Below are 57,671 nucleotides of genomic sequence, written 5' to 3' on the forward strand. Positions count from 1 at the left end.
CCACTACTTTCGGAATCGAGGTTTCTTTCTTTTCCTCCAGGTACTGAGATGGTTCACTTCCCTGGGTTCGCTCTATCCTGCCTATGTATTCAGCAGGTAGTTCCCGAGGTTTACTCGGGAGGGTTGCCCCATTCGGAGATCTCCGGTTATAACGCCTGTGTGCGGCTTACCGAAGCTTATCGCAGCTTGCCACGTCCTTCATCGCCTGTCTCTGCCAAGGCATCCACCGTGCGCCCTTAGTAGCTTGACCATAGAATTAACTCCACACAGGGATGCATCACTGCAATCCTGCTGGCATTAACGCCTGTTATTCGCCTGGAACTTCAACCTAAGTTGAAGTTCTCTGAGATACAACTAAACGTTGAATCTCCTAAAGACACTCTTCAATTCGAACACTCGATTAAGCTTTCGCTCAACCTATGTGCTCGGCCTTGTATGTTACGCAATCGGATCTTACGCCCTCACCAGGCGCCTCACGGCGTACCTGTATAGGTATTCCAACTGCGTTACCCAATCAATTTCGTTGTCAAACATCCTAACCGCTTCTCTTTGTCGAGAGCGGCCCAGCCCTGAGGCTGTTGAAACCTGCCCGTATTCGCCTGCGAAGACCTCGCGTAGCGGACGAGCCTGCTTCCAAGATTGCTGTCCGATTTAGATGAATCAGGCAGCGACCTTGATGCAGTGCTGAACGTTATTGGTGGAGCTGATCGGGATCGAACCGATGACCCCCTGCTTGCAAAGCAGGTGCTCTCCCAGCTGAGCTACAGCCCCACAATTGGGAACCTTGCTAGTTGGTGGGCCTGGGTAGATTCGAACTACCGACCTCACCCTTATCAGGGGTGCGCTCTAACCAACTGAGCTACAGGCCCATGGTCGGCCTTGCCGGCCTGGCCGTTTCGCCCCGCCAGAGGAGCCCGGCGGCTCTTCCAATTACGTTCTTAAAAGGGTTTCGGGAACAAGGTTGAACATGCTGAGCGACTACGCCGCCCATGACGATCGTGCGGTCGTTTCAGGCCAAAGAAGGTCTTGACCAGAATTCCGTTTGCTGCCAGGTAAACAGCGCACGGTTTGATGACACTTGACTCGCACTCTCTCGAGTGTCCGCTATCGCGGAAGGAGTCAGCGTGCCACCGTTTCTCTTTTAGAAAGGAGGTGATCCAGCCGCAGGTTCTCCTACGGCTACCTTGTTACGACTTCACCCCAATCATGAATTACACCTTGGACGGCTGCTTCTCTTGCGAGTTAGCTCACCGGCTTCTAGTGCAACCCACTTTCGTGATGTGACGGGCGGTGTGTACAAGGCCCGGGAACGTATTCACCGCGGCGTTCTGATCCGCGATTACTAGCGATTCCAGCTTCATGGAGTCGAGTTGCAGACTCCAATCCGAACTGAGGTCGGCTTTTTCCGATTAGCTCCCCCTCGCGGGTTTGCGACGGTTTGTACCGACCATTGTAGCACGTGTGTAGCCCTGGACATAAAGGCCATGAGGACTTGACGTCATCCCCACCTTCCTCCCCGTTATCCGAGGCGGTTCTGCCAGAGTGCCCAACTAAATGATGGCAACTGGAAGTAAGGGTTGCGCTCGTTGCGGGACTTAACCCAACATCTCACGACACGAGCTGACGACAGCCATGCAGCACCTATATACAGGTCCCTTGCGGGACGCCGATGTTTCCACCGGATTCCTGTACATTTCGAGCCCAGGTAAGGTTCTTCGCGTTGCGTCGAATTAAACCACATGCTCCACCGCTTGTGCGGGCCCCCGTCAATTCCTTTGAGTTTCAGCCTTGCGACCGTACTCCCCAGGCGGACTGCTTAACGCGTTAGCTACGGCACGGCGGGATTGGGTACCCGTCACACCAAGCAGTCATCGTTTAGGGCTAGGACTACCAGGGTATCTAATCCTGTTTGCTCCCCTAGCTTTCGTGCATCAGCGTCAGTTATGGTCCAGTGAGCCGCTTTCGCCACAGGTGTTCCTCCTGATATCTACGCATTTCACCGCTACACCAGGAATTCCACTCACCTCTCCCATACTCAAGCCCGGCAGTTTCCGATGCAGACTATGAGTTGAGCCCATAGATTTCACATCAGACTTACCAAACCGCCTACGCACCCTTTACGCCCAATAATTCCGAACAACGCTCGCCCCCCTCGTATTACCGCGGCTGCTGGCACGAAGTTAGCCGGGGCTTCTTCTCTCGGTACCGTCATTATCGTCCCGATCGAAAGGAGTTTACGTCCCGAAGGACTTCATCCTCCACGCGGCGTTGCTGCGTCAGGGTTTCCCCCATTGCGCAAAATTCCCCACTGCTGCCTCCCGTAGGAGTCTGGACCGTGTTTCAGTTCCAGTGTGTCCGTGCGCCCTCTCAGGCCGGATACCGATCATCGTCTTGGTGGGCCATTACCCCGCCAACTAACTAATCGGCCGCGACCCCCTCCAGAAGCGAATTGCTCCTTTGACCCGTAGGTGTTATGCGGTATTAGCTAAGGTTTCCCTCAGTTATTCCCCACTCCTGGGTAGGTTAGTCACGTGTTACTCACCCGTGCGCCACTTTACTCATGGATTGCTCCACTTTCTCGTTCGACTTGCATGTGTTAGGCACGCCGCCAGCGTTGATTCTGAGCCAGGATCAAACTCTCGTTTGAAACCTGTTGTCCCGCTCACACCCGACGGAGGTCGGTGGAGTCGAGACCGTGCATCCGTCTCTCGACGGTGCACCTTACCTTGTGAGAATGATCAAGCCAAACCTGATCGATCCTCACGACTGGCACGTTCAACCTTATTGTCAAAGATCCTTGAGAACGGTCCGCCTGAGCGGTGTCCTTTTGGATCGAGGCTCAGACTGTGTCGCCTGAGTTGTCCCCGAACTTGTTGCGCACGTTGAGTTTAGCGTTTCACCGCTTGTCTCTACCGTTTAGCGCGACTTTCTTAGACTATCAAGCCGTTAACCTCTTGTCAACCTGCTTGCTTTTGCCTTGAGGCCGCTCAATCACGATGATGGCGTTCGTTCCTCATAGCGGCAGAAGCTCGCTTTTGAACCAGTCAGGCTTGCTCCTATCCAAGAGTCAGCGCAGCGCAAAATATCAATGATCGACCGGCTATTCACCCGCGCCACTGAGGCGCACGAGAGATCAACTCTCGGGTCTTGCGGTGGATTGTTCTCTGAGGGATTTCCTTCAGGGGCCAGGGGCGACTTTCGCCTCTCTCAACCCTACGAACTCTGCTTCCGAACTTGGTCGAACCGACTTTGGTGTCGTTCGCGCTTGGGGCGATCTTCACTGATCACCGGAAGCCCCACTGCCTTGTTTCAACTTTCTGAGATTAGCACAGCGTTCTCAGATTTGCAACCCGCTGCCGTCGTTCGTTGCAGCGCCTTGTTGCGACTTCCTGAGAATAGCAACGGATCAGCCATCGCGCAACCCTTTCTCTTGTGGGAAACAGGGGCTTTTTGTGGGAAAGGCCATGAGCTCCGCGTCCAGCAAGGACTTCAACCTTTTGGGGGCGACGAAATACTCCATTTCACTATTGCCTTTGAATAATACCCAGGTCCGTCAGCCCATTCACAAAGAACTGCATAGCGAGCGCCACCAGCAGCAAGCCCATGATCCTGACCAGGATACGAATGCCTGTCTCGCCCATCACCGCCCTGACCCGCCCGGCTGCAGCCAGCACCCAGTAGCTCACCAGCGCGGTTACGGCGATCGCGCCCAGGATCGCTCCCATCTCCCACTGCCAGAAGTGCGGAACCTGCCCCACCAGCACCATCACCGAGGAGATCGCGCCCGGTCCGGCCAGCATGGGGATCCCCAGCGGCACGATCCCCGCGTCTTCCTTGTGGCTGGCTTCTTCGGTGTCGCCCGAGGCCTCCTGCGTAGGGGAGCGCTTGGCCTCCAGCATGTCCAGGCCGATGAGCAACAGGATCAGCCCGCCCGCTACCTCGAACGCCGGCAGCGTAATTCCGAACATGCGGAAGATGAGTTGCCCGGCAAGAGCAAAGCTGGTGAGCACGATGAAGCAGGTGAGCGCAGCCTTCCGCGCCATGCGCTTGCGCCGCGCCTCATCCGCACTTTCCGTGATGGCGAGGAACGACCCGATCGCCGCAAACGGATCCACCAGGAAGAAGATCGAGCTCAGCGCCAGCACGGAGAAGCGCACCCACGGTGCCGTGCGAAGTTCGTTCAATGCGGTTTCAGCGGGATTGGTCCAGTGCACGATCATTTGGAGTCTCAGGAGGCGTGGAACGATGCAATCGCGCTGTGCCCGTTTGCGGCCTCAACCGGCACATTCCCGGGCCGCATCACCAGCCGCGTCCCGCACCCCGCCTCGCGCGCTGCATCCAGTTCCTTCACCACATCGGAGAAAAACAGCACATCCGCGGGCGCGACCTGCATCGCCTCCGCAATCGCCGCATAGCTGGCGCTCGCCTGCTTTGGCCCCGTCCGTGTGTCGAAGTAGCCGGAGAGCATCGGCGTCAGATCGCCGTGGTTCGAGTGGCGGAAGAACAGCACCTGTGCCTCCGCCGATCCCGACGAGTAGATCGCCACCCGCCCCTCCCGCGACCAGCGCGCAAAGGCCTCCGGCACATCATCGAAGATTTCGCTCCGCAACTCGCCGCGTTCGTAGCCCGCCTTCCAGATCTTCCCCTGCAGGCTCTTCAACGCCGTCGACTTGCGGTCCTGGTTCATCAACCACGACAAGTAGTAGAACGCATGCATCTCGTCGCTGATCTCGATCCCCAGCGTAGGACACCCCTCCGCCGTCTCGGCCCGATTCTCCTCCGCCAGAAGCCTCAAGTCGTCCTGAACCGCCCGATCCTTGGCGTTGACATGGAGAAAACGTGCGAAGTGCCTGCGCGCATACGGAAACAGCGTTTCGGTCACAAACGAAACCGGCGCAACCGTGCCCTCAACATCCAGCAGATAAAGCTTCGGTGCGCTCATACGCTTTGATCCTTCCCATCCCGCATCGGCTATGGATTCATCTGCTTCGGAACGTCCTCAATCGTTGAGGTGTGTTGCGGCGTCAGTCCCGTCTTGGCAATCAGCATTTGCAGCACATCATCAGGAACGTTGGAGCCGCCATCCCCAACCTGATTCCCCCTAAGCCGGCGTCCATCCGCAAAATCGACAATCACGTCCCTTTCCGCTCGAAAGCTGCCATCTCGCAACCTGTATCCGTCCACTATCGTCAGCCGCCTTGCCTCATTCATCGGGAACGTCTCTGAGCGCAGAGAGCCAAAGTGGCCCACTCGAATCTCCGAGTCCGTGATGGTGAAATGAATTGGGATTGCGAGCAGCGTGAAGAAGCCGATGGGAGCAACAAGCAAGAGGCTGGTCCACTTCATGAAGACGTACGAATTCAAGCCGCCCTTGCTGTCCGCATCGTCCTCAATCGCGTCGGCTTCCTCCCATCGGCCAAGCCTGCGCAAATACCACACAGCCAGCGGCCAGGGAACGGCAAGCGCCGCGAATAATGGGAAAAAGCACCAGAACACCTGAGGAGCATACACGGTCAGTGCCGATGGCCCATCCAGAGTTGCCCACCAGCGGTTTGCGCCTCTGAGAACAAAGAATGAAAGGGCAAGCAAAATTCCGACGCCCCACATCGCGGCTCCGACCACGCCAGTTGGTAAAGGCTCGGAAATCTGCGAATCGCTGTAAGGGCGCGCCGCCGCGCGAAATCTCGCCGGTATCCTTCGGGCCAAAAGGCCGAGCAAAAGCGAAGCCACAACCCCGACAAGAAACCGAATGATCCAATCGCTCATGCGCCCAACGACTTCGCGAAGGGATTTTCCACACGCGCGCCCATATACACCGGCCCGAAACACAGCGGCTGATATCCGCGATCCACGCCTGAATCCGTGTAGTGCGGCGTCCATCCCGCAGTGTCCTGGAACCACCGGATCGCGCGAATTCGCCGGTCTTCGCACAAGGTGAACCAGTGCGTGATTCCGCGCGGCACGCGCAGCATATCGCCGGGACCAACTTCAACCGAAGCCACCCGCCCGCCAATGTGCAGAAAGAAAATGCCGCGCCCCACCAGGATGAACCGCACCTCGTCCTCGTCGTGCGTGTGCTCCTTGTCAAACTTCGCCAGCATCGCGTCGAGGTTCGGCGTCTCCGGATTCACGTCGATCACATCGGCCGTCACGTAGCCGCCGCGCTGCTTCATCGCGGCAATCTCATCGGCATACGCAGTCAGCACCTCACCAGCAGAGCAGTCCGCCGGCACGCGGTCCAGGCTCCAGCGCTCGTAGTCGATGCCCATTTCGCCAAGCGCCGCGCGAATCTCCGGCTCGCCATCAATCCGTGTGTCCGTATCGGGAAAGCGCAGAACAGCCAAACCAACCTCCAGAACTCCCTGCTCCCTATTCCCTACTCCCTTGCATTCTCCGGCACTCCACCTCGAACAGAAACTCCAGCGCCTCCAGATGCCGCCGCGCCTCGGCCACCGATGTGCCCCAAGTATAGAGCCCATGCGCGCTCAACAGAACTCCGTGGGTTTCAGGATTGCGCTCGAGCGCCTCCTCCAATTCCCGCGCCAGCATGCTGTAGTCCTGCGAATTCGCGATCACTGGAACACGCTCGGCATGCGCGTGGCTATCTACGCCTGACAACGCCTTCAGCAGTTCATACCCGGCAATCTCCACGTGTCCCGCGTCCACCGACCGCGCGGAGAGAAGCGTATTCCAGATGGTGTGCACGTGTGCGATAGCACGCATCTTCGGCCGCATGCGGTAGGCAACTACGTGCAGCCCCGATTCCGCCGATGGCTTGCCCAACCCGCTGATCACGCGGCCCTGTGCATCCAGTTCCAGCAGATCGGCAGGCGTCATCCTGCCTTTGTCGAGCCCGCTGCATGAGATGTAGATGTGTCCGTTTGCCGGATCGCGCACGCTGAAGTTGCCGCTGGTGGCTGGCACCCATCCGCGCGCCGCTGCCCAGTGCGCCAGCTGGCACAGCGCATCAACCTGCTCCGCGACTCGTACGTTCATCGCCTGGGGAAGCATAGGTCTATGCAGTGTACCAATAACTTTGCCGCGCATTTCAGCCTGTTCGACATAACCCGCCGCAGCGTAAGCTGGTCTATCTCACAGCCGACTCTCGTTCCGGCCGCCCAGTATTTCAGGAGACCCATGCGCCCGTTCCTTACTCTATTCTCCGTCGCCCTTCTCTCACTCCCCAGCGCATTTGCCCAGTCTCCCCCGCAGGCCCAGCCTGAGACGCCGACCTTCCAGATGAGCGCCCGCGACGTCATCGTCGACGTAGTTGTGACCAACGACAAGGGCGAGCCCGTCAAGGGGCTCAAGGCGTCGGACTTCCAGGTGCTGGAGGATGGCAAGCCGCAGAAGGTCGACTTCTTCGAAGGGCATAACGCCAAAGCTCTTCCGCCCGGCGCCCTTGCTCCGCTGCCCCAGATGCCGCCCAACGTCTACACCAATGTTCCGCCGGCCCCGCCGTCTGACGCCGTCAATGTGCTGATGCTCGACATGCTCAATACCCCGGAGCAGAACTTCGCTTATTCCCGCGAGCAGCTCATGGAGTTCCTCAAGAACGTGAAGCCCGGCACCCGCATGGCCATCGTCACGCTTGCGGACAAGGTCAACATCGTTACCGGCTTCACCGCCGACGTTTCTACCCTCCTCGCCGCGCTCTCCGACGCCAAAAAGGGCCAGCAGGGCCAGGTCAGCCAGTCGCTCGTCACCCGGTCCGATGAAGCAGCACAGAATTCCAGTATCGCCTTCCAGCGGTCGTCGAACGTGGGTCAGTCCACCGCCAGCATTCAGGCTCTTCAATCCGCATATCAGACCCAGAGCGATTTCGCCCAGCGCAACCGCACGCTCATGACGCTTGAGGCCCTCCGCCATCTGGCCAAGTTCCTGGGCAATGTGCCGGGCCGCAAAAACCTGCTCTGGTTCTCTTCGGATTTCCCCGTCTCCCTTCTTCCCAACCTCAGCGAACGCGGCGCCAACGATTACAACCTGATACCCAACTCCATAGTCCGCAAAACCGCTGACGAACTCACCGCCGCGCGCGTCGCCGTCTATCCCATCCAGGCACAAGGCATTATGAATGACTCATGGTTCCTGGCCGACAGCGGAGGCGCAGGAAACACCCCCACCTACACCGGCTCCGCAGGCGCTCCCAATCTCGCCAACGCCAATAACGCCATCGTCGGCGACACGCTCAGGTCCGACGCCAGTGCGCGCGCCAACATCCTTGCTGAAATGAATCAGCTGGCTGCTGACACCGGCGGCAAGGCCTTCTACAACAACAACGATCTCTCCACGGCCACAGCTCGCGCCATCGCCGACGGCTCCGATTACTACGCACTCACTTATTCGCCTTCAAACCAAAAACTCGACGGCAAGTATCGCAAGATCGACATCCGCCTCCCTGACACCAAGTACCACCTCTCGTGGCGTCGCGGCTACAACGCTGACCCCATCACGGTCGGCGCGGCGGCAAAGGCTGAGGCCGATCCGCTGCACCCCCTCATGCTTCTCGGCACTCCCAACTCCACCGAGATTCTCTATGGCCTCCGCGTTTTGCCCGCGGCCCAGCAGCCCGCACCGAACGCCGCCATTGCGGGCCACAATTCGAAGCTCAAGGGCCCGGTGCGCCGGCTCAGCGTCGACTTCATGATCCGCTGGACCGACATCAACCTCACTCCCGGCCCCAATGACTCCCACGGCGGCCGGGTCCAGGTCGAGCTTCTCGCCTATTCCTCCGATGGCCAGGCGCTCAACTGGAACGGAGGCACAGAGGTGATGCAGATGGCTCCTCAGACCTACGCCGCCGTCCAGAAGTCCGGGATCCCCGCGCACATCGAAATCGACGTGCCCCAGGACCAGCCCGTCATCCTCTCCTCAGGTGTCTACGACCTGAGCACGGGCAAAGTCGGAACGCTGCAAATCCCGCTGCAACCGGGCACTGCGCACGCAGCGGCTTCTGCGCCTGCAGTTCCTGGTGCGACGAAGCCGTAACACGGCACTAAAATCGGTATTTGCTCACGCTGGAACAACGCGACCGCATGGACGTCGTCCTCGTCTCGCCGCGCAACCCGCTCAACATCGGGGCGGTGGCGCGCGCCATGGCCAACTTCGGCTTTGAGCACCTCGCTGTTGCCGCGGCTTTCGATCCGCATTGGCGCGAGGCCAAATCCGCAGTTGGCGCGCCTGATCTGCTTCAAAACGCAAAGAGCACGGAACACCTGGCTGATGCCGTCGCGCATTGCACACTCGTTGCCGGAACCGGCACGCTCACGCATCGCAAGCCCGAGCAGCCTATCGTCTCGCTGCCCGGTCTCGGCCCGCTGATCGAGCGGGAAATGGCGAGAGGCGGCCGCGCGGCACTCGTCTTCGGACCGGAGAAGCACGGCCTCACGCGCGACGATCTCTCCTTCTGCAACGTGCTGGTCGAGATCCCCACCGATCCGCGCCAGCCCTCCATGAATCTTGGCCAGGCCGCCGCAGTCTGCCTCTACGAACTCGCCTGCCGGCCAACTCAGCCGAGCCGCGACGCCGGAACAGAATCGCTTGCGGCTAATTCAGGCCAGCTCGACCGCCTCGCCTTCCTGATCGAAGAGGCCATGACCGCGGCGGACTACTCGCCCAAGATCATGCAGGAGGCAAACCGCCACGACCTGCGCGTGCTGCTGCGCCGCCTTGGCCCCTCCGCGCACGACACGCGCCGCATCATGGGCCTGTTCCGCCGGATTCTATGGCGCATGGCGCGCGACTCGAAGCACAAATCCTGATCGCCGGACCCGCTGGCAATCCATGCATCCGCATCTAATTCCTGATAGAGTTGCCCTCGCAAAAACTATGAAGACCAGACGCCCTCTTACTCCCTCAATCTGCCGTTCTGTTCTTGTCGTCGCCGCCTCGCTTGCCGCTGCCTCCATTGCAGCTCAGCAGACGAAGCCAACCGATTCGCAGCCGGCCGTTCAGCAACAAGCCGGACCTGCGCTGTTGCCCGCACCTTCGGCCGCGCCGAGAGCCTCAGCGCCAAGCCCCTTCGTCCTCACCTCAATCGAGCAAGGTAAGGACGCCCGCGCCGTCACTGAAAGCGAACTGCGCCAGCAACTGCTGGGCAAGACCTTCTACTTGCGCACCGGCTATCTCGACAACATGCTGCACTTCGATGAGAAGGGCAAGCTCGACGGCAGCTCCCCGAGAGCTCCTTATACGCTCAGCCTCGTCGAAATCACGCATGTGCGCCTAGAGAAGCACAAGCTGGAAGTCGAGGGCGTGCGCTATGGTCTGCACTTCCTGGGCTCTTCAGCTACAGAAGACCAGACCGCGGCAGTCGACAAGGTTCGGCTCACCACCAGGAAGAAGCCGCTTGTTATCACCATCGACCGCGAAGAAGTAACCAAGCCCAAAAAGGAAAAAGAGAAGAAGGAGAAGCACCACGGGCCGCAATCGGCCAATCAACCAGCTCAGGCGCAAACCGTGGCGCCTGCCCCGGCTGCCGCGCCTGAAGAGGAAGCCGAACGCCATCGCCCCATGACCGATTCAGAGGCTGCTTCAAACCGCGAACTGGCCCAGGCGCTCGATACCGTGTTCGCGACGGGCATCGACGATCGCTTGATCGCTACGCTCCCCGATTACTGGAAGCTGTTCTACCTGTCCACAGCCGAGCATCGCGCGTACAGGCCCGCCGAGGCGAACGTCCTGCGTCAGGGCAATGTTGATCAGAAAGCGAAGCTCATCTCGGCCATCGACCCGCCTTCCAACGAGTTCGCCCAGAAGAACGGCGTCGCGGGTATGGCCATGTATCACGTCGTGGTGGGCACGGACGGCAAAGCGCGCGAGATTGCCGTCGGCCGACCAATCGGCTTCGGTCTGGACGAGAATGCCGTCAAGTCCATTCAGCAGGCCAAATTCGAGCCAGCGATGAAGGGCGGCCAGCCCGTTCCCGTAATGCTCGATCTGCTCGTGCAGTTCCGCATCTATTCCAAGCTCACCGCGGAGCCGTCGACCACGGCGGCTGCTACGTCTCAACCAAGCGCGCCCATCCTGCCAGGCCCCTACACGGCAAATGCCCCGAAACCGCAACCCGCTGCTGAGGGAGCGCCCGCGGCCGCACCATCCGACACCGGCCAGCAGCAGTCTCCCGCTCCATCCGAAACAGCGCCAGCACCCGCTCCCGCGCCAGATGCAACTAAGCAACACCCGGCTCAACAGCAGCCAGAGCAACAGCCTCCAGTTCCGCAGCCGCAATAGGAGAAAAGGGGGCAGAGAAGCTAGTAGCACATTTGCGCCAAGAGCCTTTTCTGTTCCCTATTCGCTCGGAGCAGGCTCCGCCTGCTCCTACAGCGGCTGCCACAACTCCACGCGATTGCCTTCAGGATCCCAGATCCACGCAAACCGCCCATACGACTCATCCTGGCGCTTCGGATCGATCCGCACCTCGGCGGTCGCAAGCTGCTTCAGCAGCCCATCCAGATCGTCCACTCGGAAATTCAGCATGAACTGCTGCGGCCCTTCGCCAAAGTACTTGGTCGTCTCGGGAAAATGCGAAAACATCGTCATCCCGGTCGATTCCGGCCCGTCAAAACTCAGCCCGTAGCCCGAATTCGTAATCCCCAGATGCTGCGCATACCAGGCCGCCAGCGCCTTCGGATCGCGCGCCTTCAAGAAAACTCCACCAAATCCCACTGCTTTAGCCATCGAGCCCTTTCTCCTCACTCTTCCTGCCGCAGTACTTCGTCCAGTTTCGGTTTGTGTTTAGCCTGGCGGCCTGTGCGCGGCTTCTCGTCAATCGCACGCACGGGTTTCGGCTGCCCCACGCGCTCCCGCGCGTTCGCCTTCACCGCCTTCGCCGCTGAAAACTTCTCTTGCTTCTTCTTCGCCACTGGTCTTCCTATCTTGCCATTCCTAACCGCAAGGTCGAGTATGGAATAGAACTCGACGCGCGGGAAAATCCCGCCGGCGGTTCGCTGGAGAGTACGGGACCATGGAAGAGCGCGATTTCTTTACCGAAACAACGGAGCAGCGCACCCACACCCTCACCTGCCCTAAGTGCGGCCAAAGCGGGGAGTACAAGGTCACCTGGGTCGTTCGCCGCAAGCGCCCTCAACTGCCGCGCCATGCCGACGAACGGGACCGCGCCAAGTTTGCCAAAGCTCAGTCCTACATGGTGCGCCGCGACGATAAGCTCGGCTGCGCCAATATACGCTGCCGCAAGCCCTTCGAGATCACCAGCCTCCAGTCCCTCGCTTTCCTCCAGGACTGACCGCCGGCCAATTCAGATCGCACGCGGCTCATCAACCTCGTAGGCACGAAGCTCGCGGTCCCAAATACCCAGCTCTGCCCACGCGGCACGCCACTGCATCAGGTGGGCGGACACAAAGTGCCGATCCAGCGCTTCCCGATCTCTCCACAGCTCTTTCACATGAATCAGCCCGGCATCCAGCACATCCTCCGCATACGAGTATTCCTCGCACCCGTCCTCCGCCCGGCTACCTTCAACCATCCTCTTCATGGCTGGACGCGCATCCGCAAGCGTGCCCGGCGACAGCCGTATCGTTCCAACAATCAGCAACATACAACCAGAATACGCAACCGCGTCCGACATCGGCCGCCCCCTCACCGGATAGTGGATAACTCACTGGCGCACCTCCGCCCGCATATGATTGAATCGGAAATGTAAGCGGCTGCCACCCAACCCGCCGATCCCCGGCCGGTTCCCTGCAACTTCAGAGGTCCTGAGCGGCTCGCAAGGAGAACGAAATCATGCCGAATTCCCTGCTTCCCCCGGAAGAGCGCAACCTGACTCCCGATCAGGTGGAGGCCCTCGACAAGCGCCGCGAGCTCGGACACACGTTCCTCGTCATCGCCGGCCAGTTCGCCACCATCGCCACAGTGCTGCTCCTGTGGGTCGGCCAGGATCTGGCCTACTCGCCTGGCTGGAAGCACCCCATGGCCTACTACTTCGCCCTCGCCTGCGTCCTTATTGCGGGCTTTGGCATCACCGGCTTGGCCCTCCGCAGCGGCACCCCCCGCCTCGACTAAGTTCCTCTACCCCTTCCCTTTTGCCATCCAACCGAGCCGCCCCAGCACGTTACGGGCAGCCGGTTGGACTCCCTTTTCCGGCAAGGTTGTCCTTCCTAATACCGGTCTGCAAGTGACCCCAATCGCCCATTCGGTATAGCCTGATAATGTCCATGGGCACCCTTTCCACTTCCCCGGCGGAAATCACCACCTCAAGGCTCACCGACAGCCACGGGCGAGTCATCCACGATCTCCGCGTCTCCATCACTGACCGCTGCAACTACAAGTGCGTCTACTGCCGCACCGGCCAGGTGGGGGCCCAGTTCGCCGAGCTCAAGATCGAGGAGTACCTCCGTCTCATCAGCCTCTTCGTCTCGCTCGGCATCACCAAGGTCCGGCTCACCGGCGGCGAACCATTGCTGCGGCGCGGCCTGCTCGAGCTTGTCCGCGAGCTCGCCCAAATGCGCACCATCTACGGCGACCCGCTCAGCCTGGCACTTACCACCAACGGCCACCTTCTCGACTCGCTCGCCCAGCCCCTGAAAGACGCCGGCCTGCATCGCGTTACCGTCAGCATGGACGCCGTCGATGAACCGGTCTTTGAGCGCATCACGCGCGTCCCGGGCAGCTTTCAGGCCGTCCTTCGCGGACTCCGCGCCGCCAAGGACGCAGGACTCGATCCCGTCAAGGTCAACTGCGTTCTGCTCCGCGGGTTCAACGACGACCAGGTCGAAGCTTTCGCCGAGTTTGCCCGGCGCGAAGACGTCATCGTCCGCTTCATCGAGTTCATGCCGCTCGAAGAGGACCGCCTGTGGTCTCCTGAGATCATTGTTCCTCTGCGCGAGATCGTCGACCGCATTCACCGTGTCCTGCCATTGGTCGAGCTGCCTCCCAATGAGGCCAGCGAGACTGCCCGCCGCTACACCTTCTCTGACGGTCGCGGCGAAATCGGCATCATCGCGCCCGTCACGCAGGCCTTCTGCGGGGCATGCAGCCGCGTCCGCCTCACCTCCGACGGGAAGATCCGCACCTGCCTCTTCTCGCAATCCGAGCACGACCTGTATGACCTGGCGCGCTCAGGAGCAGGCGACGCGGAACTGCGCAGCTTCATCACGCGCACGGTCGATGCTAAGGAGGCCCGCCATCACATCGGCGAGCCCGGCTTTCTCAAGCCTTCGCGATCGATGGTTCACATCGGCGGCTAACTTTTCCAAACTCTCGAACGCCCTTTCACATTTCCCTGTATCCCCTTGCTCCCGATTCCTTTATCCTTCAACATAGCCCGGCACACAGCACGGGCAGATGTGGCAGAATGAATCCCATTCCTCCCCTAGATCTGACGTCCTGATGGCCCAAGATACGGAAACCCGCATCCCTCTGGATGACCTGCTGGTCTTCCATCGACTGGCGCGTTCTCTCACATCTAGCTTCGATCTGGATACGATCCTGCGCACCATACTCGACTATATGGAGCGCATGATCGACGCCGAGCTTTGGACTCTGCTCATGCTCGACGAGCAGAAGCAAGAGCTCTACTACGCTATTGCCGCGGGTGGAGAAGAGACTGCCCTGCGCGACCTGCGCGTCAAGGTGGGCGAAGGCGTCGCAGGCTGGGTGGCCCAGCACGGCGAAACGCTCATCGTGCCTGAAACGGTCAACGATCCTAGGCTCGAATCACCCAACCCGCCAAAGCTCCGCAAGGTCCGCTCGGTCATCGCTCTGCCGCTGCGCGGCCGCACAGGCACCCTCGGCGTCATCGAAATCCTTAACCCACCCGCCGGCCAGCTTAACGACTACACCATCGCCTTCCTCCACATCCTGGCCGACCATGCGGCAATCGCCATTGAGAATGCCAACGACGTCGCCCGCATCCAGCAGCTCACCATCACCGACGACACCACCGGCCTCTACAACGTCCGGCATCTCTACGACGTGCTCGCACGCGAGCTCGACCGAAGCGCTCGTACTCGCCTTCCCCTCAGCTTGGCGTTCCTTGACATCGACCGCTTCAAGAACGTGAACGATGTGCACGGCCATCTCATCGGCAGCGAACTGCTCTCCAAAGCCGGCGAACGCCTGCAACAGCTCAGCCGCCCCAAAGACGTCTGCTTCCGCTACGGCGGCGACGAGTTCGTCATCCTCATGCCCGACACGGGCGCATTCGACGCCCTCGCCCAGGCGCGCTCCCTGCTGAGCCGGCTAATGGCGACCAAATTCGAGATGAAGACCGGCCTCAAGCTGCAAGTCAGCGCCAGCATCGGCGTCTCCACCGCTCCCAGTGACGGCACCGCCATCCACACCGTCATCGGCGCCGCCGATAGCCGCATGTACGCCGTCAAAAGCAGCGGCCGCGGCCATGTCCGCGGAGCCTAAAGGCGGGCACGCCGCATGCCTGGCCAGGACAACCCCTGGCTCGATGCGTTGAGCTACGAATGATGTACGCACCGTGAACTCACTCGCGTACCAGCTTCTTCCCGAGCACGATACTCAGGCGCGTACGGAGAACACAATCTTTCCGATCTTCTCGGTTTCGTGTTCGGCCCACAGTGTGCCAGGTGACCAGAGGGTAGTCACCGCAGCGATCTGAGGCTCGATCTTACCGGTCGTGACCAGAGCCGCAAACGCATTCAATCCTTCTGTGGTGACGTTGGTCTCGACAAATCGTGCCTCGATCCCGAGGCGGGCAGCCTCTTCGGCGATCGCCGGCCGATTGGCGGTCACGGCGACTCCGCCCTTCTTCACACGCTCATAGGAAGGCACCACTGTGTCCTGGCCGATCAGGTTCAGCACGGCATCGACCTGTGGGACGTCCTCCAGTCGCTGCTTCGATAGGTCGACAACCTGCTCCGCTCCCAGTTGCTCGAGAGCATCGGCTTTGCTCCGCCGCGCCGTTGCGATCACGTGGACACCGGCGTTTCGCGCCAGTTGCACTGCCAGCGATCCAACACCGCCGGAGGCACCCATGATCAGCAGCCTCTGTCCAGTCTTGATCTTCGAAAGCTCGAGCATCTGCGTCGCCGTCTGACTCACAAGTGCAATCGCCGCGCCGGCCTCAGCGGAGATGGAAGCGGGTCTCTGCGCCAGATTCGCGGCGTTGATCACCACAAACTCGGCGTAGGCACCCGCGTCTCTTGTATAGCCGAACACTTCGTCGCCCACTTTAAAATCCGTGACGCCTTCGCCAACAGCCGCCACGCGGCCCGATACATCGCCGCCAGGCGTCCACGGAAACTGCAGTTGAAAAACGTGGCGCAGATACCCCATGCCGCGCCCGGGGTCGACGCCATTCATGCTGGTGAAGTGGTTCTCGACGAGCACCTGCCCCGGAGCGGGCGAAGGGACTGGCACTTCATCGATGTGGAGTGGCGCGCCGTAGTCGCTAATGCGTAGTGCTTTCATAGCTTTCTCCTTCTGGTTCCTAAGCTCGTTGATTAGCGCTGCTCTTTGTTTGCCCATGCAGCGGCAGCTTCCTGCACAAACGCCTCATATGTGCGTGGCGCGTGACCCAGCAGTTTGGTCACGCGGGCTACATCGGCTTCCGTGGAAGCGAATCCGCGTTCGACATAGCCCTCCAGCATGGTTCGCATGTCATAGGCCATCCAGCCCGGCAGTTGCCCGCTCATCTGCTTTTCCCACGCATCGAAGTCGTGCCCCGTATAGAAGATGTCTTTGCCCAGCGCCTTGCTCCAGAGCGCCGCATTGCCAGGTCCCGTAATCTGCGACGAACTCACGAGATCGTAGGTCTGCCCTTCATGGCCCTGTTTCGTGAGCGTGATCGCCGCGGCTTCCGCGATATCGCGCGAATCGATGGCAGATATGCCGGCGGTTCCAATCGGCATGGGGTAGATCCCCATCTGCTCGAGTAACGGCTTGAGCGTGAGATCGTTCTGGAAGAAATATCCGGGACGGAGAACCGTGTAAGGCACACCGAACTCATGCAGCGCATTCTCGACCGCGACCTTCGACGCGAAGTGCGGTACGTCGCGGAAATGGTCAGCCTTGTAGACCGACACATACGTTACATGCTTGATCCCCTCGCGCTTCGCAATCCCATAGGTGATCAGCGCCTGCGTGAGTTCATCGGCCACAACAGCGTTCAAGAGGAAGAGCTTATCGACACCATTGACGGCTGCGCGGACCGACTCCGGATCGGTCAGATCGCCCTGGACCACCTCTACCCCAGCGGGGAAGCTGACGGACTCCGGCTTGCGTGCCAACGCCCGCACCTCAACACCACGGTTGAGCAGGTTCTTCACAACCTCTCTGCCCACATTTCCGGTCGCACCTGTAACAAGAATCTTCATTTTGGTCTCTCTCCTTCGTGCCGCCATAACGCGGCCGGCACGATACAAGAGACGCGGTGCTCTGTGGGCGCGAATCAACCTTTCATGGAAAGCAATATTCCGATTTTGGAATAGAAGATCGTGAGTCGCTGGCCAACTAGGGCGTCCCGATTTCGGATAACGACCGACTACTTGCGATGCGAGGTCACCTCGAGCAGTGCCTGCTCGAAGTTCTCATTCATGAAGGAGACGAGCTTGCGCACGCGCTCGGGCTGCAGCTCTGAAGGCGTAACCGCAAACAGATGTGCGGGCGTAGCTTCCCAATCACCGAGCACTCTGACGAGGCCATCGCCGAATCCCGGATGAGAAGCAAGAAAGTCCGAGGCCAGCACTATGCCCATTCCTTCTTTAGCGAATCTCGCGAGCATGCCAACAGAGTTCGCGGATGCCGCTCCCCCCACCTTCACGGACTTGTGCTCGCGTCCGCGGTACAGATCCCACTGGCTGAGCGCTTCTCCGTGCATGAAGCACAGACACGAGTGCTCGGTCAATTGCTGTGGTTCCTGGATCTTCTTGTGTCTCGCCAGGTATTCCTTTGACGCGAAGAGGCGGCGCGCAAAGGTGCCGATGCGGCGAGACCAGAAGGAAGAGTCCGGCAGGCGCAATTGATGCCCCACCCATATCGCCAGGTCCAGACTCTCCGTCAGCAGATTCGGATGACCGCTGATAGAGAAGACCTCCACCGAAAATTGCGGGTTTGCCCGTATGTAGCGCGAGAAGAGCGGGACAAAAATCGTCTGTGCCAGATCAAATGGCACGCCTACGCGAATATGTCCTGAGGCTTGGGATGCACTCCCGGCCACGCCTTCCTGAATGCGCTTCGCTTCCGCGACCAGAGATTTGGCCTGCTCATAGCAGGACTGACCCGCGTCCGTTAACGTGAAGACCCGGGAAGAGCGGTGGATCAGCTGAACGCCCAATTCGCGCTCCAGCACGCTGATGCGCCGCGAGAGAGTTGAGGCAGGCATCCCGAGAGCTGTCGCCGCGCGGCCGAAATTGCGCGTATTAGCAACTTCGACGAACAAGGCCAGGTCTGCAAGAAAACGCATCAAATCCCTCACTCTCCTGATTGCAGCTTCAAACGCCGCGCGAGCTCACAGCATCTGGTGATTCTTGCATCTCGCACCGAACAATCATCCATTCCGTTCTTCCCCCATTAAAAATGACATCCAAACCGTGCCTCGCCCCGCATCCAATCACTTCGGAGAGCATCAGAGGTCTTCAAGGGATGTCACGCTATCCCGTGGCAGCTCGCATTTGGTTTAGTGCAACTCCTGTTTGCCCGGAAAGAAGTCTGACAGGCCGTGAAACGAAAGAGTCAAATCGCTCTCGTGACAAGATGGCTCTCGGCGCTCGCGGTCATTCACATGTGGCCTATGGGCGCTTTGGCTCAGAGCGCGCCTCCCTATCATGCCGCCTCGGACGCTCTGCACAGCTCCACGCGGGTTAAAGGCGGCGGAGCGCTCGGTGTCCGACGCACGGCAGATGCAGAGCCCATGCCGCCGGCGGTCGATGGAAAGGAAACCAACGAACCTCCACTAGCCGGATTCCCGCTCACAACGAACGCAGATCTGCCCATCCTCTCAAACTTCCCGTCATACCGCCATCCTGCGGCCTCCGTCTGCGGAAACACAAAATTGAACCCCCAGGTAAGAGAAGCGCTCCGTCTGGTCTGCGACAAGCCGATAGAGGAGCAAACACCTGCATCAGCACGTGGATTGATCGTCATTGGCTTTCTGGGAGGGTTCGTCGAGGCTCGCGAGTCCAAACACCCGGAAGTCTGGTTCAGTTACTTCCTGCGAGAACGCTACCCGTCCGCGCTCGAGGTTGCGGCCTTCTCAAATCGCAACAGCAGACAAGCGATGGCGACGGTCCTGCAGGCACTCGATCTCGATCATGACGGACTTCTTGCAGCCGATGAGAAGAGCCACGCAAGGATCATCATTTACGGCCACAGCTGGGGAGCGTCAGAAGCGGTGGCGTTTGCGCAAGACCTCAATCAAATTGGCATCCCCGTTCTGCTCACCATCCAGATTGACATCGTGCGCAAACCCGGCCAACACCCGACCGTCGTACCACCAAATGTTCATGCAGCCATCAATCTCTTTCAGTCGGAGGGCCTGCTGCACGGTCGATCGGAAATCACCGCCGAAGACCCGGATCGCACCCGGATCATTGGAAACTTCCATATGAAGTACGATGGCCAGCACATCGACTGTCGCAATTACCCCTTCTTCCCACGAACGTTCAACAAGCCTCACCACGAAATTGAAAACGATGCCCGGGTTTGGAACCAGGTAGCCACCGTCATCGAAGGACAGGTCTCCTCACTCGCAACTCCATCGGCGCAAACCGCAGCGCACTGAAGTCTGAGTACGGATTTCAGCGGACGCGGCGCAGAATGGATTCGGCCTGGCGGAGATCTTCGATGAATGCGCGCCGCTCGCGCTCGCGGTCTTCGTGAGTCCTGGCGCGCAGAATCGCAGAGGGATGAATCGTCGCGAGAAGCGGTGGCAGCCCCGCAGCGTGCTGCAGCACTCCTCTCGATTGCGTGACGCGGAATTGCGCGCCCAGCAGCGCCTGTGCCGCGCTCGAACCGAGACATACGATCAATCTCGGCTCTACGGCCTGAATCTCCGCCTGCAACCAAGGATTGCACGCACGAATCTCGCGCACGCCAGGCTTCTTATGTAGGCGGATTTTGCCTCGCGGCTCCCATTTGAAGTGCTTCACCGCGTTGGTCACGTAGACCTGCGAGCGATCGATGCCCGCTTCCTCAAGACACTCATCCAGCAGCTTGCCTGCTGGTCCCACGAACGGACGGCCTTGCTTGTCTTCCTGGTCGCCGGGCTGCTCGCCCACCATCATCAATTCGACGCCGGCCACATCGCCAGGCCCGGCATCTCGCATCCCAAACACCGCCTGCGTAGCGTTGCGATAAAGATCGCACCCGCGACACTCCTGCACCGCGTCGGTCAGCACAGACAAATCGCGCGAATCAGGAACATACTTAGCCGCACTGTTCTTAAGATCGGGCATACGTGCATCGCATCCTCTCAGGCAGGCAATTCGGCGGACGTGGGAAAGTTGTGCTGTTCACGTCCCAGTTCGCCGTCATACTTCACCGTGCTCTTATATAACTCATAACGCCCGTCATTGAAACGGCGTCCATGCTCGCGCAGAGCATTCAACTGCTCCGTCGCCAACGGCTTGAAGTCATGCAGAATGCGCAGATTCTGGTCGAGCACTTCCATCGAGTCCATACCGGAGATCGTGGTGGAGACTCCAGGAATGCTCATCGCATACGACAGAGCTTCGCTCGGCGTGAGCGCTCCATGCACGATGGCCTCGCCCGAACCTCCCATACTCTTCATCGAGAACACCGCCATCCCTTTCTGCACCGCCACAGGAACCACCTCGCGCTCGAACGATCGAAACGAAGGATCGAACGCATTGATCGGCATCTGCACCGCGTCAAAGGGAAAGCCCCGATGAATCATGTCCAGGTGAATGGAAGGATCCTTGTGTCCGGTGAATCCCACGAAGCGCACTTTGCCCTGCTGCTTCGCGGCGGCCAGCGCTTCAACCGCTCCATCGTGATCGTACGCGCGCTCCGGGTCGTTGTAGTAGACCACTTCGTGGATTTGCCACACGTCCAGATGGTCAGTCTGCAGTCGCGTGAGTGACTCCTCCAGCTGCTTCATCGCGACGTCCTTCTTGCGTCCGTGCGTGCACAGCTTCGTCATCACGATCGCCTGGTCGCGCTTTCCCTTGAGAGCAGTGCCAAGGCGCTCTTCGCTCATGCCCTTGTGATACTCCCACGCGTTGTCAAAGAAGTTGATGCCACGATCGAGAGCCTTCGCAACCATGTTGTTCACTTCGCTCTGCCCGGACGCGGTGCCGAGGTGATAGCCGCCCACCCCTAGGATCGAAACCTGCAGGCCCGTCTTACCCATCGGGCGCTTCGGCGATTGAAACTCGGGCACAGCATCTTCTCCATAACGGCCACTGAAGTTCGGAATAATGGGATTGGCAGAGCCCGCAGGATCATGAGCGTGCGCTGTGGCAGAGCCCGATTGTCCTTCCGAACCGGCTGCAGCCGAAGCGGTAATAACAGTAGAGGCGCCGGCCATCGCCGCCCCCTGCAGAAACCTGCGGCGCGATAGCTCCGATTGCGAAACCGCTTGATCTTTGCACTGCGTACGAATGTCTGAATTAGTTCTTATCGGCATCGCGCGAGCTCCACAAAATGAGATAGAAGCAGATCAAAGAGCTCAGGCCCCCGGTGAATCCGTCACCTGCGGATAGGGCCGGCCAGTGTTCTGCGTAGAGTGGATCATCTGCTGCACTTCCACCTGCTTCGGATCCAATGGGAACTCATGAGCGATGCGCGCTTCCGGGTTATCGAATTTGATCGACACCTTGTAAAGCTCGAACTGCCCATCACCTGCATAGGGTTTCGCGCGCTCACGCAGCTTCTGCATTTCTTCTTGACTGAGCGGCGTGAATCCTTGCGCCACCTTGAGATTTTGCTCCAAGATCTCCGGCTCTGAAACTCCAGAGAGCGTCACCGCAACCGGCAGCGACATCGCGTAACCCAGCAGCTCCTGCGCGGTAAACACGCCCTTCTGCACGGGCTCGCCGTGCCCTCCAATCGGCTTCATCCCGATCGGAGCAATGCCGCGCTGGTTCAGCACAGGAAGCACTTTCTGCTCGAAACTGTGGAAGTTCGCGTCGAAAGGATTCAGCGGCATCTGCACGGCATCGAAGGCAAATCCCGTCTTGAGCATCGCCAGGTGAATATCGGGATCCTTGTGGCCGGTAAATCCGGTAAAGCGAACCTTGCCATCCTTCTTCGCCTTCTCAAGAGCCTCCGCCGCTCCGCCGGGGCGAATGAATAAATCGGGGTCGTTCGGAAAACTCACGCCGTGAATCTGCCATAGATCAAGATGATCGGTTTGCAGCCGGCGAAGGCTCTGCTCCAGCATCTGCATGGCCAGGCTGGCGTCGCGCCCGTGCGTGCAGACCTTGGTCATCAGGAAAGCCTTGTCTCGCGCGCCCTTCAGCCCCTTGCCGAGCCAACCCTCCGACTTGCCGCGGTTGTATTCCCAGCAGCAATCGAAGAACGTGATTCCGCCATCCAGCGCACGATGGACAATTTCAACCGCCGTCTGTTCGTCTTTAGCGGCGCCCAGGTGATGACCGCCCAGCCCCAGCGCTGACACCTTTACGCCGGTCTTCCCAAACGGCCTCGTTGGAATCGCGCCGGAACCCGCCATCTTCACCTCGCACTAAGCTTGCCGCCCTCTAAGAGACCGGTGGCCGCACCCGAGCTTGGATTGCCGAAAGAGTTGGAGAGTTGGCTGTATTTCTCTGAATCGCATGGCCCTTCAAGAAAGCAGCCCACCACAAATCCATCGAAAGTATGACCTCTCCCCCCATCGCCGGGAGGATGACCGTCATACATTTCAGGCTTGAAACTCATTTCAAAGTAGGCTTTTCGCATACCCCTAAGTCAAAAGCACAAGCTCACAAAAATGGGCACAGCAATACACGGGCGCCGTCCACGCAGGCGGCTACAACCCTTTTTCGGAGAATCCAGATGCGCAAGCTGTTCTTCCTCATCGTGTGCCTCGCGGCCATGGCGCCCCTCGGCGCCGCGCAGAGTAACCTCGCTCTGATCCGCGGTTCCGTCCTCGATCCCCAGAGCCACGTCGTTCCCAACGCGCACATCCACATCACTGCGAAAGATACGGGCGCCCAGCGTGAGGTCACGTCAAACGCCAGTGGCCTGTATGAAATCGCCGGCCTGCTGCCTGGCTCCTATCAGGTTTCTGTGGATGCAACAGGCTTCCGTCAAACAGAGCAGACCATCGATCTTGAAGTCGGACAGCAGGCCACAATCGACGTGCGTCTTGGCCTCGGTGGCGAAAGCCAGACCGTGACCGTCCAGGCGTCGCAGGGCGAGTTGCTCAAGACACAGGATTCCAGCGTCGGCGCTACTGTCGACCAGCGCTCCGTCGATTCCCTGCCCCTGAACGGCCGCATGATGATCGACCTCGTGCTCACCGTACCCGGCGCACACATCAGCCACGGCGCTGGCACGGGCGACATGAATCCGCTCTACTGGCGCCCCGGCCAGCGCTCCGCCGTCTCCATCGGCGGCTCGCGCCCCAACGCCAACTACTTCCTGCTCGACGGCGCAACCAACACAGACCCCACCTTCAACACCCAGAACATCAGCGCGTCGCCCGACGCCGTGCAGGAGTTCCAGGTACAGACCGGCAGCTACTCGGCCGAGATGGGTGGCGCAGGCGGCGGCCAGATCAACATCGTTACTCGCTCCGGAACCGGCACTTGGCATGGCACCGCTTACGAGTTCCTGCGCAATGGCGCAATGGACGCGTCTACGTTCAACTCCATGGGCAACAATTTCCTCGTCCAGAACAACTTCGGCGGCAGCATCGGTGGACCTCTTCCTCACCTGGGTAAGACCTTCATCTTCGTCAACTACGAAGGCCTCCGCCACGTCGAAACCATGGCGATGGTCGACACAGTCCCCACGGAAGAAGAAGTGGGCGGCGACTTCAGCCAGAGCGGTGTGGACATCTACGATCCCAATACCACGCGTGACAATCCTGACTTCAATCCGGGGCTGCCGGCCAGCAAGTCAAATCCGAAGGTCATTCGCGATCAGTTCCAGTACAGGGGCGTGCTGAACGTCATTCCCCCGGACCGCCTGCAGCAGGCGCCTTCCATCATGCTGCAGAAGTACACGCCGCGTCCCAACACAATGGACATGGGCAGCATGACCATGATGGGCCAGCCCACCGTTATTGGCGCCGGCAACGACGCGAACAATTATCTCGACCTGCGCAAGCAGCGCATGAACACCGATCAGGGCACCATCCGCGTTGACCACAACTTTGGCAACAACGACTCGGCTTACTTCCGCTACTCCGCCGGGGGTGAGTACGGGTTCCACCCCGTCGGACTGCCCGGATTCGGCTTCTACCACGATGATCTGGCGCAGAACGGCATCCTCGCCTGGACCCATGTCTTCAACTCGCACATGGTCAACACCTTCTCGGGCGCCATCTCGCGCCTCGTCATGATGCACAGCACTGAAAGCGCCTACAAGAATGACATCGTCACCGAGCTCGGCCTTCACGGCACCGGCTTCGGCGGACCCGGCGCGTGGGGTGCTCCTTACTTCACCGTGCAGGGATTCTCTCCCATGGGCGATCAGTTCAGCGCCACTCCCATGCACGCCTGGGACACGGTCGTTGAAGGCCGCGATTCGCTGAGCTGGCAGCTTGGCCGCCACTCACTCAAATTCGGTGGCGCGTATCAAAAATTCATTTGGCCCATGTGGGGATTCTTCCAGAACCGCGGGTTCTATCAGTTCACCAACGGATTCACCACGAAGTACGCCCTCAACGACGGCAAGACCGGTGCATCGCTTGCCAGCTTCCTGCTCGGCTTGCCTGCGGCGCGCCAGGGCCAGGCCGGGGTTCCCCAGATGGACCTGCGCCAGTGGTACGCGAACGGCTACGGCCAGGATTCGTGGCGGCTCAGCTCGACCACAACTCTGACCTACGGCCTGCGCTACGAGTACATGGCTCCACTTGTTGATATCGAATACACCAATTCAAACCTCGACCTCTCCGGCCCCGACCCGCATATTTTCATCGGCGGCCAGAATGGCTACCCGAAGGGCCTGATGTACGCGCCCCGCACCAACTTCGCGCCGCGCCTGGGTCTAGCGCAAAACTTCCCATCTGTGGGCTTGGTCGCTCACGTCGCCTACGGCATCTTCTACACACCGGTCGACATGAACACATGGTGCAACCAGCGCCACAATGTTCCTTATGTGTTCCCATTGACCTCGCAAAGCGATCCCTTCATTCCGAGCATCGTCGGCGTTCCAACCCCCCTTGACTTCCCCGACCCCGTGCTTGGCAAGTCCGTCGTGAGCTTCACCGGCATGCAGCTTCACGCCCCGGCTCAATACATCCAGCAGTGGAGCGCCTCGGTTGAAAAGCAGCTCGGGAAAGAAACGACTCTTGAACTCGGTTACCTGGGGTCCGGCGGATTCCACCTACAGCGCTCGCATCTGATCAACAACGCGGAGCCGGGCCCCGGTCTCATCCAACCGCGCCGTCACTACTATGTCAACAATGGGCCAGGGTTCAGCTTTGTGCCCAACTCCACCTTCCCGCCTACGGTAAAACTATCTCCAACGTTCGACGGACACGTTCCGGTTAGCACGGTCAACCTGCTCGAAAACACCGCGCAGAGCTGGTATGACGCCGGCTACGTCAATGTCCGCCGTCGTTACTCCAACGGTCTGAGCTTCCTCGCCAACTACACGTGGGCCAAGGCGCTCACTAACGCACCTGACTTCCGCTCGCCCATGTTCGAGTCCGCCATTCCGCAAAACAACGACGACCTGCAGGCCGAGAAGGGGCCTGGCTGCGACGTGCGCCATCGCGGCGCTATCAGCGCTGTCTACAGCCCGCATGCGTGGAACCGCAATAACTTCACGCACGCACTCACAAAAGACTGGCGCACCTCCATCGTCTACCAGGTACAGACGGGCTTCCCCCTCACCATCTCCGTCTTCGGCGACACCGCCAATGCCGGCACGGTCGTCGGCGAGAACCCAATCCGCGCCAACTACACCGGCAAACCCATCTTCACGAGTGGAACAAAGAACTCAACCACCTGGTTCAACCCCGCAGCGTTCGCCACGCCGCCTGCCTACACCTACGGCAACGTCGGCCGTAACACGGTCTATGGACCCGGCACCACAACCACGGACTTCGGCGTGGTCCGCGAATTCTCCATCGCTGAAAAGGCGCGCTTCGAAGGCCGCGCCGAGTTCTTCAACCTCTTCAACCACACCAACCTCGGCACGCCCAACCGCTTCGTCAACACAGCGAGTTTCGGTAGCATCACCGAGGCATCCACTCCCGGCCGCGAAATACAGTTGAGCGCGCGGCTGTCCTTCTAAATTTGCGTCCGATTCAGGGAAGGCGCTCTCTCAGAGAGCGCCCATTTTTTTGCGTTGAGAACCGCTCCACCTTCACGAGTGCACAACCGTGGCATGAGCCTTTCCCTGGAGCCTTCCCGCCCGCAGATCCCGTCTCTTCATCAGCAGAAAGAACACCGGCACCAGAATCAGAACGTGAATCGTTGAAGTGATCATCCCGCCCAGGATCGGCGCGGCAATCGGCTTCATCACATCCGATCCGATCCCCGACTCCCAGAGAATCGGGGCCAGGCTGAGTATCACCGCCGTCACCGTCATGAGCTTTGGACGCAGACGCTGCACAGCCCCCGCAATCGTCGCCTGCACAAGATCAGCCTCCGTCAGCGGCGTGTTCTGCTGCAGCCGCTCCTCCAACGCTTCATGCAGATAAACAACCATCACCACACCGGTTTCCACCGCAATCCCAAACAATGCGATGTAACCCACCCAAACCGCCACGCTGAAGTTGTAACCCAGAAACCACTGCAGCAACAGCCCGCCTGACATCGCGTAGAACGTCGGGAAGATCAGAACCGCAGCCTCAGCAACGGACTTGAAGACGAGGTACAGCAGAAGGAAGATAACGAAGAACACGATCGGCAGAATGATCAGGAGCCGCTCCTTCGCACGCATCTCGAACTCGTACTCTCCCGCCCAGCGCCACGTATATCCCGCGGGCAACGCGATCTTCTGACGCATGAGCGCATTCGCGCGATTGACAAATCCGCCGTAGTCGCTTGTCTTCAGGTTGAGATAGACGTACCCGGTAAGCGAGCCATCCTCATCGCGAATCATCGCCGGTCCTCGCGAGTAGTAAACTCGCGCGACTTCGCTCACTGGAATCTGCTCACCCATCGGCGTCGGAATCAACGCCTGCGACAGGCTATCCGAGCTGCTGCGGAAATCGTGCAGATAGCGCACTGCGATAGGAAACCGCTGCCGCCCCTCGATGTTCTCCGCAATATTCATTCCCCCGATCTCCGACGACACAACGCGCTGCACATCGCCAACTGTCAGTCCATAGCGCGCCGCCGCGGGCCGGTTCACGTCCACATTTAGATAGAACCCCTGCGACACACGCTCGGCATACACTGAGCGCGCTTCCGGCATTGCGGAAAGAACTTGCTGCATCTGTGCGCCGAGATCCTGTATCCGCGCCACATCCGGCCCCTGGATCTTGATGCCAATCGCCGTCTTGATCCCGGTCAGTTCCATGTCCAGCCGATTCTCCACCGGCATCGTCCACGTATTCGTGAGCCCCGGAAACTGCAGCTTCTCATCCATGTCGCGAATCAGTTTCTCGTAAGTCATGCCCGCGCGCCACTGCTCGCGCGGCTTCAGCATGATCGTCGTGTCATACATATCGAGCGGAGCGTTGTCAGTCGGGCTATCGGATCGGCCCACCGTTCCGAACACCGTCGAAACCTCAGGAAACGACCGTATGATCCGATCCTGCTGCTGCATGAGCGAAACAGCCTGCGTGATCGAAATCCCCGGCAGAGAACTAGGCATGTATAGCGACGATCCCTCATACAACGCCGGCATGAATTGGCTGCCAAGCTTGAACCAGATCGGAACCGTCGCACCAAGGAATAGCAGGTTGATCACCACCGCGATCTTCCAGTGGCGCAGGCACCAGCGCAGCACTGGCAGATAGATCGCCTGGCTCACGCGCGCAGCAGGATTCTTCGCCTCCGGCAGCAACCTGCCACGCAGGAAGAACGGCATCAGCGCAGGCACCAGCGTGATCGAAAGCAGTGACGAGAAGATCAGCGCCAGCGTCTTGGTCCATGCCAGCGGCCGGAACATGCGCCCTTCCTGCGCCTCAAGCAGAAACACCGGCAGGAATGACACAACAATAATGATGAGCGAATAGAACAAAGCCGGCCCTACTTGCTGCGCCGCACCAACCAGGATCCCCCGCCGCTCCTCACCACGAATCCGCTCTGCTCCGTCGCGCTCGGCGAGATGCCGGTAGCCATTCTCGACCATCACGATAGCCGCGTCGATGAGCACGCCGATGGCCAGCGCCAGCCCTCCAAGCGACATGATGTTCGAGCTCACCTGCAGGTAGTACATGGGGATGAACGCAGCCAGGACAGCGATCGGCAACGTAATGATCGGAACCAGCGCCGAACGAAAGTGGAAGAGAAAGAAGATACTCACGAAGCTGACGATGATGGCCTCGATAATGAGGTCGCGCTTCAGCGTGTGAATCGACTGATTGATAAGCCACGAGCGGTCGTAGCCCGTCACAATCTCGACGCCTGCCGGCAGAGACGGCCCGATCTCCTTGAGCTTCGCCTTCACGCCTTCGATAACATTCAGCGCATTCGTTCCATAGCGCATCACCACGATGCCGCCGACGGTCTCGCCCTCGCCCTGCCAGTCTGCCGCGCCACGGCGCACGTCGGGCCCAAGCGTCACCGTACCCAGATCCCGCACCAGCACAGGCGTGCCGTTCTTGCTCGCGACAGGAACACTCTCGAGATCAGCCACATTCCGCAAATACCCCAACCCGCGAATCATGTACTCCGCGCCACCCGACTCAAGCACGTCACCACCAACCTCATTCGTGCTTTGCCGTACGCGATCGATCACCGTCGACGCCGAAATGCCATACACAAACAGTTTCTGCGGATCGAGATTCACCTGGTACTGCCGCACGAAGCCGCCGATGCTCGCCACCTCCGCCACTCCGGGCACCGTCTCAAGCTGATAGCGCAGAAACCAGTCCTGAAGCGAGCGCAGGTCCGCAAGGCTGTGCGTATGCGACCGATCGACGATCGCATACTCATATACCCATCCGGCGCCGGTTGCGTCCGGGCCAATCACCGGATTCACTCCCGTCGGCAGCCTGCCTGCAAGCTGTTGCAGATACTCCGAGACACGCGACCTCGCCCAATAAAGATCGGTGCTGTCATCGAAGACTACAAACACGCAGGAATCACCAAACATCGTCTGAGCACGCACGCTCTTCACGTGCGGCGCCGACAACAGCGCCGTCACAATCGGGTACGTCACCTGGTCTTCAACAACATCGGGCGGCTCAGCCGGCCAATTGGTGTGAACCACAACCTGCACATCGCTGATATCCGGCAGCGCGTCGAGGGGCACTCGCCCCAAAGACCACGCGCCCGCAAACGTCAGCAGAATCGCGCCGGTAAACACCAGGAATGGATTGCGCGCGCACCATGCAATCGTCCGCGAGATCATCACATCCCTCCCGTGGCCGCAACGGTCAGCTTCTTCGTTGCAATGGTTGCGCCGGCGCGCTGAACAGTTACGGTGACCTGAAAAGTCCCTCCCGACGGAAGCTCAAGCGGTCCCTCATAGCTCCCCTGCCCCTTCGCATTCAGCGCAGCAGCGGCGCGCTCCGCGGCCATTCCCATCTCCGGCATCGCCGGCATAAAGAAGACCGCCGAAACCTGAACTCCATCCACGGGCTTCCCATCGGCTCCGCTAACCGTGATGCGAACTGTGTTCTTCCCCTTCTGCGGAGTCGCGGGCTCGGTCGTCATCGCAATCTTGATCTGCTCGGGTTGCGCGCCGGGCGCTTGAGATGGAGCAGCATTCGCGCCTTGCTGCGGCGGATTGAATGCTCCCAGCGCGGCCTGCAACTGCGCCTCTGAGTCAACCAAAAAATTCGCCGACGTCACAATGCGATCGCCCGCTTGCAGCCCCTTGAGCACAACAATCGCGCCATCAACTTGCGGCCCCGTCTGCACCTCCCGCGGCTCGAGATTGCCCTCACCATGATCGATGAATGCAACCGCGCGCGCGCCCGACTGAAGCACCGCGGACGCTGGCACCACAAGCTGCTTCCCAAGCGCCACGTTGATATCGACCTTCACATACATGCCCGGCTTCAGCACCACTCCCGGATTGCGGAAGACGAGCCGCACCCGCACCGTTCGCGTTGCTGGGTCCACCTGCGGAAGTATCTGATCCACGCGGCCGTTGAACTCGCGCCCCGGATACGCGTCCACTGACACCTGAGCCGGATCGCCCGGCTTCAGTCGTCCCACTGCCTCCTGAAACACATTGGCATAAACCCACACAGTCGAAAGATCCGCAATCGTATACAGCTTCGAATCAGGCTGAACGTATGCATTCGGCAGAGCGGTTCGCTCCGTGATGAAACCCGAAGCAGGCGATTCGATCGCGATCTCCCGTTGCACCTTGCCGTTCTGTTCGAGCGCGGCGATCTCCGGCGCCGGCACACCAAACTGCCGCAGCCGTTCTTCCGCCGCATCCAGCAGCCACCCGCCCTCCTGCGCCGCCATTCCATGCGCATCGTGCGCAACAGACTTCTGGTTCTGCTTCGCCAGCAGGTACTCCTGCTCGGTGCTCACCAGGTCCGGGCTATAGATCGTGAAAAGCCTTTGCCCCTTCTTCACGTATTGATACGTCGCATTCGCATAGACATTCTGAATCCACCCTGCGAATCGCGTCTGCACATACGAGAGGCTCTGCTCGTCAATGTCCACATTGCCGGGAACGCTGAGTTTATCGCTCACGTTCTTCATCTCCGCAACGGCAGTGGTCACGCCGATCTGCTGCAGCCGCTGCGGCGAAATCTGAATAGATCCAAGTTGCGGTTCCGCTACAGGAGACACTGCGCTCTTTGGTGTAACCGCGCCCGCAACCTCCGGACCACGCGCCACCACCGGATCATCGCTCTGCACCACCGCCGCGGAATGCCCCCGATGCAGATACAAGTAGCCAACCGCCGCCGCCAGCACAACGCACACAGCTAACACGAGAAAAAATGCCTTTTGATAGATCCGGTCGCTCATTGCTTTTCCTCCGGCGTTGCCTTCTGTTCAACCGGTGCTCCCACCGCGAGCTCAAGCTCTGACATGCTCGCCGCAAATTCGCCCATCGATTGCAACCACGCGAGGTTCACATCGATCACCGCCATCTGGCTGTCAATCAGGTCCAGCAGATCGGTCTGGTTGTTTTCATACGCGATCACCGCGGCATGCAACGTCGACTCAGCCTGAGGCTCCAGCGAATCGTGATACATGCGCGCGAGCCGCTGCGCCGATCGCGCTCCGGCCAGCGCCTCGCCCACCTGTCCCGCAGCCGCATTGCGCATCGCAGCCACTTCAGCATCCTGCTCCGTCACCTTGACTGCCGCCTCATTGATCTCCGCATCGTGCTTCCGGCGATTGAGCCACGGCAGCGTCACGGATCCCTCGAACATGTAGTTATTGCGCGGATCAGATCCAGTCGGCATCAGCATGTATCCGCCTGCCACACTGAAATCCGGCACGTAAGCCTTTCCCGCGAGCGCCTGCTCTTTGCGGCTTTTCTCGGCGACCGCCTGCGCTTCCAGCAAATCAGGCCGCGACCGGAACGCCACTTGCTCCAATTCGCTCTTAGCCGGTAGATCCAAATTGATTCCGAAATCCCCCTGCACCCTGACCGGCGTCTCGGCATCGCGGCCCAGCAGCGTATTCATCCGCACCCGCGCAACCTCGGCGTCGCGCTCGAAGCGAATCATGTGCTCTTCAAGCCGCGTAACCGCCAACTGCGCTTTGAGCACATCCTGCTGGGGGACTTTGCCGACCGTGTACTTGATGCGCGCTGCCTCAACGGCCTGGCGCGCAATCCCCACATGCTGATCGTGGATACGCATCTCTTCCTGCGCCAGCAGCAAATCGAAGAATGCCTTGCGCGCCTCCACGCGAACCCGCAGCCGCGCTTGCTCAAGCTGCTCTTTCACCACCGCAACGTCCGCCTGCGCCACACTGCTCTGCAGGTCCCGCTTCCCCGGCCCAGGCAGCGATTGACTCAACATCAGCATGTTCTGCGCGGCATTCAAGTCCCACGGCTTACTCAGCGGAACCTGCCAGTTGCGCAGCATGAATTGCGGATCATCGCGCCTCCCCGTCGTAGGAACATGCGCCTCAGCCATCGCCACCCTGCGCACAGCCACGTGGATCTCTGGATTCTCCGCCAGCGCGATGCGCTCAATCTCATCCAGAGTTAGCGCCGGTGTTGCTGGCGCACCTGATTGGCCCACCACACTGAAGTTCCCGAAGGCCAGCGGTCCGGCCCCACCCTGCGAATAAACAGAGCGTTCCCCTGCAAGCGCGATAAGCGCAACTGCGCAAAGCACGCCAAATTGAGTCTTCATTCTTGCCTCGAATCAAATTGCGTTCATGGGCGTGGACACGCCTGCCCGAGCGCGCAACGCGCACCGGGACACACGAGTCCTCAATCACAAAATCGAGGCTGCTATCAGATTCGAAGGATAGTGCTGGCGCCCGACGGCAATCGTGGAGGTGGCGCCTTAGACGGAATTCGTTCCAGTACTGCTGCGCCGGAAAGATCCGGCAGATCCACCAGAACCAGCGTCTGCAACGCACCGGAGGAAAGCTCGGTCGTCGCGTCTCGGTCCGCAGGAATGGCAGTATTCGAAGACTGCAACTGGCAGCATGGCTGAGCCGCCATAGTCGCCGTGTCGCAATCCACCATCATCGCGTGGCAGCACTGATGGCAGGGCGCAGCCGCCAGGCAGGCGAGCGCCGGCGACATGGCCCACAGGACCACCACCGCCAACACCAGGAACGCGCTTCGTCTCGCCATAGTCACAGTCTAAGCCCAATCAGCACATTCAGGATGCTCTGAATAGCACTCCGGACTCGGTGATTTGAATCACACCTCTCTCAGCGCCACGGCAAACTCAGCGCCTTGCCCGCCAGCGCACCCCGCAAAACCTGGCAGCTGGAACACCAAAACAAATGGCGGGAGAAGCACCGTCCAGGAAGACGGCGCCCCTACCCGCCACGAACGAGCTATACGTTATTTAGCGGCCATAAGCTCTTCTCGAGCCTTGGCGATCTCCTCAAGCTTCTTCTCGTCAACTTTCGGATACGCCAGCCCGAGTTCTGAGAGCCGGTCGATCACCGCCGCCGCCACAACCACCCGGCTGAACCACTTGTTATCGGCTGGAACCACGTACCACGGGCTTTCCGGGCTCGCCGTATTCCTGATCGTGTCCTCGTAAGCCTTCTGGTATTCGCTCCAGTAAGCCCGCTCCGCCATATCCGAAGACGAGAACTTCCAGTTCTTCTCCGGCAGGTCGGCCCGCTGCAGGAATCGTTTCCTCTGCTCGCCCTTTGATACATGCAGGAAAAACTTCACGATCGCCGTACCGTTCCGATTCATGTGCCTTTCAAAGTTCCGGATATCCTCGAAACGCTCATCCCACACCTTCTTCGTGATCAACGAAGGCGGAATTTTTTGCTTCAGGAGATACTCCGGATGCACGCGCACCACCAGCGTCTCCTCGTAGTAGCTCCGGTTGAAGATCCCGATGTTTCCGCGGTTCGGCAAACACTTCTCGCAGCGCCACAGGTAGTCGTGATCAAGATCCTCCGCGCTCGGCCCCTTGAACGAATACACCTGGCAGCCCTGCGGATTGACTCCCGACATGACGTGCTTAATCGCGCCGTCTTTCCCTGCTGCATCCATCGCCTGAAACACAAGCAACAGAGACCATGTCCTCTGCGCATAAAGCATGTCCTGCAACTCAGCAAGCACCTGCACGCCGGTCTGGAGTGCTTCTTTGGCGCGCGGTTTGTCTTCCGAATCAAGTCCGCCCGTGTCGCCTGGATCGTAATCCTTCAGCTTGAACTTCTTCCCGTTTGTCACCCGAAAAGGCTTTGAGAAAGCCGCGGATCTCTTGATGATCTGCTTCGTCTTCATCGAAGGTACTCACCCCCTGGTCCGGCCTCTAAATACCGGTTCGTCCGTGCCGTGTATGCGGCCGCCAGAAACTATGCGGCTCAACAGAGCCGCGCCGCTTGGGCACAGCCGCATCGCCATGAATGCTCTCACAAAACTCAGTGTTCAAGAAGCCCCTGCACACTGGCAGAACTAACGGTTCTCATTCACCTTACGCCAACCGCCCGAGACCGAGCCGGCCGCCTGTCCCGGCCTCCCCCCGCCGCGGCTCCGCTCACCCTCCACCGTTCGCCGCGTCGTTCATCTATGATTCCCTTGATGAGAATCCGCCCAATCCCGCCTTGGCTCCTCGCGCTTTTCCTGGCTTCGCTGGCCGCCGTCCAGTGCTCCCCCCTCGCCGCCCAGAAGAAACAGAAGGACGAAATCGTTAAGCCGCTCGCCGGCCCCCGCGCCACCGCCCTGCAAACCGCCTGGCTTTACGTCTCCCCCAGCCGCACCGCGCAGAAGGTCCAGCACGTCGCCCCCGGCCGCGAGATGGTTATCGCCGAACGCAGCGGCGGCTGGCTCCGCGTCTTCGCCAACACTGACACGCAGCAAATGCACAGCTCCGACGACGAGCCCTGGGTTGGCGGCGACAACGACATCGCTCCTCCCGTCTCCGGCTGGCTGGAAGCCCGCGGCATCGTCGACGAGAACACCGCCAACGGCGACCAGATCCTCATGGGCGAAGCCGCCAATGAAGAAGCCTCGGCCTCGGACCCCCGTGGTCCCGCCAACGCCGCGCAAATCGCCCGCCTGCTCTACCGCCGCCTCGTCGAGATGTTCCAGAATTCCCCTCTGGCCCCTGAAGCCGCCTGGCGCTCCGCCGACATCGCATGGCAGATTCAGAAGGCCGACGTCCAATCCCGTCCCTCCGCAAAGGAGCGCGATCCCTATATGCGCGCCCAGATCAACGAAGATGACATGAAGCGCGTCATCAAGTTCTTCCCGCACACGCGCCAGGCCGATATGGCCGCCTTCGAACTGCTCGACAACAAGCTCTGCGGCGACTGGCAGGGCCAGGAAAAGTGCCCCGAAAAGGAAACTGAGCTATACGAGAAGTACGCCTCTGAGCATCCTGACGGGCCCCGCACCGCGCAGGCGCTCTACAACGCCGTCTACCGCCAGTGCGTGCTCGTCGATATGTTCAACGCCGATAACAGCGACAAGAAAGCCGACTCCGCCAAGAACCACGCGCATGAGCTCGTTACCCGCATGCATGACAAGTTCGCGCAATCCGACTACACCGCCCGCGCCACCGCCCTGGTCTTCAAAATCGACCAGAACGTCCCCGTCTACGGCATCGACCAGCAATAACTCGAGTGCCGCTTACGTCGCCAGCGTGTTCTCCGCCTTGGTTCCCAGCGTGGCATTGCTGATAATGGGCCTGGCCCACAGGCCCACACTCAACACGCATCCAAACGTTACGTAGAGAAACACCATCCCCGTCCGCAACCCCGCCACATCGCCAATTCGCCCGATGATGAGAGGCACAACTGCGCCTCCCACAATCCCCGTGCACAGAATCCCCGCAAACGTGCCGTGATGTTCCGCCACTGAATTCAGCGCCAGAGACATAACAGTCGGCCACATGATTGACGCGAAGAATCCAATCGCCGGGAACGCATAGAGCGACACCCCAGCCGGCCCAAACAACGCCACGCTCAGCCCAACCAGCGCACATGCGGAAAACCCCAGCAGCACGCGCCGGCTATCGAACCACTTCAACAGAATCATCCCCAGAAAGCATCCCGCCGTCATCAATCCCCAGAACCATGAAACCGCATCCGCCCCCGTCGTGTGCGGATCGAATCCGTGATACTGCGAGAGGAATCTCGAAATCCAGTTCGCCGTTCCCTGCTCTGAACCCACATACGCGAAAACACATCCGAAGTAGAGCCACACAACCTTGCGCTTCATCAGTTGCGCGTAGGTGCTCACACTGCCAGCCTGTTCGTCCTCCTTCCGAACGATCTGCGGAAACCTGACCAGCGCCACCGTCACCAGCATCGCCGCCGAAACCGCCGCGAAGATCCAGTAGATCGACGCCCAGGGCAGCTCCGCCGGAGTCACCCGCTCAACAACCTGCAACAACCCACCGCGCGCTTGCGCATTGGGCAGGTTATTCACCATATACGAGTAGATATGGGGGCTGATAAACGACGCCGCGCCGAACACAAACTGCGCAAACGCCGAGTTGAAAGCGAAATGTTCCTCCCCGCCCGCAATGCGCAGCAGAGGATTGATCACTACCTGCAGCATCGCCATCCCTGCGCCAATCGTGAACAGCGACACCAGCGCAACCCAATAGACCGGCTCCGTCGCAAACGCCAACGCGCCAGCCATTGCCGCCGCAAACGACAGCACCATCACCGGCTTGTCGCCCAGCTTCTCCACCAAAAAACCGGCAGGAATGGAAAGCACCCCATACGCCAGAAAGAACGCAAACGGCAGAAACGCGGCCGCCGTCAGGCTCACGTGAAAGCTGTCGATAATATCCGGAATAATCGGTCCCAGAATGTTGGTCAGCAGCGACAGCACAAAGAACACCAGGAACACGAGCGCGGCCATCCATCGGTTTCTTTTCATCGCCGTCCCGCCTTCCGCTATTCAGTCGCCGTAATCTTGCTCACCCGCTCGAACTTCCCCGGCTCTCGCCCTCTCAGCGCCGCCAGCGCAAGCGTCATCATCTGTGCCGGCAGAATCTCCGCAATCGGCATCAACGCCGAGGGCACATCTTGCAACCTGCATGCGGCCAGCTCAGCGTCCTGAGCAAACAACGCTGCCCGCGCGCCAGTCCCGCGCACATCTTTGAGTAGTTGCTCATTCAGCGCTCTCGTCCTCGCGTCGCCTGCAAAGACGCCCACAAACATGTCCGGCCTCAGCATCTCAAACGGCCCGTGACGGAACGCCGCACTGCTCATCCCTTCCGCATGGACGTGGGCCGATTCCTTCATGATCAGCGCACCCGCCTGCGCCGCCGCCATCGAGACCCCGCGGCCCACCAGAAACACATCCTTCACACCGCTCAACAACTCCACAAGCTCGGCCGCATGGCTCTTCCAGTTCCGCAGATAGACTTCCGCAACGTCGGGCGCAGATTCCAGATCGCGCAGCCGCTCCACTCGCTCCACACCGCAAAGCGCCGTGCCAATCACATTCAGCGCCAGCAGCGTCGATACATACGTCTTGCACGAAACCGAATACTCCTCACCCGCTGCCATCAGCACCGGGAACATCGCCTCCGTCCCCAACGGACTGCTCGCATCATTCGTCACTCCGATCACCGTCGCGCTACCACGATTCATCTCCAGCAGCCGCACAGTCTCCGCGCTCCTGCCCGACTGCGACACCGCGATCACCAGGCTCCGCGGCGTCAGCAATTGCGGATAGAAATGGATCAGCTCTGATGTCTCGATCATCATCGGCGTCCATCCGTGCTCGGCAAGTTCAATGCTCAGCGGATGAAATCCGAAAAACGATCCGCCCATCCCCGTAAGTACAACGCGATCGAATTCCGACGCCGCACATGCGCTCGCAATCTGCTCGAAGACCGCATCATCCTTCAACCTGTTCCATGTCGCGCGCAGCGCCCGCGGCTGATCCAGCAAATCATCCAAATATCTTCCCTTCACCGACTCCGGATCGAATCCCACATCTCCTCCTTCTCGCGCCAAAGGCGGAACTCACGCATGACCATGTGACTTCTCTCGGTCCAGCAAATGCAGAATGAACTCGCCCGCCCCGTATCCCACCATCGGCAGCGCTCCCGTCGGATCCCCGATCTTTCCCGGAAACAACTCGCACGGCACCGCAACATACATCTCGGGAATAATGTTGTGATCCGCCGCTGCCTTCTCCTCAATGCGCGTCAGCATCGCCGCCGCTTCATCGCTCCGGCCCTGCTTGCGATAGACCTCCGCCAGGTTGAAGTCCACAAACAGGAACTCCTCCTGCTCATACCAATATTCGTAAATCGATGGATCGGTATAAGTGCCGCGGACGCGCCTGTAACCACCCGACGCCACCTTGAGCAGCGCCATTCTCTCCAGCGTGTCGCGCACAAGCGCGTCATTCGTCACCACGCCGAAGTTGATGATCTGAAGCAGCGCACCGTCAATGTCATTCTTTACCCCCGGCTCCAGCGTTCCATGCAGATGCCCGTCGCGAATGAATGCCGCATTGAATCCCTTCGTCAGCAGATCGGCCTGCCTCAGCATCTCCCCATGTGTCGCCTCGTCTCCCGCGCGCCGCGTGATTTCCGCAAGACTCTTCAGCCCCACAATCGCCATAGCCGTCGAAAACGCGAAGTGCTTCTTATCCTTCTGGTGCTCCTCCCAAATCGACGTATCGGCATTCACGATCACCCCACCGCCGAACTTCTCCGTATTCTTGAGCAGCGGCTTCGCAATGAAATCGCGCGCCGTCTCATACACGGTTCCTCGATACGTCCGCTCCTGCAGCAGCCCCGGCTCATCGTAAGCGCGCAGATACTCACCCAGCACCCACAGCGCCTCGCCCCAGTCATCAAATTCAATATTCGTGCTGCCTTCCTGCGTGAAGAACGGCTCCTCCGCACCATCACCGAAGTAGCGCACCACGGAGATCTGGTAATCAGCCCCCGCGGTCTCGGCCTTCATCTTCCCCGTTGGCCGCGCATTGAAATACGCCAGCAGCGCGGCCCTGGCCTCCGCGCGATGTCCCATCCGCGCAAACGCCACCGTCGCCCACGCCATATCGCGCACCCACGGTGTAAAGAAGATCCCATCCGGCAGGCTCGCAACGATGAGCCCATTCCCATACCGCCCCGGCCTGTTAGGCTCGCGACTCTGCGCAATCCGCAGCATCATCTCACTCTGCCGCCACAAGTGCCGCTCAGCCTCGCCTGTAAACTGCGCTGCCGGCTTCACGCGCCATTGCTCGACTTCCTCGATCTCGCGCGTCGCCAACTTCGATACCGCCAGCCCCGCGCGCCACTTCGCAAAGTCATTCGCAAGTCCCTCTGCATCTGCATCGTTCTCAAGCGATACCATCGCCCACGCTGAATTTCCCGCCAGCGGTTGCCCCGGCTCACCCCGCCCCGTACCCCGCGCATCCCCTATCGGAATCAACAGCAACGACTCTTCGAGCCCATCGAATCGCAGAACGCTTAGCTCCTGCCCCTCAACTCGAATCGTCCTCTCCCCAACGACGCGCCGGTTCCACTCCACATGCCAGTTGCCGCTTCGCTCCACTCCCGGATTCCATCCCACAATCACCGCGGCGTGCCCAAAGCCGAACGGCATGAAGCACCACCCCTCGCCGTCCGCGCGCTCAATGCGAATCACCTGCGAATCATCGACATAATCAGCCGTCGGATTGCTCGCATCCGCACCGCGCCACGCAATTTCTTTCACAAAGCTGGCCGTCTCAATTCCCTCGCTCAGTGGCTTCTGCGGATCAGGATGCGTAAAGCTATAGGGATGCGCGTAGACCTTCGTCACCGCGCCCGATTCCGGCGCGACAACCGCGAAGCCAAATCCATTTCCAGTGACGAGATGCGAAGCACTTAACGAAGAAGCGCTCAGCAGGCACGCGAGCAACAACGCGGCAAATCGGACGAATCGCATGGCGTGCCTAGTTTCAAGCCCACACCGTGCACTTCGCAACTCGCCCGATTAACGCGCTACTCGTCCTTCAGCAGCACCAGCGGATTCACAGCCAGCGCCCTTCGCGCCGGCAGCAACGACGCCAGAAGACCCAGCACCAGCATCGTCATGCTCACCCCGCCCAGCACCCACGGATCCTTCGGCGTCGCCTGGTACACGATGAACGACAACACGCGCGTCGCCATCAAGCCCAGCACCACACCGGCAATCGACCCGATACTCAGCAGCCGGAACGCCCTTCCCAGCGATGCGCCCAAAATCTGCTTCTGCCCCGCGCCGAGCGCCACGCGAATACCCAGTTCGCGCATGCGCTTGCTCACCGTATAAGACGCCATGCCGAAGATCCCCGTCACTGCCAGCATCGCCCCCAGCATGCCCAGCGCACCCAGCGCCACCGTCGCCACGCGCGCCGCAAACAACGCGCTGTCCATCTCCTCCGTCCACGTGAGAACGCCCAACGGCAGGCTCGGATCGACCCCATGCAGCGTCTTTTCCAGCGCCGGAATCAACTCCGACGGTTCTCTGTTCGAGCGCACCACCAGCCATGTGCTCGTGTCCGTGTGCTGCTGGTACGAGAAGAACATCGCGGCCATCTGGTCTTCGGTCAGCGTGCGATAGCGTCCATCCTCCACCACGCCAATCACCTCGGCGCGCTTTCCGCCCCAAAACTTGAAGTGCCCACCAACCGCCTTCTCCACCGAGCCGAACACCTTCACCGCGAACTCGTGATTCACAATCGCAACCGTCGGCGCATTCTTGTCGTCATTGGCCTTGAAATTCCTGCCCGCCAGCAGCCTCGTTCCCGACGCCTCCAGGTACCCCGGCGAAACGTTATAGTTCATCGCATCCGCAACCGAATTGGTCGGCCGGAAATCTGTCGTCGTGTCCTTGTAGACAGAAGAATCGCCTCCGCCCAGCCCCAATGGAATATTGCTCGTCGATCCCACCGCCGTCACGCCAGGAATCGCCGCAATCGCATCAATCATCCGCTTCTGCACCGCCGACGAATCATCGTCCTTATACCCCGACATCCGCAGATCCGTGCTCGCCAGCACCACGTTCTGCGGCTGGAACCCGAAGTTCGAATGAAGCGACCGCGCTAGCCCACGCACCGCCACAAACGACGACGTCACCAGCACCCCGCAAATCGCAATCTGCACCACCAGCAGCACGTCGCGCATCGTAAAGCGCCGCATCGCTCCGGCCACGCTCTGCCCCGTCCTTATCACCTGCCACGGATCTGACCGCATCACCTGCCGAACGGGCACGATCCCGAACAGCAATCCGCTCACCAGCGCCAGCACCAGTGCCACCGCATACGTGCGTACATCCGGATTCACCGGCACATTGATCGGCACATCCGGAATCGGCTGCCACGCGCTCAGCATCCGCAGTAGCACAATGCCACCGCCCAGCCCCACCACCCCGCCCGCCAGCGACACCATCATCGCCTCGGTCAGCAGTTGCCGCAGAATCAATCCGCGCTTCGAACCCAGCGCCAGCCGCAGCGCCACTTCCTTCGCGCGGTCAGCCGCCCTCGCTGCGAACAAGCTGCCCAGGTTCGCGCACGCCGCCAGCAGAATCAACCCGGCCAGCCCCATCAGCCCCGCCATGAACGCCTTCGCCGGCCCGCCCAGCATGTCGCCCACCAGCCCCGGCCGCGCCAGCGTGAACTTGATTCCATCATCCTGCGCCGGATACGTCTTCGCCATCCACGCGCCCAACGCATTCAGGTCCGCGGTCGCCTCGGTCGCCGTCACCCCCGGCTTCAGCCGTCCAATCACGAAAAGCGAGTGATTCCCGCGCTCCTTCAAATTCGACCCCATCAGCGTGGGCTTCTCCACCATCGGAATCCACATCGCCGGCGCGAAAAACAGTTCCGTCCCGCGAAAATCCGGAGGCGCCACGCCGATGATCGTCATCGGATGCTTGTCGATCGACACCGGCTTGCCCACCACGTTCTTGTCGCCGTGGAAGTAGCTGTGCCAGTACGCATAACTCAGCACCACGTAGGGAGCGCTGCTGTCTCCCTTCTCGTCCGACGCATGAAAGAACCGCCCCAGGTATGGCTGAATCTCCAGGGCGTCAAAGTAGTTCCCGCTAGCCAGAAACGGCCACGCCGTCGACGGATTCCCGCCCGTATCCACGCCCTGCGGACCCACAATGTCGAACGTCACCAGGTTCTGGAACGTGCGATTCTTATCGCGCAAATCCAGATAATCCGGATATGAGTGCGACGGATACGTGAACCGCTGCACCATGTAGAGATTGTCCGGATGCGGAACATTCACCGGCCGCAACACCAGCGCATTCAGCACGCTGAACACAATGGCGTTCGCGCCAATTCCCAGTGCAAGCGTGACAATCGCCGTCACAACAAACCCCGGCGATTTGCCCAATTGACGCAGCGCAAGCTTCAGATCGCCAAACATGCAAACAGGGTACGCGCCACCCCACCCCAAAGTTCCCGGCAGCTCAGAAGCCTTCGGCTCCCCCCACGGAGTTGTCATCCTGAGCCGCAGGCGAAGGACCCGCTTTTTGCATTTGCCTTTGCTCTTGCTTTTCTTGTCTGTCATTCCCGGAGGGAATCTGCTGCTCTACTCCCGCGTCGCGCAAAACCTCTGGCTCACGCCTACTCCCCAGCCACTGTCATCCCGAGTGGAGCGCAGCGGAGTGAGGGATCTGTGGTTGCTTCTGCGCACTTGATTGCCACGGCTTCGGACTCCGCTTTGACTCGGAGCCTGCTACTTGAAGCCACGATCAGGCGCGTCTTCGTAAGGGAATAGCGAATCGATAGCTGGAAGACCGAAGGGCTCGTCGGTTCCCGCACAGGAATAAACTTCCATGGAACTGAGACGACCATCTGTCTGGAACAGCATCACTCCAACGAGATCCCCGTTAACAGTGGCCAGCCAGTCACTAATGATTCGTTCGCCCTTGCTCGAAACAGGCTCTCCATCGAGGGCGAAGTAGACGGTAGGACAACCGCAAGTGCACTTCTCGAACACCGTCAGTCGCTCGATCTGCTGCAACAGATCGGGGATCTCAGACTCACTATGTTCGACTAGCCATCGGACAAGATCGCGTTCGTCGCTTGTAAGAGGACGTTTCGAGGGTTCTAGTCCTTTGGCTGCATCCTCGGTCATGGCTTAAGTCTAGCCGCCGATGTGCCCCATCTTAAGCGCGTCTTCTGCGTTTGGGCTCAATCTTATCCCGCCCGGAATGGCGGCGAAGCCGCAGTCAGCCGCACCGCAGGTGCCCTACGTCCCGCAGAACGTAGCAACCACCCGCTCCTCCGGCTTTGCCGGCACCGCAAACCGCTCCCACCCCGCGCGTTCCTCATACGGCTGCATCACCGCTTCCAGCAACTCCTCGAACGGCCGCAGATCCTCGCGCGTCACCGCAGCATTCAGAGCCGCCTCCACCATATGGTTCCGCGGAATATAAATCGGATTCACCCGCATCATCCGCGCCGCCCTCTCCTCCGGCGCCACCGACTCAACACCCATGCGCGCCCGCCACGTCAGCGCCCACTCGTCGAACGCCGCACCATCCGCAAACAGCGCCCGCACACCCTCATCGTCCCCAAGAACGGCATCGCCCAGCCGCCGGAACGTCAGCGTAAAATCCGCGCCATTCGCCGCCATGCGCTCCAGCAAATCCTTCACCAGGTCCATGTCGCCGTCCTGCTCCGTGAACAGCCCCAGCTTCTTGCGCAGCCCCGCCAGTTGCGCCGCCTCATACTGCGGAGCAAACGCCTCCAGCGCCTTGGTCGCCGATTCCAGCCCCGCCTCGGGACTTCCCGCCTCCTCCACCAGCACCGCCATCAGCGCCTCGGCCAGGCGCGTCAAATTCCACAGCAGAATCCGCGGCTGATTCCCCCACGCATACCGCCCCTGCCGGTCGATCGAGCTGAACACCGTCGCCGGATGAAACGCCTCCATAAATGCGCACGGCCCATAGTCAATCGTCTCGCCCGATATCGACGTGTTGTCGGTGTTCATCACGCCGTGCACAAACCCCACCATCATCCACTGCGCTACCAGCCGCGCCTGCCGCGCAACCACTCCATCGAGCAGCGCGCGATACCTGCGCTCCGCCTGCGCCGCCTCTGGATAGTGCCGCGCAATCGCATAATCCGCCAGCGTCTTCACACCATGCGCATCGCCCTGCGCCGCAAAATACTCAAACGTGCCCACGCGCAGATGACTCGCCGCCACCCGCGTCAACACCGCACCCGGCAGAGGAACCTCCCGCATGATCTGCTCGCCCGTCGCCACCGCCGCCAGCGCCCGCGTCGTGGGAATCCCCAACGCCGCCATCGCCTCGCCCACAATGTACTCGCGCAGCACCGGCCCCACGGCGGCCCGCCCGTCGCCTCTGCGCGAAAACGGCGTCTGCCCCGATCCCTTCAAATGAATGTCATAGCGAACGCCGTCGCACCCCACGACTTCGCCCAGCAGATTCGCGCGCCCATCACCAAGCTGCGGAACGAAGTGCGCATACTGGTGCCCCGCATACGCCTGCGCCAGCGGCTCCGATCCCGCCGCCACACGATTCCCAGCCAGAATCTCCACGCCATCCGCGCTCGCAAGCTGCTCCGGATCGAGCCCCAGCAGCTCCGCCAGCTTCACATTCAGCTTCAGCAGCCGCGGCTGCGCCACCGGCGTCGGATCGAGCCGCGCATAAAACCGCTCCGGCAACCGCGCATACGTATTGTCGAAACCAAACTGCACGCCGCTCTCCGCCGCGCGCTCCTGCGAACCTGAACTTGTCAAACTCATCCCTATTCGATGCGCCTCACCGCCACCCGATCCTATCTCGTTGTTCCTATTCCCTACTCCCTACTCCCTATTCCCTACTTCGTAAACACTGCCGGCCCCGACATCCGGTTCAGAATGCTGTTCTTCCCCACCATGCGCACAAACACTCTGTGCGTCCCCGCCGGCAACACCCCCAGGTCCCAAGTCCCGCTCCGCTCCGCCGGAACCTTATCAATCAGCCGCAGATTCTCGCCGTCATTTGAGTCGTAAATCTCCACATGCGACACCGTCGACAGGCTCGCAAACTCATTCGACGCGTTCAGCTTCCACTCGAGCACCGTGCCCTTCACCTCAGCCGACACAGTAAAGCAGTTATCGATTCCCGTCTCAATCTCCGTCCCCTCGTTGTAGTCATTCCACGTAATCACCTGCAGAAACGGCAGCGCCTCATCCCTGTAGAACCGGTTCCCCTCCGTCAGCGACTGCATCCAGACCTGCCCGCAAGCCTGGTCCAGAATCCGGTTCGTCCCCCACGCCGCCTGCGCACTGTTGAACCCCTTGAACGCCGCGCCCCACACCATCTTCCCCGCATTCTTCTGCGCGGACTGGTAAAACTGCTCCAGCGTCTCCACCGTCGAGGGCGAACTCACGTTGAACACGTACTGCGACTTCGCCGGATCGGTCCCTGCCACCTGCACCCAGTAGTACGCCCCATCCGATGCTCGGTGCATAAAGCCCCCACCGTGCTCAAACACCACCAGCGGCACGCCATTGTTCTGGTTATAAGGAGCCTTCCCGCAGTTATGCGGCAAATCGCGGTTCCACTCCGCGATATGCACCCACACGTCCTCCCATGACGGCGCTGGCCCCCACGGCCGAATCACACCCTCCTCCGGAAACACCATCACCACCGGCCGCCCGTTCTCCTTCAGATAAGCATCGTTGCCCCAGTGGGTCCCGTTCATCGAGCACATGTCGTTCCGCACATGCGCGATCACGCAATCTTCATAAGCGCCGCCGTTCTTGCCGCCGCACCCTGCGCCGCTCGTCCCCGGAATCCCCGTCGACTTCACCGAGTATGCCCACGACGGCCCATCGATCATGATCAGATACATCGGATCGCACTGTTGCGCGCCCTTGCAGTAGTGCTTATTCGCGTACCGCTGGAATCGCAGCGCCGCCTCATCCTCTGACGTCCCGTATCCCTCCCACGACATGATGGCGCCATCAATGTGCCGTCGCCGCAGATCCTCCACCTGCGCCGCCACGGTGGCATCATCGTTCGAGTTGTACCCCGTCCGCACGTTTCGGTGGCACCAGTGCCCGCTGCCCCACGTGCAAAACCCCAGCATGAAGTTGGCAAATATCTTTGTCTTCCCACCCTGATTCAGATATCCATGAATGTCCTCATCCGACACATTCCCCGCCGGCGCATCGAACACCGGCGTCGCCACGCCTGGCCGCGTATCCGTCTGCCCCGCAAACGCCTGCTTGCAATATCCCGGCAGCTTCCCGCCCGCCGCGCACGCCGACGTATTATTCCCCGTCAGCTCCGACAGCTTCACCTGCGCCCCCGCCGCAAGCGAAAGAACCAGCCCCAGACATACCAAAGCAACGCAACACGCCTTCTTCATCAAACGCAATCCTCTACTCTTCTTCTACTTCTGCTTCTTCTACATCAGATGGATGCAAACCACGCCCTCGCGGCTAAACATCCTCTATCCTCACCAAAACCAAGCCGCTCGACGTTCCACTTCAAACCAGGTCCACACCCACCACAAATTTGTCATCCTGAGCCGCAGGCGAAGGACCCGCTTTCGTTCTTTCTTTTTGCCGTTCCCTGACCCCTGATCCCTAGCCCCTAAGCCCTAAGCCCTGTTCCCTGTTCCCTGTTCCCTGCTTTAAGCTCTCCTGAGAAAACCATGCCCTCCAAAAAGCGCCCCACCCGCCGCGAATTCCTCCTTGCCAGTTCCGCCGCCACTATCGCCGCCGCCACACCCGCGATCGCTCCGGCCCAGCCCGCCGCCGAACCCCACGCCTCCTCCCCGTACTCGCCCGAAGACCTCCACCGCACCGGCCCCCAGCGCACATTCACCGGCGACAAGATCACCCAGATCGCCCTCCCCATCGGCGGCATTGGCGCAGGATGCATCTGCATGAACGGTTACGGCGGCCTCCAGGATTTCTCCATCCGCACCCGCCCCGAAAGCACCGCACTCCCCGAGGGCTTCACCTCCGACTCCCCCGAAGCCGCGTTCGCCATCCTCCACATCAAAGGCTCGCCGCCGATCACAAAGCTCGTCGAAGGCCCCTTCCCCCCCTTCAAAATCTTCGACCAGGGCCTCCAGGGCCAGGGCCTCCGCCGCGCCGGATTCGAAGGCTTCCCTCGTTTCTCCAAATCCTCCTTCCAGGGCGAATACCCCTTCGGTGTCGCCAAACTCTCCGACGCATCCATCCCCCTCGAGGTCACCGTCACCGGCTGGAACCCCTTCATCCCCCTCGATGACAAAAACTCCGGCCTCCCCTGCGTCCTCCTCGAATACTCCCTCCACAACACCTCATCGCGCCCCGTCGAATACGAGTTCTCCTACCACCTTTCCCATCTCGCTCCCGGCTGCCAGCCCGACCAGGCCTCCACCATCAATGCCGTCCTCCCCGGCAAAGGCGCATTCCTCACCAACCGCGAACCCGCCAATGCCGAGGGATACGGCAGCGCCGTCCTCATGTCCATCGGCGAGTCCCCCAAAATCAAGGCAATGTGGCTGCGCAGCCCGGGTTGGGAGTTCGACTCCCTCTCCGCACTCTGGCGCGAAGTCTCTACCGGCGCATTCACCACCAACGACGGCTCCAACCCCGTCGACCACGCCGGCCGCAACGGCGCCTCCATCCTGCTCCCCGGCTCCCTCGCCCCCGGCGCCTCCCGCACCCACACCGTCCTCATCGCCTGGCACTTCCCCAACAGCTACCTGACGGAAGGCCTCAACCCGCCGCTCTCCGGCATCGAAGGCCGCCCCGGCTGCCGCACCATGAAAGACGGTGCCCCACCCCCCTGGCATCCCTGGTACGCAGGCCAGTGGAAAGACGCCCGTGAAGTCGCCCTCTACGTCGAGCAGAACTACCCCGACCTCCGCCGCCGCACCGTCGCCTTCAAAGAAGCCCTCTTCTCCTCCACGCTTCCCCATTACGCGCTCGACGCCATCTCCGCCAACCTGGCCATCCTCAAATCCCCCACCATCCTCCGCCAGCAGAACGGAAACATCTGGGGCTGGGAGGGCTGCTTCCCTGACAGCGGCTGCTGCCACGGCTCCTGCACCCACGTCTGGAACTATGCCCAGGCCCTCCCCCACCTCTACCCCCAGCTCGAGCGCACCCTCCGCGACCTCGAGCTGGTCCGCTCCATGGACGACCGGGGTCACGTCACCTTCCGCGGAGCCATCCCCGACGGCCCCGTTGACCATGGCTTTCATGCCGCTTCGGACGGCCAGTTCGGCGGCATCATGAAGCTCTACCGCGACTGGCAGATCGGGGGCGACACCGCCTGGCTCAAGCGTCTCTACCCCCTCGCCAAACGCAGCCTCGACTACGGCATCCGCACTTGGGACCCCGATCGTCAGGGCGCGCTCTTCGAGCCCCACCACAACACCTTCGACATCGAGTTCTGGGGCCCCGAGCCCATGTGCTCCACCATCTACCTCGGCGCGCTCTCCGCCATGGCCCGCATGGCCGAGGCCGTCGGCGAACCTGCAGACGCAAAGTCCTACGCCGAACTCGCTCAGCGCTCCGCCTCCTATATTGATACGCACCTGTTCAACGGCGACTACTACGAGCAGCACGTCCAGTACGAAGGCCTGCGCGACACCTCCTTCGCGAAATCCATCGCTGAGGTCAACGAGCACAGCAGCGAAATGCAACAGCTCCTCAAACGCGAAGGACCGAAATATCAGTACGGCAGCGGCTGCTTGTCTGACAGCGTCATCGGCGCCTGGATGGCCCGCATTTACGGCATCGAAACCCCTCTGGCCCAGCAGAACGTCCGCTCCGCTCTGCACTCCATCTTCAAGAACAACTTCAGAACCGACCTCAGCGCGCACGCCAACGCCCAGCGCCCCGGCTACGCCATGGGACACGAGCCCGGCCTGCTCATCTGCAGTTGGCCGCGCGGCGGCAAGCCCACCCTCCCCTTCGTCTATTCCGACGAGGTCTGGACCGGCAACGAGTACCAGGTCGCCTCCCACCTCATCGCCGAAGGCTTCACCGACGAAGGCCTCACCATTGTCCAGGCCGCCCGCAGCCGCTACGACGGCAAAACCCGCAACCCCTGGAACGAGTACGAGTGCGGCAATTGGTACGCCCGCGCCATGTCCAGCTACGCCCTGCTCCCCGCCCTCTCTGGCTTCCGCTACTCCGCCGTCGACCGCACTCTCCACTTCGGCCCCAGGCTGAACGCCCGCCCCTTCACCACCTTCTTCTCCACCGCCTCTGCCTACGGAACCATCACCCTCACGGCCACCGAAATCTCCGTCCGCGTCATAGAAGGCCAACTAGTCATCGAAAAGCTGATCCTCACCCGCGACAACACCGCCCACCCGATGGACTGGAAGGCCACCATCGACCCCACCCACCCCACCATCAAAAGGCTCTGATCGCTTCCGCCATAGCCCGCCATACCATTGCGTTGTCATCCTGAACGTAGTGAAGGATCCGCGGTTGTTCTTCGCCCGCTCCCCCCTGAGGTGTCATCCCGAGAGTCCGCGTGTTTGGGGCCCCGCTCACAGCTTTATCGTGAGTGGGGTCAGCGGGCCGAGAGACCTGCAGTTGTTTCTGACACTCCCTAGGTGAACCACCCCGACTTGCTTACCGGCCAAATCGCTGTTTGTAAAACACTTCGCCTCCGCTCAAAAATTCACTTGCGCCGCCAAAGATCGAGTGCTACAGTTTGTAACGTTATGAATCGTAGCACCCCGGATCTACCCGACCTCAGCGAACTCGAACGCGACGCCCTCCAGATCATCTGGCGTCTCGGCCTTGCCACCGCCGACCAGGTGAGAGAAAATCTCGAACGGCCACTGAAAGATTCCACGGTACGTACCGTACTCCGCCGCCTCGAAGAAAAGGGCTACCTGGCGCACACTGTGGACGATCGTCGTACGTTCATCTACCGTCCGGTCGAATCGCGTCAGCACGTCGCCGGCCGCGCCGCCAAACGCATCGTGGATTGGTTTTGCGAGGGCTCGGTCGAAACCCTGCTGGTCGGCATGGTCGATTCCAAAGTTCTCGATCGCTCCGAGCTCCAGCGCCTGGCCGACTACATCGCCGCTGCACAGAAGGCAGCTTCATCCGAAAAGGAGGGTCAATGATTCCCGTCTTCCTCGAAGCAACGCTGCGTTCGCTCCTCGTCGGATTGGCAGTCGCCGCAGGCCTGCGCCTCTTCCGGGTTCGCAACGTGCTGGCGCAAAAGTCCGCCTGGGGCCTGGTCCTGATCTCCGCGCTCGCCATGCCGCTTCTCCTGCCCATCACCGCGCAATGGCACATCCTCCCCGATGGAGCCGGCCTCGCCCTACCCGCCCATCCCATGACACTCCTCCAGGAACTGCAGGAACGCATCCTGGCCAAAGGCGCTCCCCCCGTCAAAATCGCGCCGCCCAAGCTCGACGTTCCGCAAAGCGACCTCCCGGAAACCGAAGAGGCTGCTGCATCCGAACCGGCTGCGTCGTCCGCCGTTGAAACGGCATCCCCCCGCAGTGGAGATCGCCAAATCACGCAATCGGATACGCAACTCACCCCCCACCCCCAGGGCGTATTCCACGGGCAATCAAGCGCATACGTAACCATCCAGCGGGAACCCGCCCCGGCGCCGGTCCGGCACCTCAATCTGTCTCCCGTCGCCCTTATCCTGACGCTCTATTGCGCAATCACGGGATTCCTCCTCTTCCGCCTCGCCGTCGCTGTCTTCACAACCATTCGCCTCTGGCAGACAGCCACCCCCGTCCCGGCGAATCACCTGCCATCCAACGCAGCGACGCTTCCCCTCCGCGCCAGCGCCAAGATCGCCTCCCCCATCACCATCGGCTCAGCCATCCTGCTGCCCAGCGACTACAAAACATGGGAGCCTGAGAAGCTGCGCATCGTCCTAGCTCATGAGCGCTCCCACATCCGTCAGGGAGACTTCTACCTGCAGTTGCTCGCCGGCATCTACGCCGCACTCGCCTGGTTCAGCCCCCTCGGTTGGTGGCTCAAGCACGAGCTCGCCGAACTGGCCGAGGCCATCAGCGACCGCGCCGGAATCGAGGAAGCCGCAAGCCGCGCATCCTACGCCCAAATCCTTCTCGAATTCGCGGCCGCGCCGCGCCGAATCTCTTTAGGAGTAGCCATGGCCCGTCCCGGAAGTCTCTCGCGCCGCATCGAGCGCCTGCTCAACGACAAGTCGTTCCGTCAGTGCTTCGCCAATAGCCGCCGCGCCCTTGTAGCGGTCGCGCTCGTGCCCCTCGCGCTGTTCGCCTCCACCGCGCTCGTCCGCGTACAGGCCGCAACCGGCAACCAGCCCCTCCCCCCGGCTCGCGCCGCAGTCTACGCACTACCGGTCGCGCCTGTCGCGCCGCAAGCCCAGCCTGCGGCCATCGAGACCGCCTCCGAATCAACCCAGCCCGAGCCCACGAGCCAGCCCGCCCCCGCGATCCCGGCGATGTCCTCGGCGCCCGCGGTTCTGGCGTTCCCTGCGGAGACCAAAGCTCCCAGCGCAGAACCCTCTCCCCTGATGATTGCTGCTGCTTCACCTGCGCCTATGATCCACGCCGCGCCCATGGTCATGCTGGCTCCGCGTGCTCCGCAGGAGGGTGGATCGAATGAAGCCGGCTCGCTGTCCTTTGACCGCACGCTCTCCGTCAGCGGCGACGCGCACCTCGAAGTGAACACCGGATCCGGCAATATCCACATCACGCGCGGCTCCGGCAGCCAGATTCAGATCCACGGCCGCATCCACGTGCATCGCGACGGCAGCCAGGAACAGGCCCGCCAAATCGCCGCCAATCCCCCCATCGAGCAGAGCGGACAGACCATTCGCGTCGGTCAGCATCAGGAGCACGTGCGCGGCATCAGCATCGACTACACAATCGAAGCGCCCGCCGGCACCTTCCTCGCCGCCAATTCCGGCTCCGGCGACATCGTCGATGAGGGAGTCGGGCATGACGCCAAGCTCCAGACCGGGTCCGGCGACATCCGCGCCTCCGGCTTGCAAGGACGATTTAACCTGATGACCGGTTCCGGCAACATCACAGCCGAACAAACCGGAGAAGGCGATGTAATCGCCCAAACCGGTTCCGGCAATATCGAGCTCAAGGAGATCCACGGCGGTTTCAAAGGACAAACCGGGTCCGGCGATATCAAGGCGAGCGGCACTCCCTCTTCCGGCTGGAACCTCCAAACCGGATCGGGCTCCATCGAACTACAGACCGGCAACGCTCCGCTCACGCTCGACGCCTCCACCGGCTCAGGCACGGTCAAGACCGATCACGAGATGGTGGTGCAGGGCGGGTTCGACCAGCATCACATCCGGGGCAAGCTGAACGGCGGCGGCCCCACCGTCCGCCTCGAAACCGGCTCCGGCGACATCCAGATCCACTGACGCGCCAAGGTCGCGGTCTACGCTTCCCTCACTGAAGGTGTCATCCCGAGAGGCCGCGCATCACCGGAGTCCCCAAGGACTGATCTTCGTCCTTGGGGTGGTCGTGGCCCGAGGGACCCGCAGTTGCCTTTCAGCTATCAGTGGCAGAGTCGCCGACGACGTGTCGGCGATCGTGTCAGTGAGCGGCTTGCCCTGTTCGCTACAACTGCCACGCGATCCCGCCCGGCTCTCCTGGCGCTTGCGACTTTGCAGTACCGAGAACCTACGGGAGCGTGCTAAGAAACTTACGCATCTCGTCGATCACTTCCGCTTCATTGGAACGGTAGACGTAATGGTCGGCATTTGGAATGCGAACGACGTGGGCTGATGGGACTCCATGAGCAAAGCTATCTGCCCATTGTGTGCAGCGGGCTTTATCGTCCGCGACCAGCGTGGCTTTTCTCCCTGCCCCATCCTCAGGGAAACGACCCCAGTCGTGAGGGCAGGCGTAGACAGCTAGGGCGGGGACAGGAATACTGGTGAATTTCTGCATTCCGAAGTTGAGCGCCGCGGCAACCGGAGAGCGCGGTGGAAGAGGCGGCATATTCGCAATTTCTGCGTTGCTCCGATGGAGCACCTCCTCGAACTTCGAGACAGCCGTTTCAAGTTCCAGCAGTTTCTTCGGTTCATCTACCCCGCCTGCTTCGATTTCATCGATGCGGTGCTTGATATCGTTAATCTCGACGGGTAACAGAGGGTGTGCGGGATCGTAGAAAGCAAAACCTGTCGCGGCATCCAGATAAATGAGCCCGGCAACTTTGTTAGGGAAGCGGCTGCCGATTGAGCTGAGCTCCTCTCCAGCCATGGAATGCCCAACCAGCACGGGACGCTCGATGTGAAGTGCTTGCATAACCGCGAGGACATCGTTCCCCAGACTATCCGCTGTGTAGTTTCCGTTGGCCGGCGTCGGCTTGCTCGACGCGCCAAAGCCCCTGCGCGTTATGCCGTAGACGTGATTGTCGCCGATAAAATTCGCAGCAAAACTATCGAATACGTGAGCAGTGTCTCCGTTCCCTGCCAAGAAGATCAGTGGTCTTCCGGTTCCACCCCAATCGAGCACCTCAAGCTGAACCCCATTTTCGACGGTCACGAATTGAATCTTGTGCGGTGCGGAATCCATCTGCGCAGCTGCCTTTAAGGTAACGACGAGGGCTGCAATCAAGACAAGGCTTAGGTCTCTCATTTTGCCCACAGTACTCTCCCTGAACGATAGTATCCGTTTCCCGGCTGTTGCTGAATGAACGCGTAATCGCGATGCGCTCATTCACAGGAAGCGCCAGCGACTTCGCGGTAACCGCGATCACCGGATCATGCCTCGCCACAAATCTCGCGACTAGAAACTTCGCCACCTTCGACGCTTGTGTCGGACAATCAACAAATGAAGGCATACATCGTCGAGACACCCAACGGCCCCTTCCGCCAGATCGAAGCAAGGCGGCCCGAGCCGTCGCCCAACCAGGTTCTCGTCAGGATCCATGCCAGCGGAGTGAACCCGCTCGACACCAAGATTCGCGCTGGCCAAGCCGAACACGCCAAGCAGCCCCTCCCTGCCGTCCTGGGGCTCGACATGGCTGGCATCGTTGAGGAGATAGGCTCCGGTGTCGCCGGGTTTCGGCCCGGCGACGAGGTCTTCGGAATGGTCGGCGGAGTCGGCGGTCTGCAGGGAACGTTGGCCGAATACATTGCCGCCGACGCGGATCTGCTCGCCCACAAACCCAAGTCCCTTTCGATGCGCCAGGCTGCCGCGCTCCCTCTCGGCGCCATTACCGCATGGGAGGGCCTCGTCGATCGTGCCGCACTTCAACCCGGCCAAACCGTGCTGGTCCACGCCGGCGCTGGCGGTGTCGGATACCCAGCCGTGCAAATTGCGATCGCTCTCGGAGCGAAAGTGTTTACCACGGTATCCGAAGATAAGCGTCCGGTCCTTGAAACGTTAGACGTCAAGGCAATCGACCGCCATACGCCCGTTGAAGACTATGTACGCGAGCACACCGGTGGCGAAGGCTTTGAGATTGTCTACGACACCGTTGGTGGTTCAGTGCTCGACGCTTCCTTCAAGGCGGTCAAACGCTATACCGGACGCGTCGTTAGCTGCCTCGGCTGGGGAACGCACTCGCTTGCCCCACTCTCGTTCCGGTGCGCTTCTTACTCGGGAGTGTTCACCCTTCTGCCTCTCCTCACCGGCCTCAATCGCGCCCATCATGGAGACATCCTCAGACGGGTTGCCGAAATCGCCGATCGGAATCAGCTTCAGCCGCTTCTGGCACAACAGCACTTCGGACCCGGCGAAATCGCCACAGCGTTCGATGAAGTTGCGAAGGGCAGCAGAGGCAAGGTCGTCCTGGAGCATTGATCACCAACGCGGCGCGCGATAAGGACGGCTTACCTGGTCTCTTGAGCTTTACTTCGCGCTCCGCGACTCCGGCGGTACAAGACCTGCGAGCCGGTAGTACACAACGAGCTGGCCGTAATGTTCACCGCTATGTTCGATGATCCCGTATGCGATGTCGAGAACGCGCGATTTCTGATGAGGGAAATAGACAAACTCCGTCATCATGCCTTTTTCACCTTGCGACTGTATGGCGGCGGCTCCATCGGCAAAGGACTTCTTTACGAATGCGACAATATCCGCCTTCGTTTTGTACTGGTCGCGCTTCGGATCCCCCTCAGGAAGCTTCCGCCCCATCACCGTATCGGTGAAGTAGTAGGTTGAACCCGCCGCGTGCAGCAACTGCTCGGCGAAACTCCGCTCAGCGGGTGTCGCCTTGAAGTCATATTTGTCCTCGGGAAAATCTTCGGCCATCGCCGTCAGCTTGCGGCCAATCTCATTCCACGAGTCGAGCACGACTTTCATTTCCGGTTCGGCAGGTTTGTCGGCTGCATCTTTCTTCGTCGCGTCCTGGGCATGCGCGGGAAACGCGCATGCCAGCAGGACAGTAGCCAGAAACAGGACTCTCTTCATTTCTTTCTCCACGCTTGAGTTTCGCTCGTCGAAACTCCCAGCTCTTATTTCGCCTGCGTCAATTCCTCAACCACAGCAGCAATCTTGTCGAGCATCTCCTTCCAACCCTCGAGCTGGCCGCTCTCGATTGCGTTCCGCATGGTCTCGTTCCCAATGAACGTGAGTCTCGTCTGGCCGTTTCCAATGTCCTCAAACAGAATCACGTCGGGCACGTCCTCCACTCCGTCGTGTTCGACGCCCAACTCCTCAGGGTTAATCCTGTTTCCCTTCGAATCGGCAAAGTACATCGTCGAAACGATCTTCTCGTGCGGAACAATCTCGCGGTATTCCCCCGCAGTCCAGCCCTCATACCCATCCGGGCTTCTCATGCAGCAGAGATACTTCCCTCCCACGCGAAAATCTATCTCACAAGCAGGGGACGTCCACCCCTTCGGCCCCCACCACTGCATCACATACTTCGGATCCGTCCACGCCTTCCAAACCAATTCGCGTGGAGCATCAAAAACTCTGATCACCACCATCCGCTCTGTCTCATTCACCGCGCTGCTTGTCATCTCTGACCTCCTCTTCTTTCATCCGTTTCAAAACTTCGCCCAGCTTGTCGAAACTCTCTTCCCAGAACTGGCGATAGCTGATCGCCCAGTCGCTGACCGTCTTGATCGCCTCTGGCCTCAGCGTGCAGATACTCTCTCGTCCGCGCTTGGTCTTGGTCACAAGCCGCGCCCGCACCAGGTAGGCGATATGTTTTGAGATCATCTGCTGCGACAGTGCAAACGGCTCCGTCAATCCGTGCACCGAGGCAGGCCCGCGCGAGAGCCTCTCCACCATCGCCCGCCGAGTCGGATCAGACAAAGCCGCAAATGTAGTACCCAACCGATCCACAACCAAATGGTAGTGGATTTCCGCCGAATGTCAATTGCCATTTTCACGATCTGGTTTTCCAGATTGCTGATGTCGTGTCTGGCAAACCACGCTTCGTGAAGGCCGATTGGCTCAGGCCGCAAGGCTCTGCTTGATTCTGATTGCTTCCGTGGTGATCTCGTCGAGGTAGGATTGCCCATCCGGATCGACATAGAAACGAACATTCGTAATGTTGGCCAGCGCAAATCCAATCGCCGGCTCATGATGAAGAAACGAGTTTGGCCGTCTCATTTCTCCTAACATCTCCTGCAATGTCGCCTTGAACTGGCCCCTGTCTTTCCTCGCCAGAAGATACGACGCGGCCAGAAGGGGATAATCTCGTTCCCATACTCTGCTCGATTGCACCTTCCTGGCCTGCTCCAGATAAGTGATGGTGCAATCGTACGACTGCCTTGAAAAGGCCTTTTCGGCCAGCGTCGCCAGGGCTGCTTCGTCGCCCTGAAACGCCTGAAACGAATCGCAGCGCTCAGAAGCCGGATTTGAGGATCGTGGCGAGACGACGCTCCCTGTCGATCCGGTATTGTCTCCCCTGGGCGCGGAATCTATCCCTGCTCCGGTGATCGGTATCCTCGACGATAGGCTATGGGTCGCGTCAAGATCCCCCAGCGTCAATGTCGCGGCTTCGGAACCAACTTTGAAGTTCGGAATGTTCGCAGGCTTGAAGCCCGGCTTTTCCACGTGCAGCGAAATCGTCTCACCTGCCTCCGCGTGCGAGGGCATCTCGAAGTTCCCGCTTCCATCTGAAAGCACGGCATCTTTCCCGTAGCCCACCACGCTCACCAGCGCGTTCGGGATCGAGTTGCCGCGCCCGTCCTCAACAATTCCGCGCACCGGCAACTCCCCGCGCTTCTTCAACTCCAGGCTCGTTGTCTGAATCGGATCCTTCGATAGCGTGATGGTGGTGCTGCCGGTCAAACCCAGGTCCTCAACCGAAGCCTCAATCGTCAATTCGCGTTTGTCATCGCTCGAGCCGGCTGGAAGATCGACCTCCCATCCCCCGCTGACCAGTTTCGTCTCACCACCAAGACTTGAGTTCACATGCGCGCGCTGCAGCGCATTCTGGTCCGCTCCGATGGCCCGAACGCGAACCTGGTAGACAATCGGTACGTCACTGGCGCGCAACATCGATCGGCCAAGGAAGCCGATCACGATCCCGAAGACGAGAATCAAGACTGAGATTGTGATTCTCTTCGTCAGTTGCCAAGCCCAGATAGCAAACAACACAAACGCCACGCCAAAGATAAGGATCATGAACAGGTTGGCCTGCGTCGCTTCCAACTTGGGGAAAACCAGCGCTCGGTAAAGAATCAGCAGAACGCCCACACCGATGCCGCCGATCCCCCAGTTCTTTCCAAGCCATTCCAGCAGTCCCTCGTCACTGCCCTTCGTTTTCGCCTTCGATGTTCTTCCGCTATTGCCGCCGTTGCGGTCCCCGCCCTCGTCTCCATTCTTCGCCGTCCCCGCGACACTTTGTTTGGCGATCGGCTCGCTCGCGATCGGCTCTGCCTCTGAGATCGCGGCACGAGGGGATGCCGGAACCGCTTCTGGCCGCGCACTCCCCATCACCACCGAAGAAGGCGCGTCAATCCTCCCGACAGCGG

At 60.4% G+C, this 57,671-nt stretch carries 45 protein-coding genes, 2 tRNA genes and 2 rRNA genes (2 of these 49 cut by a window edge); 14 read left to right on the forward strand and 35 right to left on the reverse strand.

The window, feature by feature from the left end; genetic code table 11:
- The 9 genes from MOP44_RS27080 to mtnB form a co-directional block, all read right to left on the reverse strand.
- A 23S ribosomal RNA gene (locus tag MOP44_RS27080) occupies positions 1 to 250 on the reverse strand (it extends 2,668 nt beyond the left edge of the window).
- A 445-nt stretch (positions 251 to 695) separates the two neighbouring features.
- Positions 696 to 771: transfer RNA gene (locus MOP44_RS27085), tRNA-Ala, on the reverse strand.
- Between the two features lie 21 nt (positions 772 to 792).
- Positions 793 to 869: transfer RNA gene (locus tag MOP44_RS27090), tRNA-Ile, on the reverse strand.
- Between the two features lie 276 nt (positions 870 to 1,145).
- Positions 1,146 to 2,647, reverse strand: a 16S ribosomal RNA gene (locus MOP44_RS27095).
- The 16S and 23S rRNA genes sit together here with 2 tRNA genes alongside, the layout of an rRNA operon.
- Positions 2,648 to 3,524: 877 nt before the next feature.
- Entirely contained in the window at positions 3,525 to 4,220 is a 696-nt protein-coding gene (locus MOP44_RS27100) for a MarC family protein (RefSeq protein WP_260793692.1), read from the reverse strand.
- Positions 4,221 to 4,228: 8 nt separating this feature from the next.
- Positions 4,229 to 4,942, reverse strand: a complete 714-nt coding sequence (gene mtnC / locus MOP44_RS27105) for an acireductone synthase (protein ID WP_260793693.1) — start codon at positions 4,940 to 4,942, stop codon at positions 4,229 to 4,231.
- A 29-nt stretch (positions 4,943 to 4,971) separates the two neighbouring features.
- A complete protein-coding gene (locus MOP44_RS27110; RefSeq protein ID WP_260793694.1) occupies positions 4,972 to 5,496 on the reverse strand; it encodes a hypothetical protein in 525 nt (174 codons plus the stop codon).
- A 266-nt stretch (positions 5,497 to 5,762) separates the two neighbouring features.
- Positions 5,763 to 6,344 (reverse strand): 1,2-dihydroxy-3-keto-5-methylthiopentene dioxygenase, encoded by a 582-nt coding sequence (locus MOP44_RS27115; RefSeq protein ID WP_260793695.1) that lies wholly within the window; start codon positions 6,342 to 6,344, stop codon positions 5,763 to 5,765.
- Between the two features lie 25 nt (positions 6,345 to 6,369).
- Positions 6,370 to 6,996: a methylthioribulose 1-phosphate dehydratase gene (mtnB, locus tag MOP44_RS27120; RefSeq protein WP_260793696.1), complete on the reverse strand. Its 627-nt coding sequence runs from the start codon at positions 6,994 to 6,996 to the stop codon at positions 6,370 to 6,372.
- Positions 6,997 to 7,137: 141 nt separating this feature from the next.
- On the opposite strand from mtnB, the gene MOP44_RS27125 reads away from it, so the two are divergent.
- From MOP44_RS27125 to MOP44_RS27135, 3 genes are all read left to right on the forward strand, one after another.
- Complete coding sequence (locus tag MOP44_RS27125; protein WP_260793697.1) at positions 7,138 to 8,988, forward strand: VWA domain-containing protein; 1,851 nt, start codon at positions 7,138 to 7,140, stop codon at positions 8,986 to 8,988.
- Positions 8,989 to 9,008: 20 nt separating this feature from the next.
- Positions 9,009 to 9,761: an RNA methyltransferase gene (locus MOP44_RS27130; RefSeq protein ID WP_260793698.1), complete on the forward strand. Its 753-nt coding sequence runs from the start codon at positions 9,009 to 9,011 to the stop codon at positions 9,759 to 9,761.
- A 67-nt stretch (positions 9,762 to 9,828) separates the two neighbouring features.
- Entirely contained in the window at positions 9,829 to 11,232 is a 1,404-nt protein-coding gene (locus MOP44_RS27135) for an energy transducer TonB (protein WP_260793699.1), read from the forward strand.
- An 87-nt stretch (positions 11,233 to 11,319) separates the two neighbouring features.
- On the opposite strand, the gene MOP44_RS27140 is transcribed toward MOP44_RS27135, so the two are convergent.
- Both MOP44_RS27140 and MOP44_RS27145 read right to left on the reverse strand, forming a co-directional pair.
- On the reverse strand, positions 11,320 to 11,679 hold the full coding sequence (locus tag MOP44_RS27140) for a VOC family protein (protein WP_260793700.1): 360 nt from the start codon (positions 11,677 to 11,679) through the stop codon (positions 11,320 to 11,322).
- A 14-nt stretch (positions 11,680 to 11,693) separates the two neighbouring features.
- Positions 11,694 to 11,864 (reverse strand): hypothetical protein, encoded by a 171-nt coding sequence (locus MOP44_RS27145; RefSeq protein WP_260793701.1) that lies wholly within the window; start codon positions 11,862 to 11,864, stop codon positions 11,694 to 11,696.
- A 101-nt stretch (positions 11,865 to 11,965) separates the two neighbouring features.
- On the opposite strand from MOP44_RS27145, the gene MOP44_RS27150 reads away from it, so the two are divergent.
- Complete coding sequence (locus MOP44_RS27150; protein ID WP_260793702.1) at positions 11,966 to 12,244, forward strand: hypothetical protein; 279 nt, start codon at positions 11,966 to 11,968, stop codon at positions 12,242 to 12,244.
- A gap of 12 nt (positions 12,245 to 12,256) precedes the next feature.
- Here MOP44_RS27150 and MOP44_RS27155 read toward each other — a convergent pair whose 3' ends face one another.
- On the reverse strand, positions 12,257 to 12,556 hold the full coding sequence (locus MOP44_RS27155) for a putative quinol monooxygenase (protein ID WP_260793703.1): 300 nt from the start codon (positions 12,554 to 12,556) through the stop codon (positions 12,257 to 12,259).
- Between the two features lie 188 nt (positions 12,557 to 12,744).
- On the opposite strand from MOP44_RS27155, the gene MOP44_RS27160 reads away from it, so the two are divergent.
- The 3 genes from MOP44_RS27160 to MOP44_RS27170 all read left to right on the forward strand — a co-directional run bounded on the left by MOP44_RS27160 (position 12,745) and on the right by MOP44_RS27170 (position 15,375).
- On the forward strand, positions 12,745 to 13,023 hold the full coding sequence (locus tag MOP44_RS27160) for a hypothetical protein (protein ID WP_260793704.1): 279 nt from the start codon (positions 12,745 to 12,747) through the stop codon (positions 13,021 to 13,023).
- A 152-nt stretch (positions 13,024 to 13,175) separates the two neighbouring features.
- The gene (gene moaA / locus MOP44_RS27165) at positions 13,176 to 14,207 is read left to right on the forward strand and encodes a GTP 3',8-cyclase MoaA (RefSeq protein WP_260793705.1); all 1,032 of its coding nucleotides are present in this window, start codon (positions 13,176 to 13,178) and stop codon (positions 14,205 to 14,207) included.
- 142 nt (positions 14,208 to 14,349) lie between these two features.
- Positions 14,350 to 15,375 carry a GGDEF domain-containing protein gene (locus tag MOP44_RS27170; RefSeq protein ID WP_260793706.1) on the forward strand — a complete coding sequence of 342 codons (1,026 nt, stop codon included), beginning with the start codon at positions 14,350 to 14,352 and terminating at the stop codon, positions 15,373 to 15,375.
- Between the two features lie 114 nt (positions 15,376 to 15,489).
- Here MOP44_RS27170 and MOP44_RS27175 read toward each other — a convergent pair whose 3' ends face one another.
- From MOP44_RS27175 to MOP44_RS27185, 3 genes are all read right to left on the reverse strand, one after another.
- Positions 15,490 to 16,401 (reverse strand): NADP-dependent oxidoreductase, encoded by a 912-nt coding sequence (locus MOP44_RS27175; protein WP_260793707.1) that lies wholly within the window; start codon positions 16,399 to 16,401, stop codon positions 15,490 to 15,492.
- 32 nt (positions 16,402 to 16,433) lie between these two features.
- Positions 16,434 to 17,306: an SDR family oxidoreductase gene (locus MOP44_RS27180; protein WP_260793708.1), complete on the reverse strand. Its 873-nt coding sequence runs from the start codon at positions 17,304 to 17,306 to the stop codon at positions 16,434 to 16,436.
- Positions 17,307 to 17,473: 167 nt separating this feature from the next.
- On the reverse strand, positions 17,474 to 18,394 hold the full coding sequence (locus MOP44_RS27185) for a LysR family transcriptional regulator (RefSeq protein WP_260793709.1): 921 nt from the start codon (positions 18,392 to 18,394) through the stop codon (positions 17,474 to 17,476).
- A gap of 447 nt (positions 18,395 to 18,841) precedes the next feature.
- On the opposite strand from MOP44_RS27185, the gene MOP44_RS27190 reads away from it, so the two are divergent.
- Entirely contained in the window at positions 18,842 to 19,711 is an 870-nt protein-coding gene (locus MOP44_RS27190) for a hypothetical protein (protein ID WP_260793710.1), read from the forward strand.
- Positions 19,712 to 19,727: 16 nt separating this feature from the next.
- Here the strand turns inward: MOP44_RS27190 and MOP44_RS27195 are convergent, their stop codons facing one another.
- The 3 genes from MOP44_RS27195 to MOP44_RS27205 all read right to left on the reverse strand — a co-directional run bounded on the left by MOP44_RS27195 (position 19,728) and on the right by MOP44_RS27205 (position 22,624).
- Positions 19,728 to 20,384 carry a UdgX family uracil-DNA binding protein gene (locus MOP44_RS27195; RefSeq protein ID WP_260793711.1) on the reverse strand — a complete coding sequence of 219 codons (657 nt, stop codon included), beginning with the start codon at positions 20,382 to 20,384 and terminating at the stop codon, positions 19,728 to 19,730.
- A 17-nt stretch (positions 20,385 to 20,401) separates the two neighbouring features.
- The gene (locus MOP44_RS27200; RefSeq protein WP_260793712.1) at positions 20,402 to 21,331 is read right to left on the reverse strand and encodes an aldo/keto reductase; all 930 of its coding nucleotides are present in this window, start codon (positions 21,329 to 21,331) and stop codon (positions 20,402 to 20,404) included.
- Between the two features lie 288 nt (positions 21,332 to 21,619).
- Positions 21,620 to 22,624 (reverse strand): aldo/keto reductase, encoded by a 1,005-nt coding sequence (locus MOP44_RS27205; protein ID WP_260793713.1) that lies wholly within the window; start codon positions 22,622 to 22,624, stop codon positions 21,620 to 21,622.
- 323 nt (positions 22,625 to 22,947) lie between these two features.
- Here MOP44_RS27205 and MOP44_RS27210 point away from each other — a divergent pair, with 323 nt between their 5' ends.
- The gene (locus MOP44_RS27210) at positions 22,948 to 26,361 is read left to right on the forward strand and encodes a TonB-dependent receptor (RefSeq protein ID WP_260793714.1); all 3,414 of its coding nucleotides are present in this window, start codon (positions 22,948 to 22,950) and stop codon (positions 26,359 to 26,361) included.
- A 72-nt stretch (positions 26,362 to 26,433) separates the two neighbouring features.
- Here MOP44_RS27210 and MOP44_RS27215 read toward each other — a convergent pair whose 3' ends face one another.
- From MOP44_RS27215 to MOP44_RS27235, 5 genes are all read right to left on the reverse strand, one after another.
- Positions 26,434 to 29,595, reverse strand: coding sequence for an efflux RND transporter permease subunit (locus MOP44_RS27215; RefSeq protein WP_260793715.1), 3,162 nt, complete (start codon positions 29,593 to 29,595; stop codon positions 26,434 to 26,436).
- Complete coding sequence (locus MOP44_RS27220; RefSeq protein ID WP_260793716.1) at positions 29,595 to 31,178, reverse strand: FixH family protein; 1,584 nt, start codon at positions 31,176 to 31,178, stop codon at positions 29,595 to 29,597. Before MOP44_RS27220 ends, MOP44_RS27215 begins: the two co-directional genes overlap by 1 nt.
- A complete protein-coding gene (locus MOP44_RS27225; RefSeq protein ID WP_260793717.1) occupies positions 31,175 to 32,524 on the reverse strand; it encodes a TolC family protein in 1,350 nt (449 codons plus the stop codon). The genes MOP44_RS27220 and MOP44_RS27225 overlap by 4 nt, the downstream gene beginning before the upstream one ends.
- A 104-nt stretch (positions 32,525 to 32,628) precedes the next feature.
- Entirely contained in the window at positions 32,629 to 32,976 is a 348-nt protein-coding gene (locus MOP44_RS27230) for a hypothetical protein (RefSeq protein WP_260793718.1), read from the reverse strand.
- Between the two features lie 216 nt (positions 32,977 to 33,192).
- Complete coding sequence (locus MOP44_RS27235; RefSeq protein WP_260793719.1) at positions 33,193 to 34,098, reverse strand: polyphosphate kinase 2 family protein; 906 nt, start codon at positions 34,096 to 34,098, stop codon at positions 33,193 to 33,195.
- A 297-nt stretch (positions 34,099 to 34,395) separates the two neighbouring features.
- Here MOP44_RS27235 and MOP44_RS27240 point away from each other — a divergent pair, with 297 nt between their 5' ends.
- Positions 34,396 to 35,433, forward strand: coding sequence for a hypothetical protein (locus tag MOP44_RS27240; RefSeq protein WP_260793720.1), 1,038 nt, complete (start codon positions 34,396 to 34,398; stop codon positions 35,431 to 35,433).
- Positions 35,434 to 35,445: 12 nt separating this feature from the next.
- Here the strand turns inward: MOP44_RS27240 and MOP44_RS27245 are convergent, their stop codons facing one another.
- The 7 genes from MOP44_RS27245 to MOP44_RS27275 form a co-directional block, all read right to left on the reverse strand.
- Positions 35,446 to 36,705, reverse strand: a complete 1,260-nt coding sequence (locus tag MOP44_RS27245) for an MFS transporter (RefSeq protein WP_260793721.1) — start codon at positions 36,703 to 36,705, stop codon at positions 35,446 to 35,448.
- Between the two features lie 17 nt (positions 36,706 to 36,722).
- Complete coding sequence (locus MOP44_RS27250) at positions 36,723 to 37,772, reverse strand: SIS domain-containing protein (RefSeq protein ID WP_260793722.1); 1,050 nt, start codon at positions 37,770 to 37,772, stop codon at positions 36,723 to 36,725.
- 30 nt (positions 37,773 to 37,802) lie between these two features.
- Positions 37,803 to 39,725: a glycoside hydrolase family 15 protein gene (locus MOP44_RS27255; RefSeq protein ID WP_260793723.1), complete on the reverse strand. Its 1,923-nt coding sequence runs from the start codon at positions 39,723 to 39,725 to the stop codon at positions 37,803 to 37,805.
- Between the two features lie 56 nt (positions 39,726 to 39,781).
- Complete coding sequence (locus tag MOP44_RS27260) at positions 39,782 to 42,196, reverse strand: ABC transporter permease (protein WP_260793724.1); 2,415 nt, start codon at positions 42,194 to 42,196, stop codon at positions 39,782 to 39,784.
- Positions 42,197 to 42,508: 312 nt separating this feature from the next.
- Positions 42,509 to 42,910, reverse strand: a complete 402-nt coding sequence (locus MOP44_RS27265; RefSeq protein WP_260793725.1) for a hypothetical protein — start codon at positions 42,908 to 42,910, stop codon at positions 42,509 to 42,511.
- Positions 42,911 to 43,024: 114 nt separating this feature from the next.
- Positions 43,025 to 44,542 carry a protein adenylyltransferase SelO gene (locus MOP44_RS27270; RefSeq protein ID WP_260793726.1) on the reverse strand — a complete coding sequence of 506 codons (1,518 nt, stop codon included), beginning with the start codon at positions 44,540 to 44,542 and terminating at the stop codon, positions 43,025 to 43,027.
- An 80-nt stretch (positions 44,543 to 44,622) separates the two neighbouring features.
- Positions 44,623 to 46,161, reverse strand: a complete 1,539-nt coding sequence (locus MOP44_RS27275) for a glycoside hydrolase family 71/99 protein (RefSeq protein WP_260793727.1) — start codon at positions 46,159 to 46,161, stop codon at positions 44,623 to 44,625.
- A 288-nt stretch (positions 46,162 to 46,449) separates the two neighbouring features.
- Between MOP44_RS27275 and MOP44_RS27280 the strand changes: the two genes are divergently transcribed.
- The 3 genes from MOP44_RS27280 to MOP44_RS27290 all read left to right on the forward strand — a co-directional run bounded on the left by MOP44_RS27280 (position 46,450) and on the right by MOP44_RS27290 (position 52,148).
- Entirely contained in the window at positions 46,450 to 49,170 is a 2,721-nt protein-coding gene (locus tag MOP44_RS27280) for a non-lysosomal glucosylceramidase (protein ID WP_260793728.1), read from the forward strand.
- A gap of 303 nt (positions 49,171 to 49,473) precedes the next feature.
- The gene (locus MOP44_RS27285; RefSeq protein ID WP_260793729.1) at positions 49,474 to 49,884 is read left to right on the forward strand and encodes a BlaI/MecI/CopY family transcriptional regulator; all 411 of its coding nucleotides are present in this window, start codon (positions 49,474 to 49,476) and stop codon (positions 49,882 to 49,884) included.
- Positions 49,881 to 52,148 carry a M56 family metallopeptidase gene (locus tag MOP44_RS27290; protein WP_260793730.1) on the forward strand — a complete coding sequence of 756 codons (2,268 nt, stop codon included), beginning with the start codon at positions 49,881 to 49,883 and terminating at the stop codon, positions 52,146 to 52,148. The genes MOP44_RS27285 and MOP44_RS27290 overlap by 4 nt, the downstream gene beginning before the upstream one ends.
- A 262-nt stretch (positions 52,149 to 52,410) precedes the next feature.
- On the opposite strand, the gene MOP44_RS27295 is transcribed toward MOP44_RS27290, so the two are convergent.
- The gene (locus MOP44_RS27295) at positions 52,411 to 53,370 is read right to left on the reverse strand and encodes an alpha/beta fold hydrolase (protein ID WP_260796714.1); all 960 of its coding nucleotides are present in this window, start codon (positions 53,368 to 53,370) and stop codon (positions 52,411 to 52,413) included.
- 195 nt (positions 53,371 to 53,565) lie between these two features.
- Here MOP44_RS27295 and MOP44_RS27300 point away from each other — a divergent pair, with 195 nt between their 5' ends.
- Positions 53,566 to 54,540, forward strand: a complete 975-nt coding sequence (locus MOP44_RS27300) for a zinc-dependent alcohol dehydrogenase family protein (RefSeq protein WP_260793731.1) — start codon at positions 53,566 to 53,568, stop codon at positions 54,538 to 54,540.
- A 48-nt stretch (positions 54,541 to 54,588) separates the two neighbouring features.
- Here the strand turns inward: MOP44_RS27300 and MOP44_RS27305 are convergent, their stop codons facing one another.
- The 4 genes from MOP44_RS27305 to MOP44_RS27320 all read right to left on the reverse strand — a co-directional run.
- On the reverse strand, positions 54,589 to 55,149 hold the full coding sequence (locus MOP44_RS27305; protein ID WP_260793732.1) for a DinB family protein: 561 nt from the start codon (positions 55,147 to 55,149) through the stop codon (positions 54,589 to 54,591).
- 44 nt (positions 55,150 to 55,193) lie between these two features.
- The gene (locus tag MOP44_RS27310) at positions 55,194 to 55,703 is read right to left on the reverse strand and encodes an SRPBCC family protein (protein ID WP_260793733.1); all 510 of its coding nucleotides are present in this window, start codon (positions 55,701 to 55,703) and stop codon (positions 55,194 to 55,196) included.
- Positions 55,681 to 56,031 (reverse strand): ArsR/SmtB family transcription factor, encoded by a 351-nt coding sequence (locus tag MOP44_RS27315; protein WP_390905457.1) that lies wholly within the window; start codon positions 56,029 to 56,031, stop codon positions 55,681 to 55,683. Before MOP44_RS27315 ends, MOP44_RS27310 begins: the two co-directional genes overlap by 23 nt.
- Positions 56,032 to 56,142: 111 nt before the next feature.
- On the reverse strand, positions 56,143 to 57,671 hold the 3' portion of the coding sequence (locus tag MOP44_RS27320) for a carboxypeptidase-like regulatory domain-containing protein (protein WP_260793735.1). 1,477 nt of this gene lie beyond the right edge of the window; 1,529 of the gene's 3,006 nt are visible here — the last part of the coding sequence; its start codon lies off the right edge, out of view — the gene reads right to left on this strand; its stop codon occupies positions 56,143 to 56,145.

The organism is Occallatibacter riparius, assembly GCF_025264625.1.
Classification (GTDB): Bacteria; Acidobacteriota; Terriglobia; order Terriglobales; family Acidobacteriaceae; genus Telmatobacter; species Telmatobacter riparius.

Excerpts from the sequence above, each read along its gene's own strand:
- MOP44_RS27150 (WP_260793702.1), top strand. The coding sequence starts at position 11,966 with ATGGAAGAGCGCGATTTCTTTACCGAAACAACGGAGCAGCGCACCCAC.
- MOP44_RS27285 (WP_260793729.1), top strand. The coding sequence starts at position 49,474 with ATGAATCGTAGCACCCCGGATCTACCCGACCTCAGCGAACTCGAACGC.
- MOP44_RS27135 (WP_260793699.1), top strand. The coding sequence starts at position 9,829 with ATGAAGACCAGACGCCCTCTTACTCCCTCAATCTGCCGTTCTGTTCTT.
- MOP44_RS27245 (WP_260793721.1), bottom strand. The coding sequence starts at position 36,705 with ATGAAAAGAAACCGATGGATGGCCGCGCTCGTGTTCCTGGTGTTCTTT.
- MOP44_RS27185 (WP_260793709.1), bottom strand. The coding sequence starts at position 18,394 with ATGCGTTTTCTTGCAGACCTGGCCTTGTTCGTCGAAGTTGCTAATACG.
- MOP44_RS27175 (WP_260793707.1), bottom strand. The coding sequence starts at position 16,401 with ATGAAAGCACTACGCATTAGCGACTACGGCGCGCCACTCCACATCGAT.
- MOP44_RS27100 (WP_260793692.1), bottom strand. The coding sequence starts at position 4,220 with ATGATCGTGCACTGGACCAATCCCGCTGAAACCGCATTGAACGAACTT.
- mtnB (WP_260793696.1), bottom strand. The coding sequence starts at position 6,996 with ATGAACGTACGAGTCGCGGAGCAGGTTGATGCGCTGTGCCAGCTGGCG.
- MOP44_RS27195 (WP_260793711.1), bottom strand. The coding sequence starts at position 20,384 with ATGCCCGATCTTAAGAACAGTGCGGCTAAGTATGTTCCTGATTCGCGC.
- MOP44_RS27190 (WP_260793710.1), top strand. The coding sequence starts at position 18,842 with ATGCCGCCGGCGGTCGATGGAAAGGAAACCAACGAACCTCCACTAGCC.
- MOP44_RS27235 (WP_260793719.1), bottom strand. The coding sequence starts at position 34,098 with ATGAAGACGAAGCAGATCATCAAGAGATCCGCGGCTTTCTCAAAGCCT.
- MOP44_RS27305 (WP_260793732.1), bottom strand. The coding sequence starts at position 55,149 with ATGAAGAGAGTCCTGTTTCTGGCTACTGTCCTGCTGGCATGCGCGTTT.
- MOP44_RS27255 (WP_260793723.1), bottom strand. The coding sequence starts at position 39,725 with ATGCGATTCGTCCGATTTGCCGCGTTGTTGCTCGCGTGCCTGCTGAGC.
- MOP44_RS27125 (WP_260793697.1), top strand. The coding sequence starts at position 7,138 with ATGCGCCCGTTCCTTACTCTATTCTCCGTCGCCCTTCTCTCACTCCCC.
- MOP44_RS27180 (WP_260793708.1), bottom strand. The coding sequence starts at position 17,306 with ATGAAGATTCTTGTTACAGGTGCGACCGGAAATGTGGGCAGAGAGGTT.
- MOP44_RS27215 (WP_260793715.1), bottom strand. The coding sequence starts at position 29,595 with ATGATCTCGCGGACGATTGCATGGTGCGCGCGCAATCCATTCCTGGTG.
- MOP44_RS27220 (WP_260793716.1), bottom strand. The coding sequence starts at position 31,178 with ATGAGCGACCGGATCTATCAAAAGGCATTTTTTCTCGTGTTAGCTGTG.
- MOP44_RS27295 (WP_260796714.1), bottom strand. The coding sequence starts at position 53,370 with ATGAGAGACCTAAGCCTTGTCTTGATTGCAGCCCTCGTCGTTACCTTA.
- mtnC (WP_260793693.1), bottom strand. The coding sequence starts at position 4,942 with ATGAGCGCACCGAAGCTTTATCTGCTGGATGTTGAGGGCACGGTTGCG.
- MOP44_RS27280 (WP_260793728.1), top strand. The coding sequence starts at position 46,450 with ATGCCCTCCAAAAAGCGCCCCACCCGCCGCGAATTCCTCCTTGCCAGT.
- MOP44_RS27310 (WP_260793733.1), bottom strand. The coding sequence starts at position 55,703 with ATGACAAGCAGCGCGGTGAATGAGACAGAGCGGATGGTGGTGATCAGA.
- MOP44_RS27230 (WP_260793718.1), bottom strand. The coding sequence starts at position 32,976 with ATGGCGAGACGAAGCGCGTTCCTGGTGTTGGCGGTGGTGGTCCTGTGG.
- MOP44_RS27225 (WP_260793717.1), bottom strand. The coding sequence starts at position 32,524 with ATGAAGACTCAATTTGGCGTGCTTTGCGCAGTTGCGCTTATCGCGCTT.
- MOP44_RS27290 (WP_260793730.1), top strand. The coding sequence starts at position 49,881 with ATGATTCCCGTCTTCCTCGAAGCAACGCTGCGTTCGCTCCTCGTCGGA.
- MOP44_RS27170 (WP_260793706.1), top strand. The coding sequence starts at position 14,350 with ATGGCCCAAGATACGGAAACCCGCATCCCTCTGGATGACCTGCTGGTC.
- MOP44_RS27210 (WP_260793714.1), top strand. The coding sequence starts at position 22,948 with ATGCGCAAGCTGTTCTTCCTCATCGTGTGCCTCGCGGCCATGGCGCCC.
- MOP44_RS27140 (WP_260793700.1), bottom strand. The coding sequence starts at position 11,679 with ATGGCTAAAGCAGTGGGATTTGGTGGAGTTTTCTTGAAGGCGCGCGAT.
- moaA (WP_260793705.1), top strand. The coding sequence starts at position 13,176 with ATGGGCACCCTTTCCACTTCCCCGGCGGAAATCACCACCTCAAGGCTC.
- MOP44_RS27155 (WP_260793703.1), bottom strand. The coding sequence starts at position 12,556 with ATGTTGCTGATTGTTGGAACGATACGGCTGTCGCCGGGCACGCTTGCG.
- MOP44_RS27300 (WP_260793731.1), top strand. The coding sequence starts at position 53,566 with ATGAAGGCATACATCGTCGAGACACCCAACGGCCCCTTCCGCCAGATC.
- MOP44_RS27275 (WP_260793727.1), bottom strand. The coding sequence starts at position 46,161 with ATGAAGAAGGCGTGTTGCGTTGCTTTGGTATGTCTGGGGCTGGTTCTT.
- MOP44_RS27205 (WP_260793713.1), bottom strand. The coding sequence starts at position 22,624 with ATGGCGGGTTCCGGCGCGATTCCAACGAGGCCGTTTGGGAAGACCGGC.
- MOP44_RS27260 (WP_260793724.1), bottom strand. The coding sequence starts at position 42,196 with ATGTTTGGCGATCTGAAGCTTGCGCTGCGTCAATTGGGCAAATCGCCG.
- MOP44_RS27240 (WP_260793720.1), top strand. The coding sequence starts at position 34,396 with ATGAGAATCCGCCCAATCCCGCCTTGGCTCCTCGCGCTTTTCCTGGCT.
- MOP44_RS27265 (WP_260793725.1), bottom strand. The coding sequence starts at position 42,910 with ATGACCGAGGATGCAGCCAAAGGACTAGAACCCTCGAAACGTCCTCTT.
- MOP44_RS27160 (WP_260793704.1), top strand. The coding sequence starts at position 12,745 with ATGCCGAATTCCCTGCTTCCCCCGGAAGAGCGCAACCTGACTCCCGAT.